Consider the following 57,671-nt stretch of genomic DNA (forward strand, 5'->3'; position numbering starts at 1 on the left):
CGGCTGCCCGCGGCGGCCCGCTACCAGGTGCTGGTGCACGATGCCACGGGCCGGCAGGTGCTGCAAACCACGCTGGCGGGCGGCCAGCGCCACCCCCTCAACGTGACCAGCCTGGCCACGGGCACGTACCAGCTCCTGGTCACCGGGAAGCTTGCCGACGGCGCCCCCCTGCGCCAGGTCCTGCGACTGACCAAGGAGTAGCACAAGCCCCTCCCCACGCCGAAAAAAGGCTGCCCGCAGAAAGCGGGCAGCCTTTTTTGTGTGCCATTAGTTTGAGTTCCTCTGCACCAGNTGTTGGGTATACGTGCAGTTTACCTGATGCCGCGATGCAGGCGTTTGCGGGCAGACAAGGCACTGAATAGCTGCTAAGCCGCCAGCGCCTCCTGCTCGGCGCGGACGGCCTCCCAACCCAACAGTGCCTGCTTGCGGGCGTTGCCCCAGCGGTAGCCCCCGGGGCCGCCGTTTTGCTGGATGACCCGGTGGCAGGGAATCAGGTAGCCAATGGCGTTGGCCCCCACGGCTCCACCCACGGCCTGGCTAGCGCCCGGGTGCGCGATGGCGGCGGCAATATCCCGATATGACACACGGGCTCCCGCCGGAATGCGCAGCAGCGCTTCCCACACTTTAATCTGGAAGTTGGTTCCTTTCAGCAACAGCGGCATGGGCTTACCGGCACTCGTGGGAGCCAGGGCGAAGAGCTGCGCGGCCACGACGGCGGTTTCGGCCTCGTTGGCGTGAAGAGTGGCTCCTGGCCAGGTCACGTGCAGTTGCGCCAGCGCGGCTGGCCGCTCGGCTACGGTCTGAAAGGTAAGGCCGCAGATGCCGCGGTCGGTGAGGCTAAGCAGGGCCTCGCCGAAGGGAGTGGGGTGGAAGCCGTAGCGAATAACCAGTCCTGCGGCTTGGGCTCGGTACTCGGCGGGTGTCATGGCTTCGTAAGCTACGAACAGGTCGTGCAGGCGACTGGTGCCCGACAAGCCGGCCTGGTAGGTGGCCGCAAGCACATCCCCCGATTCCGTTAGCACCTGCTTGGCGTATTCCTTGGTCAGAAAGCGCAGGAACCGCTGCGGGCTGGTGCCAGCCCAGCGGGTAAACAAGCGGTTGAAATGAAAAGGGCTCAGGTGCACGTGGGCCGCAATTTCTTCCAGGTTGGGATGCTCGGTGAAACGGGCGGCAATGTATTCGATGGCCTGCTCTACGCGGGCATAGTCCAGGGCGGCTTGCGAAGTGTGCATGATGATAACTACTTGATGATATACAAATTTACCGCGCTCCCATCCGGCCTTAAATCCGATTCTTGCGCTCTTTTCAGCCCATTGCGCTGGCCGCTTTCCACGCCCGGTATTGGGCGCGCAGGCAGGTGCCGCAGGGCCGGTAGCCGGCGGCCACCGCGGCAGCCGCTGACCCAAAAAATACGCGATTCTTTTTATGCATACGCTTGCCAGCCGGGCACTTGAGCGTCCCGTAGATTTTCAATCCGCGGTGACCAGCCCAGGCAACCTCACTGGCTCGGATGAGGCGCCTAAGCTCCGGGGGCGCCAAGGTGTCGTGGGCATGCATCAGCGCGCATCGTGAAAAATGATGCCCAGCGTGTGGCGCTGGCCCGTGCGCACGACGCTCACGCCGTGCTTCATCGTGGCGCGGTAGAAGCCGCGGCTGCCCCGCACGGGCCGGAAGTTGGTCGTGAACAGGAGCAAGTCGCCTTTTCGGGGTTGCAGCACGGTGGCCCGCGACTGGGCCCGGGGGCGCTGCTCGGTCAGCACGAACTCGCCGCCGGTGTAATCCTGCCCCGGCTCACTGAGGAATAGCACAAGCTGCAAGGGAAAGAATACCTCGCCGTATAAGTCCTGGTGTAGAGTATTGTGCCCGCCCGGGCCATAGCGCAGGATAAGGACCGTCGGCTGAGTTTGCTGCCGCTGTCGGCACTGCTCGTGCAACTCCGCCAGGCTAGCCGGGTACGACGGCTCCTGCTGCAAATGGCGCATCCACTGGTTGGCAATGGGCGCGAGGTAGGGATACACCAACTCCCGCAAGGCGGCCAACAGGCCCGGCAGCGGATACGCGAAATACTTATACTCGCCCAGGCCGAAGCGGTACCGCTCCATCACAATGGTCTTGCGATACAGGGCAGCGCTGGCGTATCCGGCCACCAGCCAGTCGCATTCGGCGGCGGTCAAAACGCCGGGCACTTCGGCGTAGCCCTGGCCGTCCAAAGCCGTAGTAATAGCCGCCCAGGGCAGCTGCCGGATGCGGGAAGAAAGGTCGTCTGTCATATCAGGAAAAGAGAGTGGCAACAGCTGGGCAGGACGTCGCGAAAAAAATTGAGTGATGAAATCCCCGTCAACTGTCATCAGCTTGAGGAGAGGACAAAATTCTTGCAGGAGCTTGCTGCCCACGACCCGATTCTTGCGCAGTTTGAATAAATGCCTGCCCACTGAACTGCCTCAGCAGTGAAAAGCCGCACCGTAATGCCAACTACTGCGCGTCCACTTCGTTAACGGGAATTAGAGTCGTTTCAAGGTTTAGGTAACGCCCCGCTGTAGCGCGGACTAAAAGTCCGGGCTATGAGACAGCCACTCCGAAACCGCTCTAATGTTCTTACTCCTACCAATCGAAAAACTCTGAATATCCACTTTCTTCCTGATTATTCTCATGCGCAAAGGCACCAAAGTCACCTGGAAATACGGCACCGGCACGGCCACCGGCAAAATTGAATCGATGCACAAAGAGCCGATTTCGCGCACCATCAAAGGGGCCGAGATTCACCGCAACGGCTCGGTGAAGGACCCGGCACTGGTCATCGTGCAGGACAATGGCGACCGGGTACTTAAGCTAAAAAGTGAAGTAACGGCAGCCTAAAACGCGGGCAACAAGTTCGGTACCGTTTAACCTAGCCTCGCCCCTGCTCATTACCGCTGGCGCCCCTCAACCTGTGCCGTGTTCGACGACGAGTTGCTATCCGGCTGATGGTTGCGCTGCTCGTGTACCATCCGCAGTCCGGGCCCGGTGTAATGTTTGAAACCGATAAGTTGAAGAAACTCTTCTTGGGGTCGCTACACCGCTTTTGCAGCTTTCCGGCTAACGCAAACAGCTTCTAAAAGCCTGACACCCGGCCACGGCTGATTTTCCATTTGCCGCACTCGCAGATGCGGTCGGGAGCTTCGTGGCTGTTGGGTAGAAATTTAAAACGGCTAGTAGAAAGAGGAAAAGGAAAGCCAAACCGGCGCACGTTTCTGACGCCGCGCTCGCGCCGCTCGGCCTCGGGCAATACTTGCGGGGAAGATGCGAGGCCAAAGGCAGCGCGTCACAGATACGCGCCCTCCCTCCCCTACAATCTCCTCTTTCTTAAACACCTTAAAAGGGTGTTACACATTCTTTTTAACGCGCATTAGCCGAAAGCCAGATGCTACGACTCGGTTTTTTAATTTTAATTCCACATTTTTAAATATTCATGTTAACACTGCTTTACCCAAAGCCCCATTTCACGTCCGTCTAATCACACCTCTTTTCTTGCGCGCATGCTCCCCGAAAACCAACCCACGCCCGGCACCTCGTCCTCTGATTATCCGGGGCCCTACGCCCTGCTGGAAAAAGAACTGGCTCCCTACTTCATCGACAAAGCACCCGTCGCCCCACTGAGGCTGAAGGAGGGCTTCGTGAAGTATTTTCCCTGGGTGGCGGTAGTGCTGCTGGTGCTTTTGCTGCCCGTGGTGCTGGCCGCTCTGGGATTAGGCGCGCTGCTCTCGCCGTTTAGCTTTTTGGGTGGCTTGGACAGCGGATTTTCCTATATCATGGTACTGGGGCTGTCGGCCGTCACGCTGGTACTGGATATACTGTCGCTGAGCGGTTTATTTAACCGGCAGCGCGTTGGGTGGAAATGGGCCTATTACTCCCAGCTGTTGAGCATCCTCTCGGGAGTCTTCACGTTTTCCGTGCCAAGCATACTGATGAGCCTGCTCTTCTTGTACCTGCTGTTTCAGGTGCGGAGCTATTACAAATAAATTTCTGCTAGCTATTTGAAATAGGCCGTCGGCACTGATTGCAACGGTCTGTATTCGGCCGGCGCGCCAAGTCTTAGTCATTCGAAATCCACTGTACAGTTATGAAACTCCCCAAATCATTACTCGGAGCCTTGTTGGTTGGCATCACGGTACAAGCCACCACCAGTTGCTCCGAAAAGAGCAAGCCGGAGCCCAAAGAGAAAACTGCCAAAGGCGAAAAAGAAACCGTGCCCCCCCCATACGCCTGCCAGGGCTGCGGCATGGGCTAAGCGGCGCCTTTCCGGCCTAAGCTTGTATGGAGCCAACGCCCGCAATTTTAGCTTCGCTGGCCTGTAACCTGGACAGCGACATTCTTACGGCCGCTTTTCCGCTTTTGGAAGACGGCCAGGTAGAAGCCTTGGAGTGGTCGTTCGACGCGCTCTTTCGGACCCAGGAATTGCCCGAATGGTTCGTCGAGCTGCTGCAAACCTACAGCCGCCGGCAACGGCTGGTGGGCCACGGCGTTTTCTTCTCCCTGCTTTCGAGCAAATGGACACCCGAACAGCAGCAGTGGCTGGCGCAGCTGCGGCAGGTGTCGTTGCAGTTTGCCTTCGACCACATCACGGAGCACTTCGGCTTCTTCACGGGCCAAAACTTCCATTCAGGGGCTCCCCTGCCTGTTCCTTATACCAACACAACCTTGCGCATCGGCCAAGACCGGCTGCGGCGCATATCTGATGCCTGCCAGTGCTCCGTCGGCTTAGAAAACCTAGCCTTCGCTTACTCGCTGGCAGAGGTGCGGCAGCACGGCGAGTTTTTGGAAAAGCTGATTGCGCCCGTCAACGGCTTTATCATCCTCGACCTACACAACCTGTACTGTCAACTCCACAACTTCTCCGTTCCCTACGAGAATTTAATAGGCTTATACCCGCTCGATTGCGTTCGAGAAATCCATATTTCGGGCGGCAGTTGGGAAGATTCCGGGGTGCTGCCGCACAAAAAAGTGCGGCGGGACACGCACGACGATGCCGTGCCGGCCGAGGTTTTTCACCTTCTGGAGCTAACCATGCCCAAGTGCCCAAATCTGAAATACGTCGTGCTGGAACAGCTCGGTACCGGGCTCCGGAGCGACAGCAGCAAAGCCCAGTTCCGACGCGACTTTCAGAAGATGGCCAGCATGGTGCAGCAGCACCGGCATGGCCCGCACCGCCAACCAGCCCATGAATTCAGGCCGCTGCAGCTGCCAGTCCTCGGCACGGCCATTGAGGACGAGCAACTGCAGACGCAGCAAATCCAGCTGTCCCACATTCTGGAAAATGCTTCCACGTTTGAAGCAGCGCACCGTCAACTTCTCTCTTCTTCGCTGGCTAACTCGGCCTGGGAAATAGAGAATTGGGAACCCCACATGCTGGAAACAGCCGTGCGAATCGCGCAGAAGTGGAAGAAATAGCCTGCTGTACTCCTTGATTTGAAACGCATTAGCTAGCTCCCCAAACAAAAAGCCCCGCCGGTTCATACCGACGGGGCTTTTTTGATTTGTCTCCGCTAAGGCTATAGATTGTCCTTATTGGGTTTGATGAAGGCTTCTTCGTCCATTTCAGTAGGCACCACCACCACGCCCTTTTGGAGCATGGAGTTCCGCTTGCCGTAGAGGAAATACACGATGAATCCTATCAGCATCCAGCCCAGAGCCAGCTTTAGCGTGTTCGTATCGAGGGCCAGAATCATGAGCGTGCAGACCGCCGCGCCCAGGATGGGCACCAGCGGGAAGCTGGCCGACGACAGCGGCGAGCGGAACGGCCGCGGCTGGTCGGGGTCGGAGCGACGCATGAGCCACACGCCGATGCTCACTAGCACAAAGGCCAGCAGCGTGCCGAACGAGGTCAAATCGCCGGCCACGGAGCCGGGCACGAAGGCTGCGAACCCGCCCACGAACACCAGCAACGCCAGGTTCGACTTATAAGGTGTGTTGAAGCGGGGGTGCAAATCGGAGAAGGCTTTGGGCATCAGGCCGTCCTTGGCCATGGAGAAGAACACGCGGCTCTGGCCCATGAGCATCACGAGGATAACCGACGAGAAGCCGAGCAGAATGGCCACCGTCACGGCCGTGCCGAGCCACTCGTAGCCGGGCATGTGCGCCTTGATGGCGTAGGTCACCGAGGCTTCGCCGCCCAGGGCCGGGTCGGCAAACTCGCGCCAATTGGCCACGCCCGTCAGCACGTGCCCGAACAGAATGTAGAGCACCGTACACACCGCCAGTGAGCCCAGAATACCGATGGGCATGTCGCGCTTGGGGTTTTTGGCTTCCTGCGCGGCCGTGCTCACGGCATCGAACCCGATGAAAGCGAAGAACACAATGGCCGCGCCGCCCAGAATGCCGCCCCAGCCGTGCTTGTTCCATTCGGTGTATTCGCGCACCACTACGCCAGCAGCGTTTTTCACGGGCTCGGCGTTCTCGGGAATCAGGTAGGGCGTGTGGTTGACGGGGTTGATAAACTGCCAACCCACGGCGATGAACACCAGCACGATGGCTACTTTCAGTACCACGACGATGGCGTTGAACAGGGCCGACTCCTGCGTGCCCTTGATGAGCAGCAGCGACAAGGCCACGATGATGAACAGAGCCGGCAGGTTGATGAGGCCGTGCTCCACGGTGCCGTTTACTACCGCGCTTTCGAAAGGTGAGTGGCTGAGATTATACGGTAAACTCTTGCCAAACACCTGCAAGAGCTTATTCAGGTACTCGCTCCAGGCAATGCTGACGGTGGCCGCGCCCAGCGCGTATTCCATAATCAGAGCCCAGCCAATAACCCAGGCCACGAATTCACCCATGGTGGTGTAGGCGTAGGTGTAGGCCGAGCCGGCGATGGGAATCATGGCCGCGAATTCGGCGTAACACAGCCCGGCGAACACGCAGCCAATGGCGGCCACGATGAACGCCAACGTCACGCCCGGCCCGGAAGCCTGCGCGGCCGCGGCGGCGGTGCGCACAAACAGGCCCGCTCCGATGATGGCGCCTACACCCAGGGCCACGAGGTTGCCGGCGCCAAGGGTGCGCTGGAGCGTGCCGTGCCCGGATGAGTTGGCCTCGCCCAGAAGCACGGCCAGGGGTTTTTTGGCGAAAATACTTGCCATATGTTAGCTGTAAAAGAAGGAAAGAAGGTGAAATTAAAAAGCCCGTGAACGTAACCGCGTAGCATCTTCCGGAATGAAATTCGTCGGCAGCGGCAGTGGCGGGTCCGAAATATAGGCAGCAAATTCGCTCCATTCCTGTTTTTGGCTCCGAGCCGCTGAGACGCCGCCAAGCGGCAGCCGGCAACGCCTTGCTTAAACCCAGCGCCCCTTAGGACATCCAAGCTTGCGTTCCATCCCCATTCCTCAACGATACCAACCATCATGAAGCAGTTCCTCGTTCTCCTCGCAGCCTTTGCCGCCACCGCCGGCCCCAGCTTCGCCCAGGCCCCCGCCCCCACCAGCCCCGTGACCGCAGCTCAACCCAGCCCCCGCCCCCAGCCCTCCCCCACCCAGCAAGCCGACCGCCGGGCCCAGTACCTGACCAAAGAGCTGGGCCTAAATGCCGACCAGCAAGCCAAGCTGACGCCCATCCTGCTGGCCCAGCGCCAGGAGATGATGGCCATGCGCGAACAGGTGCAGACTGGTGGCCGCCGCCGTGGCATGGGCCAGGACCTCAAAGCCACACAGGCCAAGTACGACGACCAGATCAAGGTCGTACTCACGCCCGAGCAATACGCCAAGTTCAACCAGCTCAAAGACGAGCAGCGCGATAAAATGCGGGAGCGGCGCGCCAATGGCCAAGGCATGAAAGCGACGCAATAATTGCCCTGTTAGTGAGCAAAAAGCGCCGGTTTGTCGATGGATAGCGGCGGGCTTTGCTGTCTCAACCGTAACTGGCATACCACTTGCCACCACCCTGGCCAGCAAATAAACCAATCTGCTTTCGCCCACCCCTTCATTCTTTCGTTTTAACCCAACCATGAAAAAGACCCTCGCATTGCTCGCTGCCCTCGCTTTCACCACCGTCGGCACCACCTTCGCCCAAACCGCTCCCGCCGCTACCACGCCAGCCCACCACGGCAAAGGCGGCCAGCATAAAGACCCCGCCAAAAAAGCCGACCAGAAAGCCGGCAAAATGGCCAAAGAACTCGGTCTGAACGCCGACCAGGAAGCTCGTCTTGAGAAACTGATGCTGACCCGCCACCAGGAAACCGCGGCCCTCAAAACCAAATACGCGACCGACAAAAAAGCCGGCCGCGCCGACATGAAGGCCGCCCACGACCGCTATCAGGCCGAGCTCAAGCAAATCCTGACGCCCGAGCAGTACGCCAAATTCGAGCAGCAAAAAGCCCAGCACCGCGGCCACGGCAAAGACAAAATGAGAGCCAAAAGCTGATTGCCACTCGTTGAGATTAAGTAAAAGCCCTTGCCTATCCGGCAAGGGCTTTTTTTTTGAGCTACAATTCAGCATTAAATAGATTTTCAAATCCTCTGTTGAGCAGCGTTCCAAAGTGAAAGCCCCGACCCGCGCTACCTTCACTTTGCTCTATTACATTCAAAACAGCGTTTTATTAAATGTATTCCCCAAACTATACGGGCTTCTTTAAGCTAATAATGGGCGGTCTTCTTCTGCTAGCTACCACTCCAAACCAACCAATATTTGCTCAATCGTCGGCTGCTGCCGGCTTTCGTGTGGTAAGCTGCAAAGCCGTGACAAAATCTGGAAAGGCTCTCTTATTGGAACAACAAGTGCTCGGCGCCGACGGAACTATTATGCGCCCCGTTACGGCCATACCGCGAGGTTTTACGTTGGAAGCAGCAGCCCAAAGCGGTACGCGCAATTTGTATTTACTGCGCAAAACCCGGGGAGACACAGTAGTGCTTCTGCTTACTGATTCGTTGGGCCGGACGCTACAACAGCCTCGACATTACTTACCCAAGATGGGTGGCGACGCCAAAAAGCTAGCGCTGCCCCGCCTGTTTGGCCTGCCGGGTGGCAGAGGCTTCGTGTTCACTTATCCAGCCGGCAAATCGGCCCGGCCAATACTCCAGATACAAGCGCTGAGCCCTGCATTGTCGGTGCTATGGCAACAACAATGCATGCTTACGGGCATAACCGCGGTGGAGCAAATTGCGGCCAGCGATACCCACCTATGGCTTGTGCTTAAAGAGTATTTGGCTTTGGCCATGCGGCCACGCATCTTGAGCTTCCGCTTGGCAACCGGCGAAGTAGAATGCAACCAGGCACTGGCACCCAACGATGAGTTGGATGCCACTACGGTAGTGCCAGCCGGGTTGCTGGTATTAGGTACTTCGGACCGGCGGACCTCCTATGTGGCGCCAGTCGAACAACTTAAGACATCCGGGAATCGGCGCGATTTTGCCCTGTTGCTAGGCCCAACAGGCAAGCGCAATTTCGGGGTTGGCCTAGGATGGCCCCTATCTGGTCGGCCGGCTCATTACCGGTGGCAATCGGCTTGCCCACTCCCCGATGGTGGCTACCAGCTCATCGGTGAAACCTACCGCAATGCGCCTAATACCGAAGCCATAGCCCTGAGCATGCTCGGTGTGGGCGTGGTTGCGGCCGGCGGCTTTGGTGTAGTTCCACTGGGTGGATACATCAATGAGCAGCCGGTGGGATTAGTTTCAGCTCAATTGAGTACGACGGGCCAACTAGCGGCCGTGCACGAAATAGCTGTTCCGGAAGCAATGCAGGCTCCCGATTCTAAGGCCGTCAGCAATGCCTTTTCTCAGGACTTCCCAAATAGCTTTCGTTTTCGCGGTTTTAGCTCCAACTATCATGATGTAGTGCTGAATACAAGACGCCAAGTGTTGGCTTATTCTATTGCGACCCAGCAGTTGCGGCCTCTTACTTCTGTTCGCAATGCTACGCCCACCGTACTCTATATCGAGGCTGACCGCGTGGCCATCAGTTGGTCTACTAAATCGGCCGAAACCGGTTCCGAATTCGAGCAGGTAGCACTACCGTAAACTGGGCCCAGGTCGCAACTTCCCACCTGGCATTTATATTTGAACTATCACCCCCCTCTATTGACCAGGTCCAAAGGGCTTACTGTTCTGGTTCACTGCCCATTTCTCTCCATCCATGCCTCCCCTCCCCAGTAGCACGGCCTCGGCCGTGCAAATCCAGCAGTTCTACGACAAGGGCCTGGCCCACGCCAGCTACGCCGTGCGCTGCGGCCGCCAGGTTGCCATCATCGACCCCGGCCGCGACCCCCAGCCCTACTACGATTTCGCCGACGAGCACGAGGCCGACATCGTAGCCGTGATTGAGACGCACCCGCACGCCGATTTCGTGTCGTCGCACCTGGAAATTGCCGAAGAAACCGAGGCCACCATCTACTGTAGCAGACTAACGGGTGCGAAGTACCCGCACAAGGGTTTCGACGACGGCGACCGCATCACCCTCGGCAGCGTGGAGCTGCACGCCCTCAACACGCCCGGCCACTCGCCCGACAGCATCAGCGTGTTGCTGCTCGACGACCTGGCCCAGAGTCGCGCCGTGTTCACCGGCGACACGCTCTTCGTGGGCGACGTGGGCCGGCCCGACCTGCGCGAGGACGAGGCCGTGGGCGGCCACAAGCGCCAGGAGCTGGCCGCCCAGCTCTACCGCAGCACCCGCAACAGACTCATGACGCTGCCCGGCACCACCCGCGTGTACCCGGCTCACGGCCCCGGCAGCCTCTGCGGCAAAATAACCAGCCCCGACCTTGACAGCACCATTGCCAAGGAGCTTAAAACCAACTACGCCCTGCAACCTATGTCGCAGGAGGAGTTTATCACGGTCGTGCTCGATGACCAGCCGTTCGTGCCCAAGTATTTCGGGCACGACGTGAAGCTGAACAAGCAGGGCGCCCCCAGCTTCGAAGACAGCATCCGGGCCGTGCCGCACCCCAGTAGCACCGCCGCCCTGGAGTCGGGCGTGCTGGTTATCGACTCCCGCCCGGCCGCCAAGTTCCGCGCCGGCCACCTGCCGGGCGCCATCAACCTCCAGGATGGCGCCAAATTCGAAACCTGGCTGGGCTCCGTGGTGGGGCCAAAGGAAAAGTTCTACCTCCTCGCCGACTCGCAAATCGCGCTCGACACCGTGGTGCGCAAAGCCGCCAAAATCGGCTACGAAAGCAACATCAAGGGGGCGCTGCTGGCGCCGCTGCAACTGCCAGCCACCAGGGCCAATGTCGAGGTAGAAGCAGTGCGCCGGCACCCCGAAGCCTTCACAATCGTCGACATCCGCAACTACACCGAGGCCAAAGTACCGGTGTTTGAAAACGCCCTGCTCATCCCGCTGCCCGAGCTGCGCGAGCGCACCCACGAAATCCCCACCGACAAACCAATCCTGATTCACTGCGCCGGCGGCTACCGCTCGGCCGCCGGGGCCAGCATCGTGCAAGCCGCCCTGCCCGACGTGGAAGTGCTGGACTTAGGCGAGGCGATTACGGAGTTTCAGAAGCAGGCAGTGCATTAAGCGGCTATTTCCTGCGACGGTTGGAATAGCATGTTATGAACGGATTGCCGCTATTTTCCGCACCGGTGAGTAGCGGCAATCCAAATATTAGTGAGAAGTGCAGACAAATGCTGAGATAAAGATGAAAGATAACCTAGACTATGTAGGCATCAATAAAAAAATGTGGGAACTAACTGCAGATATTTATGAGGCAGATGGATTTTACGATGCTTTACAAAGAGTTCAGCAGGAAAATTTTACAACTTTTGATGAGGTTGAGCAATTTATTTTTGCTACTCAAATAGAAATCAAGGATAAGGATATCATCCAAATTGGTTGTAACAACGGAACGGAAATAATTAATCTCAAAAAAAATGGCGCTAATAATTGTGTAGGAATAGATATTTCAGAAAAATTCATTAAACAAGCCAAACAACTTTCAATAGCTTCCAACTACAAGGTAGAGTTTGAAAGCACAAATGTTTATGAAATTAGCGAGAATCATTTTGGAAATTTTGATTTAGTTTACATTACAGTTGGTGTATTAGGCTGGATGCCTGATATCAAAAAGTTATTTCAAATAATAAATAAACTACTCAAACCAGAAGGACAGGTATTTATCTACGAGCAACATCCAATATTGGGGATGTTTAATCCAGAACCACCACATAAAATTGATTCGTCATATTTTCGCAAAGAACCTTTTAAAGACGAAATTCTACCAGAGTATATTGATAAGACAGGACAGGCAAGAGCAATATCTTATTGGTTTCCGTATACCCTTGCCGACATCCTAAACGCTTGTATAATGAACAAACTTCAGTTGAAATACTTTGAAGAATATTCAAATGACATATCTGACACTTACAAGAATTTAAAAAACAACGAGGTTCGATTTCCTATGAGTTTTACACTGATAGGACAGAAGATATGACACGAACCACTAGTAACTGGTAGAAGCACAGCAGAAGTTATAGAATTCAGCATTGAGAATCCGGCTGCAATGCGCTTCCAACGCGCTGCTCCCCAGCGGCGAGCCCTTGGCTCGCCGGCCGCGCCATGAGGGCGTCGTCGTCCAACCGGCGCGGCGCGCTGAGGACCAAGCGGTGGCAACGCCTACCAGCAAGTAGCTACCCCCAGTTGCGAGCCATTACCCATCAGCCCCAGCGGGGCGGCACTCGTTGAACGAATGTCGCCCCGCTGGGGCTTTAACGCGCTTGGTCTCTGGTTTTACTACCGACATGCCGCCCCGCTGGGGCTGATGGGCAATGGCCCGCAATCGGGGGTAGTTGCTACAAAGCGAAAATTCCCGCCAAAACACCACACTCCCTCCCCCAAGTACAACGATTAGCTGTGGATGAGGCTTCGGGGACTGTTTTTGAGGCTTCGGGAAGGGGTGCTGATGTTTCGGGTGAGGCGGCGGAACCTTTGGGGGCGAGCGGTGAGGCTTGGGAAGCAGACGCGGTGGCTTCGGGTGGTATGGCGGGGGCTTGGGAAGCAGTTTTTCGTGACTACATGAATAAATTTATACTTTGAGCGGACAAAAGGCATGGGGGCTGCCAAATACCTCTACCTTAGGCGCCGCGACCGACCGAAATGGCCGGCGCGGCGTCTCTTTTTTTCACCTTTTCTGCTGTTTGTTTTATGTTACACCAACGACCGGTTGCCGCTTACCCCTTTACCCAGGCCGCGCTGTGGCAGCGTTGCCTCGATTTGTTCCCTTCGCTCGACCGCGACATCGACCGGCTGGCCCGCTTCGGGGTGACACCGGCGCGGGTGGCCAAGTTTAAAGCCGACACCGCAGCTTTTGGGCTGCTCGAACCCGATGCAGTGCTGGTGCAGGAAGGCGCCATAGAAACCGAGGAAAAGAATGCCGAGCGCGAGGCGCTGGTGACCAGCATTCAGCAGGTGATGGCCTGCATAGAGCTGAAAGACGACCCGCGCACGGCGGCTTATAAGCGGTTCGGGGTGGTGAATGTAGCCAATGCGACCGAGGCGGCGCTGCACCTGGCCGGGGCCGTGGTGGTGAAGCAAGGCCGCAAGTACCTGGCCAGCTACGCCGGCGTGGGCCTCACCGCCGAGATGCTGGACGCGGTGGAAACCAACAACGCGAAGTTTGTGGAGGAGCTGGCGACGGGCAAAGAAGCCGAAAACGACCGTCAGGACGCCACCGATACCCGCATCGAGGCCGCCAACGCCCTGTATGAGGAGCTGACCAAGCTTTGTGGGGCCGGCAATGTCTTGTGGCGCTTCGAGGACGAGACCAAGGCCGATGAGTACGTGGTGGAGCGCGCCACATCCACCACGGAAATTAACCCGACGGGGCCGACGGCCTGAATGATACCCGATGCCTGGAGCAGCTTCGGCATCAGTGTACCGTAGCGCGAACTTTGTAGTTCGCGTGCCCGAACGACTGCCGAACGAAGCCCGAACGACTGCCGAACGGCGCGGGGACGCGAACTACAAAGTTCGCGCTACAGGACACCGACTCCGAAACTACTCTAATACTATGTTGCCCCGGCTGCCCTACGGCGGCCGGGGCTTTTTGCGGCCCTTGGCGCTCTTGTACCTGCTGTGTCAGCAATGGCTTAGCAGCGGGGGGCGCTGAATGAGTCTTGCTGGTGTGCGTTGAAAATGCGCGACGACAGGACCCTGTCGGGCGCGAAAGGAAACGGCTTTGTGGATAGACTGCGTGGTGGTTGGTATCTTCGAAGTCCGTTATTCTCGTACTAATTACCCATGCGCGTCCTCCACACCGCCGATTGGCACCTCGGCCAGCACTTCCTCACGGGCCAGGAACGCACTACCGAGCAGCAGGCTTTCCTCGACTGGCTGCTGCTGACGGTGCAGGCACAAAACATTGAGGTGCTGGTGGTAGCCGGCGATATTTTTGATACCCAAACGCCGTCCTACACGGCGCAGGAGCTGTATTATACCTTCCTGGTGAAGATGCAGGGCACCGGCTGCCGCCACATCGTGGTGGTGGGCGGCAACCACGACTCGCCCACCATGCTCAACGCCTCGCGGCGGCTGCTGCGGCAGCTCCGCATCCACGTAGTGGGCGGCGTGCCCGCCGACCCCACCGAGCAGGTACTGCACCTCGACGGCCCCGATGGCCGACCGGGGCTGGTGGTGTGCGCGGTACCGTTTCTGCGCGACCGCGACATTCGGCTGGCGGTGGCCGGCGAAACGCCCGACGACCGTCAAATCCGTATTCGCCAGAGCATTGCCGGGCACTACGCGGCCCTGGCCGAGAGCGCCGCCGTGCTGCGTCAGCGCGAGCAGGACGTGCCCGTGCTGGCCACCGGCCACCTCTACGCGGCCGGCGGCGAGGCCCGCGAGGGGGCCGAGCGCGACGTTCATATTGGCGGGCTGGGACTGGTGGGCGCCGAGCATTTCCCGGTGGCCTTCGACTACGTGGCCCTGGGCCACCTGCACCGTCCGCAGGTGGTGGGCGGGCGGGCGCACATCCGCTACTCGGGCTCGCCGGTGCCGCTGTCGTTCACCGAGGCCGATGACCGGCAGCAGGTGCTGATTCTCGAATTCGAAGGCGCCGGGGCCCCTACCATCACCTCCCTGCCCGTGCCCGTCACGCGCCGCCTGCAACGCTTCCACGGCACCCTGGATGAGGTAGAGGCCGATATTCTGGCCTACGATAACTCGGCTTTTCAGCTGGTGGCCTGGGCCGATGTACTGGTGCGCTCCGACGAGACGCCCGCCGAAGTGCAGCGCCGAGTGCAAGCCGTGTTGCAGCTGCAAAAAGCGCAGGTAGTGGCCCCCCGCGGCGTGCGCCACCAGCGGGCTACCGAAGTTCCCGACCTGGCCGACAGCGCCATCCCACTGGCGCTGCTGCACGAACTGACCGTGGACGAGGTATTCGGCCGGCGCGTGGCGGGCCTGCCGCCCGAGCGGGCCGCCGCCCTCACCGCCACGTTTGGCGAGCTGCGCCAGCTACTGGCCGAAGCCGACCCGCTGGCCTGGCAATAACCCTCTAGCGCGGTTCCGTTCTGGCGTTGTGCCTCACCCCCCGGCCCCCTCTCCGAAGAGAGGGGGAGCCGAGCGAGCAAAACGGGGCAGAACTAGCGCGATTTCGGCAGCAGTGTACGCCAGTAGCGCGAACTTTGTAGTTCGCGTGTCCGCGCTGGTCGGGCCTCGTTCGGGACGCGAACTACAGAGTTCGCGCTACGGAGGACGGAACCGCTCTAAAAAGCCAGCTTTAGAGGTAGTCATGATTGTAAGCAGCTAGTGGTTATCAGCTAAAAACTACAGCTAGAAACTAGTCCCCCCTCTCCCGGAGGGGAGGGGACTAGGGGGTGGGGTTGCCGCTAGGCCGTATCTTCGGGAAGTATTGATGGGAAAAGTATCCAATGAAAATTATCAGCGTCCGCTTCGCTAACCTTAACTCGCTACCCGGTCCTTTCCTGATTCGCTTCGATGAAACGCCCCTGGCAGACACGGGGCTGTTTGCCATCACGGGCCCCACCGGCGCGGGCAAAAGCACGCTGCTCGACGCCATTTCGGTGGGCCTCTACGGCCGGGTGCCGCGCCACGACCGCCAGGTGGGCGAAATGGTGAGCCGCCACGCCAAGGATGCTTTTTCGGAAGTAGAGTTTGAAGTGCACGAAACCAACGCTGACACCGGCATCGTGGACCGCGTGCGCTACCGCTCGCGCTGGGAAGTGAAGCGCAAAACCCGCGGCGAAGACAAAGGCAGCCTCAACGCCGATGCCATGACCCTAGTGATGAGCCCGTCCAACGTGGCAGTCATCAGCGGCAAAGAAGCCGTGCCGAAGCGGGTGAGCGAGCTGTCGGGGCTGGATTTTGGGCAGTTTGAGCAGTCGGTGCTGCTGAGCCAGGGCAAGTTTGCGCGCTTTCTGCACGCGCCCGAAAAAGAGCGCAGCGCCCTGCTCGAAAAGATGACCAACGTGGGCATTTACTCGCGGCTGTCGGTAGCGGCGTTTGAGAAGGCGAAGGAGGAAGAGCTGAAAACCCGGCTGCTGCGCGCCAAGCTGGATGCCACCCGCCTGCTCTCTGAGGAAGAGCGGGCCAGCTTGGAAGCCCAGCTTGAGGTATTGAACCAGCAGGTTGAGCAGCACTACGAGGAGCAGCAGGAGCTGAACATCTGCCTGACTTGGCGCACGGAGCTGGAGCAGCTGGAACGACAGCTGCGCGACACCGCCCGCGAGGTAGAGCGCCTGCAACAAGACGACCACCGCCTGCAACCCGACTTTGCCCGGCTCGACGGCCACACCCGCGCCGCCGCCCTGGCCAAGCCGCTGGCATTGGTGGCCGCCGCGCAACAAGAGCTGGACCGCGACACCGAGCAGCTGCGTGAGCTGGACCGCGCCTTGCCTCTGCTTACCCAAGCCGCTACCGCCGCCCACACCGCCCACACCCTCGCCACCGAAGCCCACGCCACCGCGCTGGCCGAGGAAAACCGCCTGCGGCCCGTGCTCAGCAAGGCCCAGCAGCAGGATGCGGCAATAGCCGCCGCGCGGCATCAGCTGGCCCTGCAACACGAGGCGTACGCACAGAAGCAGGAGGCCAACAAGCAAGCGGCAGAGGCGCTCGGCAAGCAGGCCGCGGAAATTGCCGACCTGCAACGCCAGAACGCGACCCTCGACCGCTGGTTAATCGACCACAGCGCCGAGATTGACCTTAAAAACCAGGTGCTCGCGCTCGACCGCGAAATCATCGACTTGCAGGGCGCCCAAAAGGAGATTGCCGCCCGGGAAGCCCGTCAAGCCGAGCTGCGCAAAAGCCACGGCGAAGTAGCGGCCGACCTGCTCCGCCAGCGCGGCCTCGAAACCGATGCTGTGGCGAGTCAGCAAGCCATCAAAGACGAAGGCCAGCCCTGCCGCTCCGAGCGCGACGCGCTGCTGGCGGGCACTACGGCCGCCGCCCTGGCCCAGCGCGCCGATGATATTACCGCTTATCAGCAAGGCTTGCAGCAGCTCCTGCCCAAGGCCCAGGCGGCCCACGACCAACACGCCCGCGCCGAAGCCCTGGCCGCTCAAATCGAGCAGGAAGCCCCGGCCCTGGCAGCGGCCGAAACCGCCGTGGCGCACCTCGAAACCCGGCGCGTCGATGGCCAGGAGCTACTGGAAAGCTACCGCCGCGAGCTGCGGACCCAGCAGGCGTTGGCCGACCTCAACACCCACCGCCAGCACCTGCAGCCCGGCCAGCCGTGCCCCTTGTGCGGCGCGCTGGAACATGCCTTCGCGGCTGATTTCACCGCCGGGGCCGACGAGCAGGAGCAGCGCGTAGCCCGCCAGCAGCAGGCCCTGACCGCGCTGGAGGAGGAGCTGCGGCGCGCTACCGGCACCTGCACCCGCCACCAAACCGAGCAGCGCCAGCGCCAGCAGCTGCGCCAGGAAGCGGCCACTGCCGCGGCAGCCGCCCGCCAGCAGGCCAGCACTTTGGCCGCTACGCTGGTGCCCGCCCCCGCCCAGCCCGCCGACCCCTCCTTCTTGCAGACCCTATTGACGGAGGCCACGACCCAGCAGGCGACGGCCGTGGCCAACCGCCGCCGCCTGGCCGTGCTCGACGAGAAGCTGGCCAAGCTGCGGGAAGAATACCTGAAAGCCGGCGAAGCCGCCACGGCCGCCCAGCGCGAGATTCCGCGCTTGCTGGAACGCCAGGCGAGCCTTGAAGCGGAGCTGGCCAAGCTGGCCGACGAGCTACTACACTGGCACGACCAAGCCGAAACTTTCCAGCGTAGCGTTCAGGACATCCTTCGTCCGCACCAGCTCACGCTACCCAGCCAGCCGCCCTACGATGGTGTTTTGGTTACCCTGCGCGAGCGGGCTGACTATTACGAAGGCCAGGTGAGCACCCTCACGGAGCTGGGGAAAACGCTGCTGGAAAAAACCAGCGAGCACAAGGCCCGCACCGAGGAGCTGGCCCGGCAGCAGGTGCAGCTTGCCGCCGCCGCGGCCGGGCTGGAAGCCGACCAGCGAGTACTGGACCAGGAGCAGGCGGCCCGCCAGGCACACTACCCCGGTGCCGACCCCAGCGCCGAAATCGAGCGGCTGCACCAGGCCACCCAAAAGCTGGCAGAGGCGCTGACGGAGGCGCAGCACTACTTGGCCCAGCAGCAGCAGGAGCTGGCTATTAAGCAAAATGCCCGTACCTCGCTGCAAATCCAGCTGACCCAGCACCACACGGCCCACGCCGACCGCCAGACCGAGCTGACGACAGCCCTCGCCACGGCTGGCATCGCCACTGCCACCGAGGCGCAGGCGATGCTCCTGCCCCCAGCCGAGGCCGAGCGCCTGCACCAGCGCCGCCAGGACCACCTCACTGCCCAGGCCGCCGCCACCCGCCGCCTCGCCGACCTCACGGCCGAGCTCAACCACCACGCCGAGGCAGGCCTGACGCCCCACACGGCCGCTGAACTCACAGCCCAGCTTAATAGTCTGTCGGCGGCTGATGATATTTTGCAGCAAAAACTCGGGGCCGTGGGCAACCAGCTGAAGCAGGATGATGACGCCCGCGCCCAGCAAGCGGCCGGACTTCAGGAGCTGCAGCAGCGCCAACTGGAAGAGCAGCGCTGGCAGGACCTGAGCGAGCAAATTGGCTCGGCGCGGGGCGACAAATTTAGCCAGTTTGCCCAGGGCCTGACCCTGACGCACCTGGCTCGTCTGGCCAACCTGCGCCTGCGCCAGCTCACCGGCCGCTACACCATCCTCAAAACGCCGCACCGCAACCTGGAGCTGCAAATCATCGACCACGACCAGGCCGACACGGTGCGCCCCATGGCCTCACTTTCGGGTGGTGAAAGCTTCTTGGTGAGCCTGGCGCTAGCATTGGGGCTGAGCGAATTGGCGGGTCACAAGGCCCGCATCGAGTCGCTGTTTATTGACGAAGGCTTTGGCACGCTCGACCCCGATGCCCTCAATACGGCCCTCGATGCGCTGGAACGCCTCCAGCATTCGGGCAAGATGATTGGCATTATTTCCCACGTCTCCGACCTCAAGGACCGCATCGGCACCCAGATTCGGGTGCGGCCCGGCGCGGGCGGCAACAGCACCGTTCACCTCGTCGGCATAATGGGCAATGAAACCAACTGCGCGGTGTAGCAGTAGCGCGAACTGTGTAGTTCGCGTCGCCGAACGAGTTCCAACGGCGTGGGGACGCCAATTACAGGGTCCGCGTCCGCGTTACTGCTTTCACCTCGGCCCAGGTCCAGTATTTTTTGGGCTGAATACCGGCGTAGCCCTGGCTGAAAAACGCCACCACCTCCCGCTCCATCACCTCCGGCGCGATGGATGAAGCGTAAATTGGCCGGCCATCCGGGTCGGCATAGCGCTCGGCTTTGGTGAGCTTTTTTCCGGCCAGGCGCAGTAGCGGCCCGGTGTCGGTGATGCCGTCGGCGGCCCAGGTTTGGCTGGTGGTTTCCAGCATATTCAGGCGCGCCACCAGTGGCGCCAACGAGATGCGGGGCAGCGTCGGGCGACTTTCCAGATCAATCCAGGTGGTGTATTTGTACTCCAGCTCGTAGCGCCCGCCGTCGTACAAACTCAGCACGGTATCGAAGCCCGCCGTGGGCCCAAAGAGGGCGTAGTAGGCCAACGGCGTGGGGGTGCGGACAACAAACAGCCCAATTTCCGGGTAGCGGCTGAGCTTCGTGAGTGGCCCGCGCATGACGGCAGCGGCTTGCTTTACCCGCGCGTACTCCGGCTCCCACGCCTCCCGGCCGGCCTCCGGTTTTTGCAGAACATTGGCAAAGCGGGGCAAGAACCAGTCGAACTTTTCAGCTGAGGCCTCATCTTCCCGCTTTCGCCGGATGGGCGCGCCAAAGGGCTCGTAGAACCGGGCTTTTTCCTCGGCATTCAGCCAGCATGCCAGCTTTAGAACCTGGTCGGCCAACGGATGGGCAACGTCAATTTCCCGAAAGTCGCCGAGCACGGCTACCTGGCGCAGCAGCTCTTCGTGCCGCAAGGCTAACTCGGGATTGAGCAGGCTCCACACGCCAATAAAGCCGTCGATATCAAAATGGTTGACCGTCACAGCGGCTGCTTCCAGGCCCACGGTGTCAGACTGATGCAGCGCCCGCAGCACCGAGCCGGCGCTGGTATCGTCGCGCAGCTGCTCGGGCGTAGCGGCCCCACGCCAGTGCGCCAGCGTGAGGGCGGCGCTGGTGCCCACACTATCCACGATAATGGTAGGTTGCTGCCGAAGCTGCGCGAAAGGAACGAAGAATCTCAATTTTAAGCCTGATTTTTGAGCGTTGAATCAGCAATTAACCCTCAAGAAAGTATTTTGGCTTTAAAAATATTCTCAATTCTTCCGCTGCCCACGCCGGTTCACAATGCGCTCGACGCGCTGCCGACGTATCCAGGCCAGGTAGGTTTGGAGTTCCTCGGCGGCTTGCAGGGCCTCCACGGTGGGGTAGCGCCGGGCCAGCTCGCGGTTGCTGAGGAAACGGTGCACGCTGCTGTGGCAGGGCTGGCAGAGGTTGACGGTGGGGCCGTGCTTGCCGCCTTCTTCGCGCGGCACCAAGTGGTGCCGTGAGGTGGTTTGTACCTGCCGCTGACACAGGCCGCATTGCTGGCCATCCGGTGAAGCAGGCTTCATCGGTGGTACTCCATCAGGCCTTCGTTTTGCCATAAAACCAGAAGACTTTGGTATGTAGTTTGTCTACGGAGCGCAACTGGGCTGCTAAAATACAAGTTGCGGTTTTCTTACCAAAGTATTATCTTGGCATCTGCTATACTCAGGACTCTCATACAATCCTTTAATTATTAACATTCCTTTACTCTCTGCTTTTTCACCCATGATTATACCCTTACTCATTGACTGGCAGTCCAAACGCCTGGCTCCGGCCGGCCGGCTTATGGGCTTGTGCACGGTTCTCCTGTTGCTCGGGGCGGCTCCCAAGGCACAGGCTCAAACGTGGATGGTGAGTACCACGGCCCAAATCAAATTAGGAATTTTAGATAAATACGGCCAGTTAGGTCCTTACACTGCCACTTTTGTGGTGCACAATGAGCGTACCGGCAAAGACTATTTCCTGGTGAAGGAGTTAAAACAGAAAGAAACCGGTGTGGATGTCCTGTTTCCGACCGAACCATCGGACCCTGACTTTTTCAAAACTGAAAAAGGGGAAGCGGCCGTGGCCACCCCGGGCCGCTACACTTGGGAATGCCGGGTGAAAGGCGTGAAAGCCGTGAGTGGCCACTTCGTGTTTCCAGAAGTGGGCAACGATGTAACGATTATCAACAAGTAACCCAGAATCTAATTTATTGCTATTAGTAGCATTGAAATCAATAAAAGCCTGGCCATGCGCCAGGTTTTTTCGTTTAACCTCCACCACCGGCTAAGTGGAGCGGTGTCATCACGCCGTTGCTTACTCACTACTCATCGTTTCTGTATTTACCGTGCCTCGCAAGTCCTTTCCCGAACTCATCAACAGCCCTGGCATGCCCGTGCTGGTCGATTTTTACGCTACCTGGTGCGGGCCCTGCAAAACTATGGCACCTATTCTGGAGCAGGTAGCCGCCCAGCACGGTGGTAAACTGCGCGTCATCAAAATTGACGTGGACCGCAATGCCGCCGTAGCCCAGCAATACCGCGTGCAGAGTATTCCTACGTTAATATTGTTTCACCAGGGACAGCCAGTGTGGCGGCAGGCGGGGGTGGTACCCGCGGCTCAAATCACGCAGGCACTACGACCGTTCGTGGGATGATTTTCAGGTAGCAGTAAACACCGCTGCCGCTAAATAACTGCGGTATTGGGGTGCTAACAGACTATTGAGCAACTATGGTCGTTGGGGAGGAGGCTATCTTTGTGTATTCCCTGAATGTTACCCTATGTTTTTTAAATTCTTCACACCCTATCCTTTATTATTATTATTTACTGTTCTCGTTAGCCCACGATTAGCGGCCGCTCAGGAAGCAGCCATCTTCACCTTGAGCGGCACTGTACGGGGCGCGCGTAACGAGGCATTGCCCGGCGCCAGCGTGGCCGTGCCCGCATTGGGCACTGGCACGGCAGCCGATTCACTCGGCCATTTTTCGGTGAGCCTGCCCGCCGGGCGCCATCAGGTGGTGGTGGCGTTTGTGGGCTACCAGCAACTCATCCGCGACCTGAACCTGACGAAGAACCAGCGCCTCAACTTCACGTTGGAAGAGAGTGGCAATGAGCTGGATGAAGTGGTGGTGGAAGGCTCCGTGACGCTGGAACAGAAGCTCAAAACCACTCAGATGGGCGTAGAGCACGTAGGCATTCGCGAGGCCAAGCTGCTGCCGGCGCTATTCGGCGAAGTGGATATTCTCAAAACCCTGCAACTCAAGCCGGGCATTCAGAGCGGTGGTGAGGGCACCAGCGGCTTGTTTGTGCGCGGCGGCTCTTCCGACCAAAACCTGGTGCTGCTCGACAACGCGCTGGTCTACAACCCCAACCACTTGTTCGGGCTGTTTTCGGTGTTTAATTCGGATGCGGTTCAAAGTGTGGACTTGTACAAATCGGGGTTTCCGGCGCAGTTTGGGGGCCGGCTGTCGTCGGTGGTGGATGTGAAGTTGCGCGAGGGCAACCGCCAGCGCAATGTGGCGACGGGCGGTATCGGCCTGATTTCGTCGCGCTTCACCTACGAGGGTCCTATCAACAAGGGCAAGGGCTCGTTCATCGTGTCGGGCCGCCGCACGTACTTTGACATCTTCACGCGGGCTCTCAATCGGGCCAACGAAGACGACCCAGAATATAGCCCCATTCCCGACTACTATTTCTATGACCTTAACGCCAAGGCCAATTATACGCTGGGCGAAAAGGACCAATTGTTTCTGACCGGCTACCTGGGCCGCGACATCTTTGGCTTTAACAGCACGGGCGGCTTCGACTTCAATTTCACCTGGGGCAACACCGTTGGCTCGCTGCGCTGGAACCACGTGTTTTCGCCCAAGCTGTTCGTTAATTCCTCGGTTACGATTTCCGACTATAAGTACGACCTGACCAATAAGCTCGACCAGTTTAACTTCGGCCTGGGCTCGCGCATCACCGATTACTCGGGGCGCACCGACTTTGAATACACCCCCAATGACCGGCACCTACTCAAGGCCGGAGCCATGTTCACGCAACACAAATTTGGCGTGGGCCGCCTCGATGCCAACTCCTCCGACGGCCGCATCAACTTTGGGTCCGACATCAACTACTATGGCCTCGATGGCGCGCTGTACGCCTCCGATAACTATAAGGCCTCCGAGAAGCTGCAGCTCGAAGGGGGCCTGCGCCTGACCGGCTTCAGCAGCGGCAACAACCAGTACGGAGGCCTGGAACCGCGGGCGTCGGCCCGCTACTCCCTCAACGACCGCACCTCGCTGAAAGCCAGCTACGCCCTCATGTACCAGTACGTGCACCTGGTCACGAACTCCGGCGCCTCCCTGCCTACCGATATCTGGTACCCATCGCGGCTGTCAGTGAAGCCCCAACGCTCGCAGCAGGTGAGCGGCGGGGTGAGCTTTTTGCTGGGCCAGGGCAAATACTTGCTCACCAATGAGGTGTACTACAAGTGGGGACAAAACCAGGTCGATTTCAAGGATGGCGCGCAGTTATTCGTGAACCCTGAGCTGGACGCGGAATTCATCTTTGGCAAGAGCTGGAGCTATGGCAATGAGTTGTATCTGGAGAAGAAAAGCGGCAAAACCACCGGCTGGATTGGCTACACCCTGGCTTGGAGTTGGCGCAACTTCCAGCCCCAGCGCGGCACCTTGGGCGTTAACAACGGCACGGATTTTCACCCTAACTACGACCGCCGCCACAACCTGACTGTGGTGGTACTCCACCAGCTCAACGCCCGCATCAACCTCACGGCTAGCTTCATTTATACTTCGGGCAACCTCACCACGCTGCCGCTGGGTCGCTTTGGCGTGCAGGACATTCCGGGTTCCGGCAACAGCCTCGACCCACGCCCGGTACCCATCTATCCCGACCGTAACTCCTACCGCCTCATCCCCTACCACCGCCTCGACCTCGGCGTGGTGTATAAAATTGGGTCGCGGCTCAATCAGGATTTGACGTTGAGCATCTACAACGCCTACAACCGGCGCAACGCCTATTTCGTGTTTTTCGATACCGTGAAAGACAAGGCTACTGGCCGTACCACCGGCTTCCAGGCAAAGCAGGTGTCACTTTTCCCCGTCATTCCCTCGCTGACGTATAATTTCCGTTTCTAGCCCGTCATGCTGAGCGTAGTCGAAGCATGACGAGTTTGATTTAATCCTGCCCCATGACCTATTTCACGAAAGCTGTCAGCCTGCTGCTCCTCATTGCCTTGGCCGGGTGCGGCTCACTGCAGAACGACATTGACGTGCCATTGCCCTCATATTCATCCGAGCTGGTGGTGGAATGTTACCTGGAGCCGGGCAAAGTGCCCAGCCTGGCTGTCACGACCTCAGTACCGTACCTGGGCACTGTGCTGCCGCAGATTCCCAACGATGTCACCGTGACCCTGACCATGCCCAACGGCACGGTGGTGCCCCTCCCCTTTGCGCCCAACTACCGGGCTCTAATCGACACCACGGGCGAGAAATTCTACTCTCACATCGGCCGCGACCCACTGGTAGCCCGTCCCGGCGATGTGTTCAAGCTGGACGTGAGCGACTCCAAGGGCCGCCACATCACGGGCACGACCACCATGCTGGCGCCCATTGCCATCGATTCGCTGGAGTACAAATTCAACGACAAACCCGGCTCCGAGCGCAAAGCCTACGTCCTCATCGGCTTCCGCGACCCGGCCACGCTCGACAACTGCTACCGTTATCAAATTCACAAAGGTGACCCTGCCAAAGGTGCCCTTCGGAGGAGCCCTGAAGTCGACAACTCCGTGCAGGACCGATTATTCAACGGTGAGCCCATCCTTTTGGGCACCAGCTTCCGTTTCTCAGCCGGTGATACCATCACGGCCACGCTCTATCACACTGATATCGCATTTTTCCGCTTCCGCCAATCAGTGCGTGATGCTCGTAGCGCCAACGGCAATCCCTTCGGCCAGCCGTCGGCCATTTACAGCAATGTCCAGGGCGGCATCGGCATCTTTTCGGTGCTCAGCAGCACGCAGGCCACGAAGGTTTTACGTTGAATCAGGCTTGCCAGCCTGGGCAACCGCTGGCCTAAATAGGGGAGAACCAAAAGGCGCATAGCGGTGAGAGGGCCCTTTGTGCTTCTCTCACCGCTATGCGCCTTTCCACCATCAGAAGCACGAAGTTTTCACTAGTCTGTCGCCCCATCGGCGCGCAACTTTAATCTATTACAGCCCCGCCACCACGGCCCGAATCAGCGCCGTGAGGCGGGGCTCCGCTTTGCCAGCGGCGGCGAAAATATCGGCCAGTACCACGGGCTTGAGGTAGCCGGGCGCGCACAAGTCCGTAATAACGGATACGGCTAGCACCGGCAGGCCTAGGTGGCGCGCCGCAATGACTTCCGGCACCGTGCTCATGCCCACCGCATCGGCCCCAATGGTACGCAGATAGCGGTATTCGGCCGGGGTTTCGAGCATGGGGCCGGGTACGCTCACGTACACGCCGCGGCGCGTGGTATCGGCCTGGCCCAAGGCCTGCGCGGCGGCTTCGGCACGAACCAGCAAGTCAGCGTCGTAAGGCGCAAACATGTCGGGGAAGCGCGGGCCTAGCTCATCCAGATTGGGGCCGATGAGCGGATTGCCGGGCTGCAGGTTGATGTGGTCGTCAATCAGCATCAGGTCGGCAATGTTGAAGTCCGGGTTCAGCCCACCAGCCGCGTTGCTCACCAGCAGCCGACTAATGCCCAGCAGCTTGAGCACCCGCACCGGCATGGCTACCTGCTGCATGGTATAGCCTTCGTAGTAATGAAAGCGACCTTGCAGCACGGCTACCTTTTTACCGCCCATATGGCCGAGCAGCAGCCGACCGGCGTGGCTTTCTACGGTACTGAGTGGGAAATGCGGAATATCAGCGTAATTGATTTCGTGCTCGACCTCTACCTCTTTGGCCAGCGCGCCTAAGCCAGTGCCGAGAATGATACCGGTTTCGGGTTGGAAGTTTTGAGAATTGGATTGAATGTAGGCGGCGGCTTCGCGGAGGTGATTCAGCATGATAGATTTAAAAATTACCCGAAGATTAGAGCAGATGGTGGGACGGGGCGTCCCACCATCTGCTCTAATCTTCGGGTGAAATAAGTTATTTGATTTCCAGCAGATATGGCAGTTTGGCCTGCACGCCGCGCATCTGCATGAGCTGCTGGTACTGCGCGTAGGCGGGGTAGAGCGGCCCCAACTCTGTTTTCATGGCCTTGGCTTTGGCCTCGTCATCGTCGCCACCGAACATGGAGAGCAGGTTCTCGATGGACGACCGCTGGCGCGGCAGGCGCTGTACTTCGTAGTCGTCGGCTTTGAGGTGAGCACGGGTGGCCGCTAGCTGGAGGGCGTCGGAATAGTCGCCGAGCACGTCGACGAGGCCGTTGCTCTTGGCTTCAAGGCCGCTCCAGACGCGGCCGGAGGCGAGGCGGCGCAGGCGCTCAACGGGCATGCGGCGGCCTAGTGCGGCCTTGGTGGTGAAGTCAGTGTAGATGTTGTCGACCTCTTGCTGCAAGGTGCGCTTTTCAAAATCAGACAGCGGGCGCGTGATGGTGGGCAGGTCGGAAAACTTGCCCGTCGTCACGCGGTCCACGGTGATGCCGAGCTTGTCGGCCAGCAGCGGCTGGATGTTGGGCAGTACCCCAAATACGCCGATGGAACCTGTGATGGTATTGGGATGGGCCACGATGGTATCGCAGGCCATGGCGATGTAATAGCCACCCGAAGCTGCCACATCCGACATGGAGGCGATAATCGGCTTCACTTTTTTGGTCAGCGCTACCTCACGGTAGATGATGTCCGACGCCAGCGACGAGCCGCCGGGCGAATTGATGCGCAGCACCACGGCCTTCACCTTATCGTCGAGGCGGGCCTTACGGATGGCCTCGGCAAACTTGGTGCTGCCGATGTTATCCTCGGAGCCTTTGCCGGTTACGATGTCCCCTTCGGCGTAAATTACGGCAATGCGGTTGCCGCTGGTGGTGCCTTCTTTTTCGTCCTCTTCCTCGCTATCGGTGTAGTCGCTCAGGCTCACCAGGCTGGGCTTTTTGTTCTTGGCCAAGCCGAGCTTGCCGCGCATGTAGTCCTGCACCTCATCGAAATAACCGAGCTTGGTCACCAACTTCAGGCGCAGGGCGTCGGGGGCGTTGTGCACCAGCATGGAGTCGGAAATAACCTTGAGGCGGGCCGGTGCGATGCCGCGGGCAGCAGCAACCTTTCCAATCATATAGCCATTGATGGAGTTCAGAAACGACACCGTCTGGTAGCGGGCCGAATCGGAAAAGCTCTCGCGGAAAAACGGCTCCACGGCACTCTTGAAGGAGCCCACCCGGAAGATGTAGGGCTGAATACCGGCCTTGTCGAACAGCCGCTTGTAGAACATCACCTCCGTGCTCAGGCCGTTGAATTCCAGAGTTCCCTGCGGGTGCAGGTAAATCTCGTTGGCTACCGAAGAAAGGTAAAAGCTTTTCTCGGAGCATACTTCGTGGTAGGCTACGATGAACTTGCCCGACTTTTTGAAGTCGAGCAGGGCATCGCGTACTTCCTCCAGCGAGGCCATGCCGCCCTGCACGATGTCGAGGTTAAGGAGAATGCCTTTAATGTCGCCATCGCCCTTGGCCCGACGGATGGCTTCCTTCAAACTAATGAGACCGGTGGACGAATCCCCCCCGCCGAAGCTCTCGAATTTACCATCACGCCCACGCTCCGTTAGCGGCTCGTTGAGCTTGAGTTCCAGTACCGAATTAGCGGCAACCTCCTTGCGTTCGCCCGCACTCTTAGCCGTGCTGACGATGCCAATCAAGAGCAGGACGCCTAAAAAGCTAAATGCCAGCAAGCCTACGATGGTGGCCAGCACAAATTTCAAAAACTGAAGCATGAAAAAGATAAATTAAAGACGCGAATTGAATGGCTCACCCAAGGGGCTAGCGCCCATCTTGGAAAGGAGCAGCAAGTTACAGGCAAAACCCAACGAGCACCCCACCAGCCTCGCCTACGTGGGCCACGCCGACAAAGATGACCCCTACCCCAACCACTTCCCAAGCGCAACGTCACCGCGACCATGGGACTAGTGCATGTATAACAAGTGGGTCAGCTTGTTTTCGAACCAGCAGGTATAAAACCCTACACAAAACTGAATCATTCTATACCCGTCAGGTATAAAGCTCTGGTGCAAACTGAAACGTTTTATACCTGTCAGGTATAAAACCTCAAACAAAATCAAAGGCTTTTATACCTGACCGAGCGCGACTGTCCGCCGCTTGCCAATGCATCCTGCCCGCACGCAACGCCACTGCACAGCCCGCCCAGCGTAAAATACCTCCTTGTCCGGTTCGGGCCTACCAGATGCTAGTAGCCGTACTTTTCGCCCCACCAGCTACGCAGGCGCTCTTGAATTTTCTGCTCGCTGGGGTTCTGGCCGGGCTCGTAGAAACGGGTACCGCTCAGGGCGTCGGGCAGAAACTCCTGTTCCTCGAAGTTGCCCTCACCGTTATGCGAGTAGGCGTATTCCTTGCCGTAGCCGAGCTGCTTCAGCAAGCGCGTGGGGGCGTTGCGCAGCGGCACGGGCACTGGGTACACGCCGTGGGCTTGCACCTCGGCCTGCGCCGCCCGGATGGCCAGGTACGAGGCATTGCTCTTCACCGAAGTGGCCAGGTACACCACGGTTTGGGCCAGAATCAGGTCCGACTCAGGCAGGCCAATAACGGTGCAGGCCTGGAAGCAGCTCGTGGCCAGCATCAGGGCGTTGGGATTAGCGTTGCCGATGTCCTCGGAAGCCAGAATGAGCATGCGCCGAGCGATGAACTTCACATCCTCGCCGCCTTCCAGCATCACGGCCAGGTAGTAGAGCGCGGCGTTAGGGTCGGAGCCGCGCATGCTTTTGATGAAGGCCGAAATCACGTCGTAGTGCATCTCGCCGCCCTTGTCGTACTTCGCCAACGGGCGCTGAGCCACTTGCTGCACCACGGCATCGGTGATGGTCACGACGCCCTTTTTATCGGGCGGCGTGCTCTGCACCACTATTTCGAGGAGATTGAGCAGCTTGCGGGCGTCGCCTCCACTCAGGGCCAGCAGAGCGTGGGCTTCCTTTAGACTGACCTTCTTCTGCTTCAGCGCCTCGTCCTCCGTCAGGGCCTTGCTCACCAGCCCGCGCAGGGTTTCCGCGCCCAACGGCTCCAGCACGTACACCTGGCAGCGGGAGAGCAGGGCCGGAATGACTTCGAACGACGGGTTTTCGGTGGTGGCCCCGATCAGCGTCACCGTCCCGTTCTCCACCGCGCCCAGCAGCGCGTCCTGCTGGGCCTTGCTGAAGCGGTGAATTTCGTCAATAAAAAGCACCGTGCCGCGCTGCCGCCGGGCCTTCTCAATGACATCGCGCACGTCCTTCACGCCCGCATTGATGGCGCTCAAAGCCGAGAAGGGCTGTTTCAGCTCGCTGGCCAGCAAATGAGCCAGGGTGGTTTTGCCCACGCCCGGCGGGCCCCAGAGAATGAGGCTGGGCAAGCGGCCGGAGCTGAGGTAGCGGCGCAGCACGCCGGTTTCGCCCACCAGGTGCTGCTGGCCGGCGTAGTCGGCCAGGCGGCGCGGGCGCTGGCGCTCGGCCAGGGGCGCGTCGGGTCCGGGCGGGGGCGGCGGGGTGAAAGCGGTGGGTTCGTCGTCGGGAAAGAGGGAAGCCATAAGTAGCGCGAACTTTGTAGTTCGCGTCTCCGAACGATGCTGGCACGAACAAGTTCTACCGGCGCGGGGACGCGAGCCACAAAGTTCGCGCTACTTTGCGCTGTCTCTCCTCCATTATGCGCAGTTCCCTCCGCGTCCACGCGGCGCTATTTCTGGTTGCCCTCATCTACGCCGCCAGCTATTCGCTTTCTAAAGACATCATGCCGCGCTACATGGGGCCATTTGGCGTCGTTACGCTGCGCATTTTGGGCGCCACCTTGTTTTTCGCCATCATCAAATATTTCGTGGCCCCACGGGATAAAATCGTCGGTCGGGCCGACAACCTGCGGGCCATTGCCTGCGGTATTTGTGGTATTGGCGTCAACCAGCTCCTGTTTTTTTCGGGCCTGAACCTGACTGCGCCCATCAGCGCCTCGCTGCTCCAAACCATCGCGCCCATTGTGGTGGTCATTGCCTCGGCCGTCTTGTTGAGCGAGAAAATCACGCTGCCGCGCGTGCTGGGCATTGCCGTGGGAGCAGTTGGGGCGGCATCGCTCATTCTCAGTCGCAATGCGCAGGCGACCATCTATCCGAACGCCACGCTGGGCAATATTTGCATTCTGGCCAACGCCACCGTGTTTGGCCTCTACCTCGTGCTGGTGCAGCCCCTGATGCGCAAGTATCACGCCTTCACAGTACTGGGGCGGGTGTTTCTGGTGGGCGCGTTCATCGCCGTGCCCTTCGGCTGGCAGCAAACCCTGACGGCCGATTACCGCCATTTCCCACCCTACATCTGGCTCGAAATAGGCTACATGGTCGTTTTCCTCACCATCGTGGCCTACCTGCTCAATAACTGGGCCTTGAAATACGCCTCCCCTGCCCTGCTGGGCGTCTACATCTACATTCAGCCAGTGCTGGCCGTGCTCATCGCCATGAGTTTGGGCAAAGACCATCTTTCCTGGGGCAAAGCCGGGCAGGCCGTGCTCATTTTCCTGGGCGTGTGGCTGGTGAGCCAGAAACCAAAAGCGGCCGTGGGGCCGAAGGTAGCGGTTGAGGCGGCGCAGGATTAATTATCCTGATTAATCAGGTTCACCACCAGCGTCACTATCGTGGCCTTGTCCTCCGGCTTGCTCTCGGCGATGAGCAGCGTGAGCGCCACCAGCGCGTTATCGGCCAGCCGCCGGGTGCCGTCGGGGTAGTTATATTAGCCAGGCTATGCTCTATCTAACATTGCTTGTGGTTTATTGCTTGGTTTTGCTACTGGTGCAGCCTACGTATTTCAACCTGGCAATTCGGGCTGGGACAACCTGTATGTTCTATTTTCTCTGTCTGTTGAGCGGAAGCAGGATGCATCGGGCCGCATTGGCGCATAAAGTGCAGATTGGCACCGAGGTGGTGGGGCACGGTGGATTTCTTGCCGATGATTACAACACTATCGAACCAGTTTACGGCGTGAAAGATACTTGGCTGGTCATCGTGCTAGGAACGCCTCTGCTAGCGGTGTTGCTGTTGCGCTTTTTTAATAGGCCGGCACGGCTGCACCCATTTATCGCCGCTGGCTACGTGTTTTATCTCATTGGCAGCATCTTCCTGCCAACATGGCTCAGCCCTTGGTAGCCAGTCAGTTCATAAGTTTCGTCCCTCGGGATGCACTAGGCGCTTAAGTTCGGCTAGTTGGCGGATACTTTCGCGCAAGCGCTTTTCATTCAGCGCGTAGCCCTGCAAAAGGTACTGGCACGGTAACCAACTGAAATTATTACATCTAAATTATAATAAGATACTGCTTTGTCAGAGAAAGCAATGTGCAAAAAATGCACATTGCTTTCTTCGTCAAGTTCGCCTGTTTGAAAAACTGTTCGCAAGTGCTTAGAAAGCACACTTCTTTCGCGGTCAAATAGTTGCGCCATTTGCGCCTGCGTCAACCAGACAGTTTCGTGGTCCAGCTGCACCTCTAATCGGGTTTGCCCATCGGGTGCTTGATAAAGCAGGATATTATCAGTCGACTCCATCTTTGGAAGCTGTAGTTTTTGGGCAAAGTAACACGTTAGTAATCACTTATATTGAAACAGGCCCGGCTTATTCAGCCGGGCCTGTTTGTGCTCTTCTTTAGCGAGTCCTCTCTACAAGTGAATCACCTCGCCGTACGCGGCGGCGGCGGCTTCCATCACGGCTTCCGACATGGTGGGGTGCGGGTGCACCGACTTAATAATTTCGTGGCCGGTGGTTTCCAGCTTGCGGGCTACCACCACCTCGGCAATCATCTCGGTCACGTTTGAGCCAATCATGTGGGCGCCGAGCCACTCACCGTATTTCTTGTCAAAGATGACTTTTACGAAGCCGTCTTTCACGCCGCCGGCGCTGGCTTTGCCCGAAGCGGAGAAGGGGAATTTGCCCACCAGGATGTCGTAGCCTTTTTCCTTGGCTTCAGCTTCAGTATAGCCCACGCTGGCAATTTCAGGCGAGGCGTAAGTGCAGCCGGGAATGTTCTGATAGTTGAGCGGCTCGGGGTGGTGGCCGGCGATTTTCTCGACGCAAATAATGCCCTCGGCCGAGGCCACGTGAGCCAGCGCGGGACCGGGCACGATGTCGCCGATGGCGTAAATGCCGGGCACGTTGGTCTGGTAGAAGTCATCGACGATGACGCGGCCGCGCTCTACTTTGATACCCAGCTCTTCGATGCCGATGTTCTCCAGGTTGGTGGTCACGCCCACGGCACTCAGCACCACGTCGCAGTCAATCTGCTGCTCGCCCTTGGCGGTTTTGATGGTCACCTGGCAGCCTTCGCCGCTGGTGTCTACCTTGGTTACTTCGGCGCTGGTGAGCACGTTCACGCCGATTTTGCGGAACGACTTTTCCATCTGGCGCGACACTTCCTCGTCTTCCACGGGCACGATGCGGGGCAGGTATTCCACCACCGTCACCTCCGAGCCCATGGTCCGATAGAAGTAGGCAAACTCGACACCGATGGCGCCCGAGCCCACCACCACGAGGCGCTTGGGCAGTTGCTCCATGGCCATGGCCTTGCGGTAGCCGATAATTTTCTTATTGTCGACGGGCATGGTGGGCAGCTCACGCGAGCGGGCGCCGGTAGCCAGGATGATGCTCTTGGCTTCGACAGTTTCCTTGCTACCGTCGGCTTTGGTCACTTCCACCTTGCCGGGGGCCAGCACCTTGCCAGCGCCCATAACGACCTCAATCTTATTCTTCTTGAACAGGAAGTTGATGCCCTTGCTCATGCCGTCGGCCACGCCGCGGCTGCGGCTAATTACGGCGCCGAAATCGTAGCCAATGCCTTCGGCCTTCAGGCCGTAGTCGGCGGCGTGGTTGAGGTATTCGAACACCTGCGCCGACTTGAGCAGCGCTTTGGTGGGAATACAGCCCCAATTGAGGCAAATGCCGCCCAGCGACTCGCGCTCGATAACGCCCACTTTCAGGCCCAGCTGCGACGCCCGAATGGCGGCTACGTACCCGCCGGGGCCGCTGCCGACCACGACCAAATCAAATTGCAATGCCATAAAATTCTTTCGAAAGAGAAAAGTACACCGGGCCCGGCTGGGGGACCCACCCATTGGGCAGCAAAGATAGCCGCGCCCCCGCACCGCGCCGCTATGCCGGCCACTGCCAGATGCAAACTAGGCAACAACGCCGCACCGCAGTACGTGCTAATAGCGAATCTCGTCTTGGCGCCGTATAAGCCCCGGCTACGGCACGGCTTGCCTGGCTTTTCACTTTGCTTCCATGAAATCATTTTTTCGCTTTCCACTGGCCGCGCTCGGGCTGTTGATTTTTCTGACCAATTGCGCTACTACCGTTACCGAGAAGGAGCAGCCATCTAATACGAGTCAGCCGCTGACGGCGCCCACCGCAACTGGTGCTCGCCGACTCGACTCGGCGGGGGCGGCGGTGTCGGCCCCCGATGCCCGTACCAGCAGCCCTGCCAACGGCATTGCCGCCACGCCCGCTACGGCCACGGCTACGGATGTGGCCTCGGCCGCCGCGCTGGCCGCCGACCGGCCCGACCCGGCTGCTCCTACCGCCGAGGCTGCTTCGGCCGAACGGGCAAAGGAGAAGAAGCTGACCGCTACCGACTACCGCATCATGCTTTCGGATGCGGAGGCGTCGCTCATCGTCAACCCTAAAAATCCGCGCGCGCTGCTCCAGCGCGCCAAGGCCAAGAGCTACCTGAAGCAATACCGGGAGGCCCTGCCCGACTACACAGCCGCCATCCGGTACCAGCGCAACAACCCCGACGCCTATTACAACCGAGGCGTAAACCGTCTGATGCTAAAGCAATACAAGGCGGCGACCACCGATTTTTCCGGCGCTATCAAATACCGGCCCGATGACAAGGAATCTTTCTTCGGCCGGGGCGTGGCCAAGATGCAGATGTACCAGTACAAGTCGGCCGTGGGCGACTTCACCAAGGCCATCCAGCTCGATTCGACCTACGCCGATGCCTGGGAGTACCGGGGCATCAGCTACTCATCGTTCGATAAGCTGTCGGAAGCGCGGCGCGACCTCGAGCAAGCGGCCAAGCTAAACCCCGAAGCCGCTAAGAGTCTACGCCGCTACGTGGGCAACTCCGCTGGCAAAGAGCCTATTAAAACTCCTGCTGCGCGGACCGCCGCCAAACGCTAAGGGGTACGTTCTCAATTCAAACCAGAACTGTTTCGGCGTGCATATTCGTGTAGCATGGACTCTGCGAGTCCGCGCGCGGCTGGGATTGTGTCGGCTCGTTCAGGCGCGGACTCGCAGAGTCCAGGCTACATGTACTCGCCGGAATCGCTCTAAAAGCCGTGCAACGGTGGCAGAGGAACCAAGCCTTTCTGTTACCATTACGCGGCGAGGCTGCAACCTAAATTAAGCAGGAGCCGCCGCGCCCCATTTGCAGGCTGTCCAATGGTCGCCGCCAGCCGTATGGATGCTGATGGGCAGAGGTGCGGGCGGGGATTTTGCTTCCTCAGGCTCTTTCCTGTCATAATTTATGTTGAGCGCAGCTAAAGCATTTTCCAGCCCATTTCGTTGATGTTGCGTGGTGGCCAGCCTTGGCAGGCGTAGCATAGCGCGCTGGCCAATTCCGTCTAATCACCTTCCCGCATGAGCATTCTTCGAGTCGATAATCTTACCAAAACCTATACCAGCGCGGGCCGCGAGCTTACAGTGCTGCACACCGTAAGCTTTGACCTGACGGCAGGCGACACGTTTGCCATCGTGGGGCCCTCGGGCTCGGGTAAAACCACGCTGCTGGGCTTGTGCGCCGGCCTCGACCGCGCCACTTCAGGCAGCGTCTGGCTCAATGGCATTCAGCTCGACAACCTGAGCGAGGACCAACGGGCGGCCGTGCGCAACCAACACGTGGGCTTCATTTTCCAGAATTTCCAGCTGCTGCCTACCCTCACGGCCCTTGAAAACGTGCTGGTGCCGCTGGAGCTGCGCGGGCAGCGCGGCGCGGCCCAAACTGCCCTGGCCCTGCTCGACCGCGTGGGCCTGGCCGACCGCGCCCATCACTATCCGGCCCAGCTATCGGGCGGCGAGCAGCAGCGCGTGTCCCTGGCCCGCGCCTTCGCCAACCGCCCGGCCGTGCTCTTCGCCGACGAGCCCACCGGCAACCTCGACCCCGACACCAGCGAGCGGGTAGTAAGCCTGCTTTTCGAACTGAACCGCGAAGCCGGCACTACGCTGGTACTCGTCACCCACGACATGGAACTGGCTGCCAAAACGCAGCGCGTATTGCGCCTGCGCGGCGGCAAGGTGGTGGCCGCAGAGCCTGCGTTCATCACGGGAAAGTAACAAATCACTTTTCCTTCCGGTGGGCGTTAATTGTATTTGCCGCTCTTGGTAGTGGTTTTTCAACTCGACAGTATGTTCTTCCCAAAAGATGACGTCGAGTTGCGACAAACATCCCGACGAGTTGGGCGAATCGACGGCATGTGTTGCCAGCTCGGACGGTGGCTTTTGGTGCCTTCGTATTATTATATTCCATTTTTCCCGCGTGACGCCTCTCTCCTTCTCACCCGCTTCCCGTCCGGCCACTAGCTGGCTCTTCCGCATGGCCTGGCGCGACAGCCGCCGCAGCCGGGCGCGGCTGCTCCTGTTTATGGCCAGCATCGTGCTGGGCATCGCGGCGCTGGTGGGCATCAACTCGTTTGGCGACAACCTGGCCCGCAGCATCAGCGAGCAGGCCCGGGAACTGCTGGGGGCCGATTTGGTCTTGTCGGCCAGCAAACCTTTCGCCGCCGGCCTTCAGCCCACCCTCAGCAAGCTGGGCGTGGCCCGCACCCAGGAGCTAGCGTTTGCCTCAATGGTCGAATTTCGGCCGAGTGGAAGCGCACGGCTAGTACAAGTGCGGGCCCGCGACGGCGGCTTTTTTTATGGCGAATGGCAGACCGAGCCCCGAAACGCCGCCCAGCGCTTTACCGAGCCCGGGGCCGCTCCCGGCGCCTTGGTAGATGATGCGCTGCTGGCGCAGTTTGGGGCCAAAGTGGGCGACTCAGTGCTGGTGGGCCGGGTGAAGCTACCCATCATCGGGCGGGTGCTGAAGACGCCCGGACAGTCGGGCATCGCCACGGCGGTGGCGCCCACGGTGTTTATCCCGGTGAGCCTGGCAGCCAAAACCGGCCTGGTGCAACGGGGCAGCCGGGTGCAGTACCGGCGCTCGTACCGCTTCGCGCCGGGTACCGACGTGGCGGCATTGGTCAAGACCTTGCAGGCCCGCCTCGACAAGGCCGACATCGACGCCGACACCGTGGCTTCCCGCCAGCAGCAAACCGGCCGGGCTTTCGCCGACCTCACCCGCTACCTGAGCCTGGTGGCCTTCGTGGCTCTGCTGCTGGGCTGCGTGGGCGTAGCCAGCGCCGTGAACCTCTACGTGCGTGAAAAGCTGGCCGCCGTGGCCGTGCTACGCTGCCTGGGCGCCAGCGGCCGGCAGGCTTTGCTTATCTATCTGATTCAAACTGCCGGGCTGGGGCTGGTGGGCGCGGTACTGGGAGCCGCGCTGGGGGCGGCCGTGCAAAGCCTGCTGCCGCGGGTGCTGGGCGATTTTCTGCCGGTGGCTATCACCGTCAGCATTTCGTGGCCGGCCGTGCTCACGGGCCTGACCACGGGGCTGCTGATGGCGGTGCTCTTCGCGTTGCTGCCGCTGCTGAGCGTCCGGCGCGTGTCGCCGCTGCGGGTGTTGCGCACGGCTTTTGAGGATGATACGGCCACGCCCGACCCGCTGCGCTGGCTCATTCTGCTGCTCATCGGCCTGTTTATCCTGGCTTTTGCCTACCAACAAACGCGTAGCTGGAACCTCACGCTGGGCTTCGGCGCGGGACTGCTGACGGCTTTCGCAGCACTAGCGGTCTTGGGCCGGCTGCTGATGGCACTGGTGCGGCGCTTCTTCCCGGCGGGCTGGGGCTACGTGTGGCGGCAGGGCCTGGCCAATCTGTACCGCCCCCAAAACCAGACGCTCACACTGGTCACGTCCATTGGGCTGGGCACGTTTTTGCTGGCCACGCTTTTCCTCACCCAAACCCTGCTGCTGGGCCGGGTGCAGCTAGCCGGCCAGGGCCAGCAGCCCAATCTGGTGCTGTTTGATATTCAGCGCGAGCAGCGGGCCGGGGTCGAGAAGCTCCTGAGTGCGCAGCGCCTGCCCGTGTTGCAGCGGGTGCCCATCGTCACGATGCGCCTGCTGGCGGTGAACGGCCAATCGGCGGCGGTTCTGAAAAAAGACACCACTGGGATTCCGCCCTGGGTTCTTAGCCGCGAGTACCGCGTGACGTACCGTGATTCCCTGAACGCGTCGGAAAAGCTAGTGGACGGCACCGTTCCCACCATGGGCCGCGATGGCACGCCGCGCGTCTCGGTAGAATCCAGTTATCTGCAACGGTCGAAGCTCAAGATTGGCGACACGCTGGACTTCAACGTGCAGGGGGCGCCGCTGCGCACCATCGTGGGCGGCACCCGCGAGATTGACCGGGCCCAGGTGCAGCCCAGCTTCTTGGTGGTGTTCCCGGCCGGGGTGCTGGAGCAGGCACCACAATTTGAGGTACTGCTCACGCGCACGCCCAACACGGCGGCGCTGGCCGCCGTGCAGCAGCGCCTGGTCCGGGAGTTTCCCAACGTGTCGGCCATCGACCTGGGACTGATTCTAAAAACCCTGGAAGAATTGCTGGCCAAAATATCCTTCGTCATCCGCTTCATGGCCGGGTTCAGCATCCTCACCGGGCTGCTGGTCCTGAGCAGTTCGGTAGTTATCAGTCGCTACCAGCGGGTGCGCGAAAGCGTACTGCTGCGCACACTGGGTGCCAGCCGCCGGCAGATTCTGCGCATTACGCTGGTCGAATACGGCCTGCTGGGGCTGCTGGCGGCGCTGGCCGGCATTGGGCTCGCAGTGCTGGCAACCTGGGCGCTGGCGGTGTGGGTATTCCAGGTAGGCTTCGGGCCGGCGGTACTGCCGTTGCTGGGGCTAGTGGCGCTGGTTACAGCCCTCACGGCAGGCATAGGGCTCTTCAACAGCCGCGACGTGCTGCGCCGCTCGCCACTGGAGGTGCTACGCGGCGAAGGATAAACAGCAAGGTTTGCCAGGAGAACTTGCTTCTCCGAGTGACGAGCGCAGGGACTTGATTAGTCCCTGCGCTCGTTGCGTTTCGGGCTAAAACAATCTACAATACGGGTAGCAAGCGGGCATCTTAAGGCAGGCGAGGAACTACTGTAAGCGAGGCACGAGGGCCGCTGATACCGTAGAAAATCACGGGCTGAAGCTGATTCGGCGGACCAGGAGCCCTTGCTAAGGCGGAAGATTTCACTGTCGAAGAACTGCCCACCTCAGGGCGTGTTTAAGATGGGCACAAGCCAGAATTAATCATATTTATACCAGTCAACTTACCAGCTACTCGTAGCCTAGCTGCAAACGTCTTTACCCTAATTATACTAATAAATTATCAAAATATCAAAAAGTGATTATCCTCATGCTGTGCCTGCTCACTTGCTGATTTACGAGGTTTTTATATTGTTTAATTTGTATTATTCCGGAAAAATATCCAGTTTCAAATTTCATAAGCTATACTTGCACACTCATTTTCAACAACGTCCGCATGAACATCATTTGATCTGTATTTAATACCAATCAGTCCACACTAATTTACTTCCTTTCGTGAAACAACTCTTCCCTCACACCTGGTCATTGCTGACCCGGCCGATTTTTACTTGGTTGCTCAGTCCTTTGGTCCTGCTACTGGGCCAGCCGCACCAAGCCATGGCGCAGTTTCCCCGCGTCGAGTCGTTTAAAAACAGTACGGCTACGAGCTTCACCCTGGGTGGTGCGGCCACGCTGACGGCCAAGACCGGCGCCGACCCCAACGGTGCAGGCTATCTGAGGCTGACCTCGGCGGTCCTCAATCAGGCGGGCTTTGCCATCGACCAAGGCCAGTTTCCGGCGTCCAATGGCTTCAGCATCTCGTTTGAGTTCTTTGCCTATGGTGGCACCGGCGCCGATGGCTTTTCGGTGTTTCTAGTGGACGCAGCCCAAACCTCGGCGGCCACGTTTGTGCCGGGCGCTGATGGGGGCTCCCTGGGCTATGCGCAGAAAACGGTTACCCCTACCAGCAACGGCGTGCCATTTGGCTATATCGGCATTGGTATTGATGAGTTTGGCAACTATTCCAATGGCACGGAAGGCCGGTCTGGCGGTATTAATACGCCCGACAGAACGCCTAACGCGGTAGCCCTCCGCGGGTCCGGCAACGGCAATTCCGCGTCCGATTATCCTTATCTCACTGGCACCCCCACGCTGCCCTTTAGCCTTGACGTAGCCACCGTGCGCGCTCAATCGGGCTCGCCCGACTACCGCCGGGCCTACATCGACGTGGTACCAACCAGTGGCACTTATCGAATCACGGTCCGCATTCAGCACGGTTTTACCGTAGAAACGGCTATCCGAAACTTCGTCGTACCCCGGCCGCCCAACAACCTGCGCATTGGCTTTGCGGGCTCCACTGGTAACCAGACCAATGTGCACGAAATTCGCAACCTGGCCATTCGGCAAACGCCTTTCCTCGATGATGATGTAGCCAGTACGACCTACAATCAGCCGGTTTCGCTTAACGTCCTCAGCAACGATATCTTCTCCTACGCCAACTACTCGCCTGGCAGCGTCGACCTCGACCCCGACCAGGCCGGTATTCAATCGTCGCTGACGCTGCCCGGCCAGGGCAGGTTCGCAGTTACGTCGGCGGGAGTAGTCACCTTTATCCCCAGCGGCACATTCGCGGGGGTTATCACTATTCCGTACACGGCCAATGACGTGCTAGGTGAAACGGGCTCGCTGGCCAATATCACCCTCATTCTGCGCGGTGCCGATATTACCAACACGGTGAGCGGCCCCACGGCTGCGGCCCCCGGCAACCAGGTGCAGTACACGGTCACTACTTCCAACCTGGGCTCGCTGCCCGCCACCAATGTGATACCGACGCTGCAGTTGCCTGCTGGCCTGAGCGGCGTGGTGGTGAGCAATAGCGGGTCGTATGCCTCTGGTACCGGCCTCGTCACGTTCAGCCCCAGCGCCACCCTGGCGGCGGGCGGCGCCCCGGCCACGAACACGGTCAGTTTTATCGCCCCAGCCAGTGGGTCAGTAACAGGCACTACCGACAATACGGCCACCCAGCCCGACCCCGTGAGTGAGAATAACGTTTCCTCGGTGACGACCATTATCACTGGGCTGGCCAACGTGGCCAGCGTGTGCGCTACGCCGGGCAATGACGGCTTGGGCGTGCTGGGAGCCACTTCGGCACCCAACACCTACTTCCCAGGCGTGTCGACTACTACCAGCGGTGGAACTTCGAGCATCGTGCTGGGTCCGGCCCTGACCGGCGCAAGAGCAAGCAGCGCTCCCATCGCGGCCGGTGACCTGGTGCTGGTGATGCAGATGCAGGGTGCCGTGCTCAACACGGCCAACGACGCCAGCTACGGCAGCGGCGGCACCCAGGGCAAAGGCAACCTGACGGGCAGCGGCGACCAGTTTACGGCCGGCCTCTACGAGTACGCCATTGCCACCAATACCGTGGGCACTGGCGGCGGCACCCTCACGCTGAGCCGGGCGCTGGCTAACACGTATGATAACCTTGACTATAATGCGAGCAGCAACCCCACCGGGCAGCGGCGCTTTCAGGTAGTGCGCGTGCCCCAATACTCGACCCTGACCGTGGCCGACTCGGTAGCGGGCGCGGCCTGGAACGGCGCTACCGGCGGCGTGCTGGCGCTGGACGTAGCCGGGCGGACGATTTTCGCGCCCAATGCCCGACTGACCATGACGGGTCGGGGCTTCCGCGGAGGTGGAGGCAAGCGCTACACCGGCAACGCGGCCTACAGCAACACGGACTTTCGCCAATTGAGTAGCACCTCCCTGTCCGGCTCGGGCGGGGCCAAGGGCGAAGGCACGGCCGGTACGCCCGCTTACGTCAACAGCGATAATTACACCGCCACCATCAACACTGGTCAGGAAGGCTACCGCAATGGCAGCAACGGGCGCGGCGCACCTGGCAACGCGGGTGGCGGCGGCACCGACCTATCGCCGAACGACAACGCCCGCAATACCGGCGGCGGCGGCGGCGCCAATGGCGGCGAGGGTGGCTTCGGGGGCTACGGCAACAGCTACGTCGGCAACGTGACTGATAATGCTCAAGGCATCGGCGGAGCAGCCTTCGGGGCATCGGCGGGCCGGCTGACCATGGGCGGCGGCGGCGGCGCGGGCGTAACGGACAAGAACAACGGAGGTGTAGTGAACAGCGGAGGCAACAGCGGCGGCGGCATCATTATGCTCCGCACCGGGTCTGTACTGGGCATTGGGGCGATACGCACCAACGGCCTGGCCGGGGCCACGACTACCAATAATGGGGCCGGTGGCGGCGGGGCCGGTGGCACCGTGCTCCTGCTGGTGGGCAATAGCAGTACCCTCAGTTCCATCACGGTATCGGCCCGCGGCGGACGGGGCGGCCGTAGCAGCCTGACCGGGGCGGCCTACGGCCCTGGTGGGGGCGGCGGCGGCGGCGTGGTTCTCACCAATGGCGCTATCACGGCGGCCTCGTCGGTAGCCGGTGGCGCCAACGGCACCACGGGAGGAATTATCAATGCCTTCGGTGCTACGAACGGCACCGCCGGTACCATTCTCACCAACACCACAACCACCGGGTCGGGCAATGCCGACTGCCTACCGGCCCTTACCGTGGCGGTGAGCACCACCACCCCCAGAGTCACGCGCTCGGGCGGCACCAATGGCCCGGTCAATCCGGCCCTCTACACCATCAACGTCTCGAACACCGGCGGTACGGCTACGGGGGTCACCGTCCTGGGTAGCCTGCGCAACAACCTGTTTAAGTACGACGGCACCTTCCCGCCCACCGCGACGATGGTAATGCCCAACGGCACTACTACTACGCCCACTGGCTATGCCTTGCCCACTAATGGGGTCAGCCAGCCGGTTTTCACGGGCTTTACTATTCCATCCGGTGCCGCGCTCAAGCTCACCTTCCGGGCAACTATTGATGCCGCGGCGCAGAACGGCGTGCCTTACCCAGCCTCCGCGACGGTGAGCTACGACAACCCGCTGCGCACGTCCCTGCTCACGGCGACCGTGCAGCCCGGCGAAAACTACGCCGGTGGCATCGACACCAGCCTGGGCAGCGCCACCGGCAGCAACTATGCCGGCAGAACGGGCACGCCCGAAAACGTGACCATTCAGGCGCCGCTGCCAGTGGCCCTTGCTCGCTTCACGGCCGTGGCCGCGCACCCCAACGCGCAACTCCGCTGGCTAACCGCCAGTGAGCAAAACAACGACCAGTTCGTGGTAGAACGCAGTTTCGATGGCACGTTGTTTACCACCCTGGGCTCCGTGCGCGGGCAGCGGGAAAGCGCCAAGCCTACCGACTATGAGTTCGTCGATGCCAACGTTGCTCGTCTCGTTGCGCCGGGCAAACTCGTCTACTATCGCCTGCGCCAGGTCGACCTCGATGGCACGAGCACTTACTCGCCGGTGCGCACAATAGTGTTCGGCGCCAAAGGAGCCGTAACGCTCTACCCCAACCCAGCCGGGCAGTTGGCCACGCTCGACCTGAGCAGCCTGACCAACGAAGACTACGCCGTGCAGGTACTTGACCTGACCGGCCGGCAGGTGGCAGCCTACTCGCTGCCCGGCGCCGCTCAGCACCCGCTGGATCTGCAGCGCCTCGCGGCCGGCACCTACATGGTGCGCGTCCGCGGTGGCGCCGTGAACCAGTCGCTACTGCTGACGCGGGAATAGCGGCACCAACGAAAAATAAACAGAACGTCATGCTGAGAACGTATTTCTCGAATAGGCGCTAAGGATAAAAAGAGCCCCTGGGAATATTCCCAGAGGCTCTTTTTATTTACCTGACCGGGGCAGAGAGCAGGCCCCGCATCTGGAGTTGGTCTCCGGTTGGTGTACATGGCGCGGCTGGGGAACCTCACCCCCAGCCCTACCGGGTACGGCCCTGGTTCGCTTGATGCGCGAAGCCAAAAGAGAGGTGAGCCGGACGACTGCTACACCTTACTTAAAATTACTACCCTCACAGCGAACCTGTTTTTTCTGGCATTTGGTTTAGTGAGTCCATTCCAATGTTTTCTCCCAAAGCTCTTTCCGCAACGCGGCGTCTTGCGCTTGCGCGGCGAATGTGGCTGGCTTTTTCTGGTCGAAGTAGGCGCCGGTTACCTGCCGGAGGCCGGGGGCGGTAGCGAGGTAGTACGGGGCGTGGGCAGAGCTGCCAATGGGCTGAAACAGCTCATAAACCAGACCCGCATATTTGAAAAAAACCTGTTCCAGCCCTTTTACCTTGAGCACCGTCGTGTTGTATAAGCCGGGGCTGAACGCATTGACGGTGACCCCGGTGGGCTGCACGCGCTGCGCCATTTCCACGGTGAATAAGGCATTGGCCAGTTTGGTATTGCGGTAGCTGGCTCGGTGGCCAAAATCCAGGCCATAAGGTGTGCTTGCCAAATCGAAGTGGCCTTGCAGGTGCAGCCCCGTATTCACGGTCAGAATCCGGGCGTGGGCATTGGCGGAAAGCAGCCCCGTCAGCCCAGTAGACAGGATAAACGGGGCCAGGTAATTGACCATGAAATTGGTTTCGAAGCCATCCGCATTCAGTACTTTTTCCGTCATAAAAACGCCGGCATTGTTAATCAGTACCTGCAAGGCCGGCACCTCCCAGGTTATTTTTTCTACCAGCTCCCGGCAGCTTTTTATGGTCGATAAATCGCCTTGAATAGCGCGAACCTGCCGGTTGCCGGTGCGCGCGATGATTTCGTTCACCACCGCTTGCCCTTTAGCAGCATCGCGGGCAGTGATGACCACCGGATGGCCTTTAGCGGCGAATAAGGCGGCGGTGGCTTTACCGATGCCGCTGTTGCCCCCAGTAATTAAAACGGTTTCCTGCTCCATAATTTGCGCGTCAGACTTGTGCCTGGCAATGAGCCGGCCGTCGTGTCGGCGGGGCAAATGTGGGATGCGGCGGGCAAAAGAGGATGCCGCGACGCGGGCAACTTGTGGCAGCTCCCCTACTTTGCTCCCGGCGTGATGATCCTTGCTGCCACTGCTTTTCGTCGTAGGCGCGGCGCAACAAGGCCCGTTTCCCAAGTGGGAAGCGGGCCTTGTTGCATTGGTTGGACCAGCGCGGCTATGCAGCGGGCTTATCGGTTTTGGGCTTGCGCACGGGCTTCTTCCGCTCGCTCTGCCGGATGCCGCCGGCCAGTTCGTACTGCGAGCTGTCGGCGCCGTACTTGAATTTCACGCCACTCAGGGCCCGGGAGGACCAAGCGGCCAATTCCTTTTCCTGCTTTTTAAGCTGGTTGAGGAGGTCGTCGGCTGCGTTCAGGGCCTTGTTGTAGTCACTCAGCGTTTTGGCAGCGGCCGCGACGCGGGTGCTGCCTTCGGCAACTGAAATGGTTTCGCCCAGGTCCAGTTGCGGGTCGATGGCAGCCAGCCCATCCACGCGGAACTGGGCTTTGGTGATGGGGGCAGATTCTCGGGCTTTGTATGCCATATGATTGGTATAAATGAAGTTATTAGGAATTGCTTTCGCAATATAATACTATTCTATAGCTGCGCTAATTATCTGGCTTTTTTGTTTCATCAAAGCTTTTGATTGAGCCAACCAACTGATTTTCCGACCGTTCAGGCTATTTGCATCTACGAACAGATTGTTTTTATATCCAAACAGTTTGGTTACACATATGAATAGACTATTTGTATGTATAGTCAAGTTATTTGAATGTATAATTAAGCTATTTGCATTTGCAACCAAGCCATTTGTATAAGCATTTGGCTTCTATAAGAACCATGATATGCTGCGAGCGGAGAACCAACCAATATCAGGGTCTGAAACCCGGCTTGAGCCGCCCCGTGCCCAGCAGCGGCTGTGCCAGCAGTAGCTATGGCTGCTGACGCTGCCGGGTGAAGTTAGGCGACTCGACATGCTGGTGGAAGAACATAGCTATTCTCCGCATCTGGCCTTCACCACCACCGCGACGGGGCGTGTCGGGCGCTGCGGTAGGGGCTGGAGATGCTTCTTCAATAAATCATTCAACTATGATAAAAATTATCAAAACAACTTCATAGATTGCAATGTCGAATGCAGATATTGCTGGCGACGTTTTAAAATCATTTATACGACCACTTACAAAACATGATACTTAAACCTAAAACCCTCGATGTAGAAGAATTTACGACTTCTAGCTTTATCAATAACAGACAACTATTATCTGTATTAGATGACACTAATGAGTTCAAAGCAACGCTTGTTAAACTGTTCGATATAAACGACAGCAACGCAAATCAAGTACTAAAGATTGGCAACGCTGAAAAATTATTACAAGACATCAGCGAATTAGATTCCCAATGCATCAAAATTGACATTGATACAAAAATGTGCAATTAGTCAAGATGCTTGAGGAGGAAAAAGCTATTTTTGAAATTCTTGAGCTAACTAATAACTTTATCATATCAAAAACCAAATCTGATATACTACTTGCAGAGACTCGGTATGCAGCAAAATCTGACCTTTTAGAGTTATACAATCTTAGCAAATTTGCAAACTACTGCCGAGATAATGATTATAATACTCTTATTAACGACATAAATACTTATTTGAAAAGCAAGAACTCTTCAAATACAGAAGAAAGGAAGATTAGACTTATTTTCTTGAAGAGCGATGAAAGATTTTATCTTCGGGCCATGACATCGACGTCAATATCAAGTCAAGGCTACAGAGATTTTGGCATCAACTTTTCGATTTTTATCGCATTGGCTTCACTAGGCCAGTACGTAGAAAAAAATAATAATGAGTTATTCATCAATAATTACCGTATTGATGATTCAACCATATATCTTTCATTTGCAATGAAAGACAGTGTAAAAATCAATTCAAAATTGAGTTTGTCATTTAACCTTATTCTTGAAAATGATGAAGTTAAAAGAAATGCCGTTTCCTTCAACGGAGTTTTCAAACTCAAATTTGAGGAAAAGGATAAAACCAGTGAAATACTTCTCAAACCGAGAGGGCTAAAAAGGCAGGATTCAATGCATCCTACAGATTTGCTATCCTTTCAGCATAAGGGAAGCGTTGAAAACGTTTTTGAAAGGATAAAGGAATTGCCCGAACTCATTGAATTCTTTATCAAACAAGTAAGTAATGATGCCAATAAAATCTCTGCTATTGAAAATCCAGACGATGTTAAGAAATTAATTTTACACAAAGTTAAATTTTCAAAAAAACCAGAATTCCAAGCCTATAAGGAACCTATTCGAAAAAAGCTAACAAGCATCAACGTAGATAACACATTCAAACTATTCGAATTATTACGCGAAGTAGAAGAAATTTTTGAACATGATGATGTCGTGTCAAAAGATTTTTGGAGAACTAAGCTTTACGAATCACTAATCGAAAAACAATAGGAATCTGCTCTTGGCGCGAGTTGAGATAAAACCCAATTCGCGCTAAGAGTATTTTCTTCTACCCAACCCCGCCCCCGCCGTACCTTTGCGGCCTATGAACCTGTTATCCGCCGAGAACATCTCGAAGAATTACGCTGACCGCTGGCTGTTTAAAGACCTCAATTTTGGCCTGCAACAAGGGCAGCGCGTGGCCTTTGTGGGCATCAATGGCACCGGCAAAACCACGCTCATGCGCGTGCTGGCCGGCCTCGAACAGCCCGATACCGGCCTGGTGAGCACCCGCAAGGGCATCCGCGTGACCTACCTGGGCCAGCAGCCCGTGTTCGACGAAAGCCTAAACGTGGAGGAAACCATCTTCGCCAGCCAGAACGACACGCTCAAAGCCATCAAGGAGTACGAGCACGTCATCAACGACCCCAACCACAAGCCCGACGACCTCCAGCGCGTGCTCGAACGCATGGATTCCCTCAACGCCTGGGACTACGAGGCGCAGGTGCAGCAGATTCTGGGTCGCCTGGGCATCCTCGGCGAGCTGCTGACCCGCAACGTGAGCCAGCTTTCGGGCGGGCAGCGCAAGCGCGTGGCCCTGGCCCGCGTCCTCATCGAAGAGCCCGACGTGCTGCTCCTTGACGAGCCCACCAACCACCTGGACCTGGCCACCATCGAGTGGCTCGAAAACCGGCTGTCGTCCCCCACCCTCACGCTGCTGATGGTAACCCACGACCGGTACTTCCTCGACAAAGTAGCCAATGAAATCGTGGAGCTCGACAAGGGGCAGATGTACCGCTACCAGGGCAACTACGCCTATTTCGTGGAGAAAAAAGCCGACCGCGAAATGCGCGAAGCCACCGAAGTAGAGAAGGCCCGCAACCTCTTCCGCAAGGAACTGGAGTGGATGCGCCGCATGCCCCAGGCCCGCGGCACCAAGCAAAAAGCCCGCATCGACGCCTTCTACGTGACCAAGGAAAAGGCCAGCACCAACCTGAGTAAGCAGCAGATTGAGTTGAGCGTGAAAACCACCCGCCAGGGCGGTAAAATCATCGAAGCCAGCCATTTGAACAAGCGCTTCGGCGACAACGTGGTGCTCGACGACTTCAGCTACGTCTTCAAGAAAAAGGACCGCATCGGCCTCGTGGGGCCCAACGGCGCGGGCAAGTCCACGCTGCTGAATATGCTCACCGGCAAAATGCAGCCCGACTCCGGCACCATCGACGTGGGCCTGACCACGGTATTCGGCTACTACACCCAGACCGAGCTGGAATTTGACCCCGAGCAGCGCGTCATCGACATCGTGAAGGAAGTGGCCGAAGTGGTAGAGCTGGCCAACGGCGACGTGCTCACGGCCAGCCAGTTCCTCAACCTGTTCCTCTTCCCGCCGGCCCAGCAGTACACGTTGGTGAGCAAGCTGAGCGGCGGCGAAAAGCGGCGCTTGCAGCTCCTGCGCGTGCTCATCAAAAACCCCAACTTCCTGATTCTTGACGAGCCCACCAACGACCTGGACCTGGCCACGCTCAACATCCTGGAAGACTTCCTGCTTCATTTCACCGGCTGCCTGCTCATCGTCAGCCACGACCGGTACTTCCTCGACCACCTCGCCGAGCACCTCTTCGTGCTCGAACCCGGCGGGGCCGTCCTGAACTTCCCCGGCAACTACACCGACTACCGCGAATACCTCGCCGAGCGCGAAACCGAAGCGGCCATTGAAGCTGAGGAAAAGGCCGCCAAAGCTGCCCGCGCCGCCGCCAAGCTGGCCGCCCCTGCGCCCGTGAGCACGGCCGTGGCTGCATCACCCCAAAAGCGCCGCGCCACCTTCGCCGAGAAAAAAGAGTATGAGCAGCTCGAAAAAGCCATGGCTACGCTCGAAACCGAGAAGCAGGAAATCACCGCCAAGCTGAATGGCGGCAGCGGCAGTCCGCAGGATTTTGCCGCCTGGGGCGCCCGCCTGCAAGCCATTGAAAAGGAGCTGGAGGAGAAGGAAGAAAGGTGGATGGAGCTGGCTGAGTTGGGGTAGAGAACTCCCCTAGGCAACTTAAAAACCAGGCAGCTGCGATTGTATCGTAGCAGCCTGGTTTTATTATATCTTAGTAGCGTAGTTTCCTCATTTAACGGAGTTAACCTCTACTCTTACCAACGCATTATACCTGCGATTATCAGCGGTCAGCGGCAATAGATTCCACCCTTTTCCTAAAGTATAGCCCCACATGTTGCTTTTCTTAAGCTCAAATGAGGGCCACATAATCTGACCTGACGGCATGTATCTGTCCATATCTGGCTGGGGAGCCGCATCATCTGCATTTCCAAACTCCACCGCTATAAAATACCCCTCTTTTGGGGCAACGATATTGTAGCTGCTCAAGTCCCTGGTGTACCAGCCGTCTTCTTCGGGGACCGTGCGGAAAACGCCCTCATTGAACAAGCTGATATTGGGAGAATGTCTAGGACCGTCGGCTCCGTAAATACGGACCCGAAACGCTTTTCTCGGAAATCCATTCTTACCAATATAGAACGACACCGTACGGAATTTGCCCAGGGGCTCTTGCTTCTTATTTTTGATGAAGAAAGCGTATTGAGTTCCCGGTAACCCGGTAATTATTTCGTTTTGGGCTGCTCGCGTTGCATCGCTTCGAGATGGTGTATAAGGTACAATCGGACACTGCGGTATTCCAATTAGCAGCTTTGGCCTCAATTCAATGTGCATATCTTCTACCTTGCCGCGCTCAATGAATACGGCATAACGGCGGTAACCCAAAGTCACTAAGACCAAGGAGTCCTGCTTGAACTTATCCAAACCAGCTAATTGAAAATACCCTTTTTCATTAGTAAGGGTCCCTGTTCCCGATTCGATTAGCAGAATGGAAGCGAAAGGGATAGGCTGCTTGGTTTGAGCATCTACCACGCGCCCGGTGATGCGGCTTTCCTGCGCCTGGCCAATTACTGGCAATAATATCAGCAGCCATAAGGCAGAAAACAGGAAGCGTTTCATCATAAGTCAAATAACGGCTACAATCTTTACTGGTAATCACCGCATTTATAATTTCCAAACAACAGCGACCACACATTCGCTGGGTACAGGCCGCCCATATTATCCGGTCGCTTGAGGCGCATCTGCAAGCTCTTGAAAAGGAATTGCTAATTTGGGGTAGTGCGAAGAACAAACTCCCCTCCTTACCAAGGAGGGGATGTTTGAGCCAACGGCTCGGACGGGGGTGGTTGGAGTCGTTGAACGACTGGCGGATGAGTCATCTAGGCATTGTTCGCCTATCGTTCAACGACCCCAACCACCCCCGTTTTTGCTTCGCAAAAACTCCCCTCCTTACCAAGGAGGGAAGTTTTTGTTTCATTATCTCGGCTACTTCCGCCTCCGCACCTGCACAAATTCCAGCGGCACCGTGGTACTGTCTACCGGAGCCTTTATTACCAGTCCATCGGCCGCGTCGTAGCGGGGAAAGTAGAGGTAGCCGCGCACCTCCTGGCCGGGCTCCAGGGTTACTTTGCGCAGGGCATATTCCTGGAGGTTGGCGGCGCGCTGCTGCATGACCTCGGCGGCCGCGGCGTGCTCGACTTTGGTAGCGGCCGAAATGAAGCTGTACGTCACGGCCGCATCGCGTAGGGAAGTCCGGGTTTGGTACTGCGCCACCGTTTCACGCTTGCCAATGCTGGCCACATCCGTCGCGATGCTGGCCACCCCCAACGCTATTCCAAACCAGTCGATGCGGGCGGCTTTGGCTGCTTCCTTGTCGGCAGTAGCGCGCAGGCTTGCAATTTCAGGTTCGGGGTCGAAGGCTGCGATGGGCCGGGATGGCAGCGCGGGCAGGGGCAATGACATGCTGGCGGCCGCAACGGCGGCCGTTACTTCGGCACCCGGGAGGGGCTTGGGACGCTTCACTTTTTGGCCGGCCAGGGGTGCCGGGGCCGGCAGGCGGGTGGCCTGGTACTGAAACGCAGCCGGGGCTACCACCAGGGAATGGTGGGTCGGGTTGCGGTATTCCGCCTCGAACACTATCCGAGTGGGCTCGTAGCACACAAAGCTCAGGCGTACTTCCACGCTGTCGGCCGTAGCTAGGGCCTGCTCGCGCCCTTCAACGAAGAGACCAGTGGAGCGGGCCGGCTTCATGCCCAACTGATACGTGGGGGCGCAAGCGGTGGTGGCTAATCCAACCAAGGCCAACAACTGCAGACGGCGAAAGTATAAAGACAACATAAACCGGTATTGAAAGGGAATTCGCTATTCGCTTCTGGCAGGTAGATGATGCCAGTTGAGCCGAGGTTGCATGGCCCACCAAATTTTTTTTTGCAATATCCGTACTCGCGCTGGCTTGGCGAATTGCCCCTACTCCCATGCCCCAGACGGGCGCTAGTGTACCGTCCGAATCTGAATGAAGTCGAGTGTGGTACCTCCAGCCATGCCAGGAGCCGATATCCGAATCAGGTCCGCCTTATCGACCCGTGGGAATGCCACGTAACCACGTAGGCGCTGGCCCGGCTCGACGGTGTTGTGGCGCAGGGCACCGGAGCGCAGCTCTTCCAATTGGGCCCGATGTTGGTCGGCCGCAGCAGCGGCTTCCAAGCGCTGCTGCGTGAAGTAGTCATTCTCTTCTTTTTGCTTGGTTTCGCGGGCGCGTTCCTGCTCCTTGGTTTCCTTCTTTTTTAGCGAAGCGAGGTCGTCCACTACGTGGCTCAGGCTCGTCAGCACTTCGTTGGTCCCGACGTGGGTGGCCGCGGCAGACTCTTCGGCCACGCGGCTGGCTAACTCCTGAATCTGCACTTCGGGGTCGAAGGCCGTCATTCGGCCGGGCATGTACGGTGTGGCCACCGTAGACGCTACCGGCTGGGTAACCAGCGGCTGGATGTAAAAATCAGTTGGCCCCACGCTCAATGCCCGGCTGGTATTGTTACGGAAGTCCACATCAAACACCATTTTACTCATCTCGTAGCGCACGAAACTGATGCGTACATCCACGCTGTCGTGTTGCTGGCGGGCCGTTTCGGAGCCATCAGCCCATAAGCCGGAGCCTTTGCTGGGGCGCATGGTCAACATGTAAGTAGGGCCACAAGCAGTTAGTGCCGCAGCCATTGTCATTGCCGCCAGTGTAGAGAAAAGAAGACGCATATTGTAAAACGAGGAATAAAGGTGAATGTAGGAGGGGGAGCCTTTTTAGCATGCCGTAGTTGCATCCTCCACCTTATTCTTTCTAAAATCGCAGTTCCACAGGCAGATAAAATTGCCCGGAGGCGTCGGGGTCGAACGGCCACACGCGGCACATCACCGCTAGCGGCACCGGCCCGAAGACGTGGGCAAAATGCTGTTGGCGACTGGACACCCATTCGCGCTCCACGCGCACGCCAGCTGCGGCCAGAGCGGCTTCGTCCCACTCCAGCAAAACCAAATCGGCCCGCCCGGCATAGTACCGGCGGGCCGTTTCAAGTATCTGGTACTGTTCCGAGGAATGAATAAATCCCTCAACCGCCAGGTCGGCACTGGCAAAAAACCCTGTTTGCTGAGCCTGTTGCCAATCGGCGGCTTCGGCAATGCGATAGAGAAATGCTGAAGGTTGAGGGTTGAATTTAGAATCCTCCATTGCGGTCGTTTATAACTTCAGCCCTCAACCTTTCGCATTCAACCCTTCTTATACCGCTTTCCACAGCTCCTGCTGCACCTGCTTGCCGACGGTGAGCATAATGCGCACAGGATTGGGAACTAGCGTGATGCGGGCCTCTTTGCCGGGGTATTTCTCCGAATCGACCCAGACGCCTTCTTTGGGCGAGGGGGTAGAGCCGGGAGTGCTGGGCAGGTAGGCGGTGGGCAGCAGCACATCGGTGTCCGATTTCAAGTCCGTGTGTACCTTGTCGAGCGCCGTTTCGAGGTAGTCGCCGTACTCCTCGTTGAAGTCGTCTTCCAGGTCGTGCAGAGCCTCTTCTACGTCGTCGTAGCGGGCATCGTCGTAGGTGAGGGTGTGCAGTTCGGCTTTCTTTTCAATCAGGGCCACAAGGGCGCGGTTCAGTTCTTCGATATTCATGGGGCGCTAAGGCGAATGATTGGGCACAAAAATGGGAATGAATTGTCAAACGCGCGCGGTCGGCAGACTCAGCAGTTGGCGGCGACACCCGAAATGAGCCCGGAACCGACGAAACCTGTATTTTTACCCCAGTTATCCCCACCCTTATTTTCCCCTTCCCGCCCATGCAAACCATGACCTCGCCCGAAGTGCTGGCCCAACCCGCCCAGGACTTCCTCCCCCTGAAAGGCACCGACTACGTTGAATTTTACGTCGGCAACGCCAAGCAGTCGGCCTACTACTACCAAGCTGCCTTCGGCTACGAGCTGGTGGCCTATGCCGGGCCCGAAACCGGCCTGCGCGACCGGGCCAGCTACGTGTTGCAGCAGGGCAAGATTCGCCTCGTGCTCACCACCTCCCTCCTGCCCGACTCCGACATTACGCGGCACGTGGCCCAGCACGGCGACGGCGTGAAGGTGATGGCCCTGTGGGTAGACGACGCCCGCCAGTCGTACGAGGAAACCACCAAGCGCGGTGCCAAATCGGCCTTTGAGCCCTACACCATTGAGGATGAGCACGGCTCCGTGACGCTGGCCGGCATCTACACCTACGGCGAGACCATTCATACCTTCGTGGAGCGCACCAACTACCACGGCCCGTTCATGCCCGGTTTCGTGGCCCGCAGCAGCGGCATCCCGCAGGGCGCGCCGGTGGGGCTGTTGCACGTCGACCACTGCGTGGGCAACGTGAGCTGGGGCGAAATGAACCAGTGGATTAAGTTTTACGAGGACGTCATGGGCTTCAAGCTGCTGATTACGTTCGACGACGAGGACATCAGCACCGAGTATTCGGCCCTCATGTCGAAGGTGGTTTCTAACGGCAATGGCTACGTAAAATTCCCCATCAACGAGCCGGCCGAAGGCAAGAAAAAGTCGCAGATTGAAGAGTACCTCGACTATTACCACTCGCCCGGTGTGCAGCACATTGCCATCGCCACCAACGACATCCGCGCCACCGTTACGGAATTGCGTCGGCGCGGCGTGGAGTTCCTCACCGTACCCGGCACCTACTACGACGACTTGCTCGACCGCATCGGCGCCATCGACGAGGACCTGCAATCCCTCAAAGACCTGAACCTGCTCGTGGACCGCGATGAGGAAGGCTACCTGCTCCAGATTTTCACCAAGCCTGTGGAAGACCGGCCCACCGTGTTCTACGAAATCATTCAGCGCAAAGGCGCCAAGAGCTTCGGTAAAGGCAACTTCAAAGCCTTGTTCGAAAGCATCGAGCGCGAGCAGGCGTTGCGCGGCAATTTGTAATTGTTGGCCTGTCAGGACGAGACCAACGCAGTGGCGTGTGGCTCCCGAATGGTGGTAACGCACGCTTAAATCAACAGCAAAAAGCCCTGACTCATCCAGAGCCAGGGCTTTTTCACATCTACATAGAGTTAATCCTGTAAAAACCGGCTGAATTAGCTGCGGCAAACTTCGGGTGCGCAAGCACTGGCTGCGCGATGACACAAAAACGCTTTTCTTTACGGCCATTCTTCAGCTCACCTGAAACCTTTCTTTCTCCATGCCCCTCGCTCCCGAAATCCAAAACACCATCAACACCTGGCTCACGCCCGAGTATGACGCTCAAACTCAGACTGCCATTCGCGAACTGGTGGCCAGTGGCCAGGACGACGCCCTGACCGATGCCTTCTACCGCACCCTCGAATTTGGGACGGGTGGCCTGCGCGGCATTATGGGTCCGGGCTCGAACCGCATGAACCGCTACACGCTGGGCATGGCTACGCAGGGCTTGTGTAATTATTTAATACAGAGCTTTCCGGGCCAGCAGATTAAAGTTGCTATTGCCCACGACAGCCGCAACAACAGCACCGAATTCGCGCAAATAGCGGCCGGTATTTTCTCGGCCAATGGCATCATTGTCTATTTATTTGAGGCGCTGCGCCCAACGCCCGAATTGTCATTTGCCATTCGCCAACTGGAGTGTCAGAGTGGCTGTGTTATAACGGCTTCGCACAACCCTAAGGAGTACAACGGCTACAAAGTCTATTGGAATGACGGCTCGCAAGTAGTAGCGCCGCATGATAAAAACATTATTGTCGAAGTGAATAAAATTACCAGCGTAAGCGAGGTAAAATTCGCGGCTGATAATTCGAGAATAATTAGCATTGGCGCCGATATCGACGCGCTGTATTTCGCGCAGGCCCGAAAGTTGAGCATCGACCCGGCCGCCATTCAGCGCCAGCACGATTTGAACATCGTGTACACGCCCATTCACGGCTCGGGCATCACGCTGGTACCGGGCTTGCTGCGTGAGTTTGGATTTACCAACGTGAATGTGGTGGAGACGCAGGCCGTGCCCGATGGTAATTTCCCCACCGTGCAGTCGCCCAACCCCGAGGAGAAAAGCGCCATGCAGCTGGCCCTCGACCAAGCTAAAGCCACGAATGCTGACATCGTACTGGCCACTGACCCCGATGCTGACCGCGTGGGCGTGGGCGTGAAGAATGATAAAGGTGAATGGGTGCTGCTCAACGGCAACCAAACCGCCGCCCTGCTCACGTACTACCTGCTTTCGGCCCGCCACCGTGCCGGCCAGACTACTAGCCGGGACTACATCGTGTACACCATCGTGACGAGCGAAATCCTGGGCGACATTGCCCGCAACCACGCCGTGAAGAGCTACCAGACGCTCACCGGCTTCAAGTACATCGCCGGCCTCATCCGCGACCTGGAGGGGAAGGAAGTTTATATCGGTGGCGGCGAGGAAAGCTACGGCTTCCTCATCGGTGACTTCGTGCGCGACAAGGACGCTGTTTCGGCCTGCGCGCTGGTAGCCGAAATGGCCGCCGTGGCCAAAGACCAGGGCCGCACGCTCTACGAAGAAATGGTGCGGATGTACGCCCACTACGGCCTCTACGTGGAAGACCTGATTTCGCTCACCAAAAAAGGCCAGCGTGGCGCCGAGGAAATCCAGGAAATGATGGCCGAGCTGCGCGCCAACCCGCCCGCCACCATTGCCGGCTTGAAAGTGGTAGAAATTCGGGACTACAAAACCGGCCGCATCCACAACCTGCACTCGGGTGTGGAAACCGAAACCGGCCTGGAAAGCTCCAACGTGCTCCAGTTCATCACCGAAGACGGCAGCAAAATATCGGCCCGGCCCAGCGGCACCGAACCCAAAATCAAATTCTATTTCAGCGTGAAGCAGCCCTTGAAATCGGTGGTAGATTTTGATCTGGCACAGCGGTTGGGCCACGAGAAAATAGCGGCCATAATTGCGGACATGAAGCTGCAATAGCGCGCAGAGGGTTGCAAAGGTGAAAAGGCAAGTCCCGCAACGTTTGGCAGAACGTCAAACGTTGCGGGACTTGCCTTTTCACCTTTGCAACCCTCTGCGCTATAACCTGACCCCAATGCCCGGCCCGAGCAGGTAAAACCACCGGCCGGCTGATAATAAATACCCGCCGCCCAGGTACAGCGGAAAGGTAAACTTGGCTTCCCGGCGCGTGGGGTACACCGAGCCGAGGATGACCACGCCCAGGTCGCGGGTATCATTACTCGTTTGGCTGAGATTGAAGGCATTAAGCGCCACAAATCCGGCACCGATTTTATACGGGCGCAGGCGGTTGATTTTGTCGGGGCTGTAGAAGCTGAGCTGCGCCAACGTGGCCAGCGAGATGCCGCCAAACGAGCCGTAGCCCTTATCGCCTTGCTTGCGGGTGAGCAAACCAGCCGGGAAGCTGACGTCGATGTCGAACTTGTAGCGGCGCTTGAGCACCAGCTCCACGGTTTGGGTATAGCCGGTTTCGCCGTATTGGGTGGCCTGGTGCTTCACCGTTACCACAATGCGACTCCAATCGTCGAGGTCATAGGTTTTGCGGGCCAGTAGAGCGTTGAGGCTCAATGGGTCGGTGCGGCACTGCTTATCGGCGTAGAAGGCTGCGCGGGGCGAATTGTCGCCGGGGCAAATGAGGATATTGTCCACGTTACGCAGCTCCACTAGCTCACCTTTGCTGTTGAGTGTGCGCACCTCGAAGCTAAGGTACTGCTTGCCAAAGAGCTGGTCGGCCTTATCGATGCCATTGGGATTGAACTGGAAGACCACGTCGCGAATGGTACCATCGTAGAGCACGGGGCCGCTCAGGCGCGTAATTGGCTGGGCGGCATCGCCGTATAACACCGATACAAAATCGAGCGGGTGAGGCCGCTGAAACTCCTTCACTCCCAAAGCATAGCCCGTAGGCTGGCCCAGGTTGTAGATGGTGCTCTTGCGCTTATCGAACCCTACCGGCACGCGCACGCGGTACACCAGCCGGGTATCGGTGCGCACCGACGAATCGGAGGGAATAATGGGCAAGTCCTCGAACGACACCCGCGCCTTTTGCAGGCCTTCGCCTTCGAGGCGGATGTCCACGGTTTCGCCGGGGCTCACGCTCAGACCGGGCGTCCAGTCGCCGCCGCGGTGCAGTACTTGCACGCTGCGAATCACGGTTTGGGGCGTGATGTCGAGGTTGGTGAGGTAGCGGGGCGCGTCGTTTTCCTTGATGTAGAGGTA

Annotated in this window: 47 protein-coding genes (1 of these 47 running past the window's edge); 28 read left to right on the forward strand and 19 right to left on the reverse strand. The window is 58.6% G+C overall.

What is annotated here, in order from left to right; all coding sequences use genetic code 11:
• On the forward strand, positions 1 to 201 hold a 201-nt coding region (locus tag WX88_RS30815; protein WP_046244666.1), incomplete at its 5' end, for a T9SS type A sorting domain-containing protein.
• 164 nt (positions 202 to 365) lie between these two features.
• Here the strand turns inward: WX88_RS30815 and WX88_RS12155 are convergent.
• From WX88_RS12155 to WX88_RS12165, 3 genes are all read right to left on the reverse strand, one after another.
• Positions 366 to 1,232, reverse strand: a complete 867-nt coding sequence (locus WX88_RS12155) for a bifunctional transcriptional activator/DNA repair enzyme AdaA (RefSeq protein ID WP_046244667.1) — start codon at positions 1,230 to 1,232, stop codon at positions 366 to 368.
• Positions 1,233 to 1,305: 73 nt separating this feature from the next.
• Positions 1,306 to 1,557, reverse strand: a complete 252-nt coding sequence (locus WX88_RS12160; RefSeq protein ID WP_046244668.1) for an Ada metal-binding domain-containing protein — start codon at positions 1,555 to 1,557, stop codon at positions 1,306 to 1,308.
• On the reverse strand, positions 1,557 to 2,270 hold the full coding sequence (locus WX88_RS12165) for a 2OG-Fe(II) oxygenase (RefSeq protein ID WP_046244669.1): 714 nt from the start codon (positions 2,268 to 2,270) through the stop codon (positions 1,557 to 1,559). Before WX88_RS12165 ends, WX88_RS12160 begins: the two co-directional genes overlap by 1 nt.
• 379 nt (positions 2,271 to 2,649) lie before the next feature.
• Here WX88_RS12165 and WX88_RS12170 point away from each other — a divergent pair, with 379 nt between their 5' ends.
• The 4 genes from WX88_RS12170 to WX88_RS12180 all read left to right on the forward strand — a co-directional run bounded on the left by WX88_RS12170 (position 2,650) and on the right by WX88_RS12180 (position 5,427).
• Positions 2,650 to 2,856, forward strand: coding sequence for a hypervirulence associated TUDOR domain-containing protein (locus WX88_RS12170; protein WP_046244670.1), 207 nt, complete (start codon positions 2,650 to 2,652; stop codon positions 2,854 to 2,856).
• Between the two features lie 659 nt (positions 2,857 to 3,515).
• A complete protein-coding gene (locus WX88_RS12175; protein WP_046244671.1) occupies positions 3,516 to 3,998 on the forward strand; it encodes a hypothetical protein in 483 nt (160 codons plus the stop codon).
• Positions 3,999 to 4,099: 101 nt separating this feature from the next.
• Positions 4,100 to 4,267, forward strand: coding sequence for a chryseobasin-related MNIO class RiPP peptide (locus WX88_RS30015; protein WP_156176087.1), 168 nt, complete (start codon positions 4,100 to 4,102; stop codon positions 4,265 to 4,267).
• A 26-nt stretch (positions 4,268 to 4,293) separates the two neighbouring features.
• Positions 4,294 to 5,427 (forward strand): multinuclear nonheme iron-dependent oxidase, encoded by a 1,134-nt coding sequence (locus tag WX88_RS12180; RefSeq protein ID WP_046244672.1) that lies wholly within the window; start codon positions 4,294 to 4,296, stop codon positions 5,425 to 5,427.
• 101 nt (positions 5,428 to 5,528) lie between these two features.
• On the opposite strand, the gene WX88_RS12185 is transcribed toward WX88_RS12180, so the two are convergent.
• Positions 5,529 to 7,112, reverse strand: a complete 1,584-nt coding sequence (locus WX88_RS12185; protein WP_046244673.1) for an amino acid permease — start codon at positions 7,110 to 7,112, stop codon at positions 5,529 to 5,531.
• Positions 7,113 to 7,373: 261 nt separating this feature from the next.
• Here WX88_RS12185 and WX88_RS12190 point away from each other — a divergent pair, with 261 nt between their 5' ends.
• The 8 genes from WX88_RS12190 (at position 7,374) to WX88_RS12225 (ending at position 19,538) form a co-directional block, all read left to right on the forward strand.
• Complete coding sequence (locus WX88_RS12190; protein ID WP_046244674.1) at positions 7,374 to 7,814, forward strand: hypothetical protein; 441 nt, start codon at positions 7,374 to 7,376, stop codon at positions 7,812 to 7,814.
• Between the two features lie 157 nt (positions 7,815 to 7,971).
• The gene (locus WX88_RS12195; protein WP_046244675.1) at positions 7,972 to 8,388 is read left to right on the forward strand and encodes a hypothetical protein; all 417 of its coding nucleotides are present in this window, start codon (positions 7,972 to 7,974) and stop codon (positions 8,386 to 8,388) included.
• A 482-nt stretch (positions 8,389 to 8,870) separates the two neighbouring features.
• On the forward strand, positions 8,871 to 9,983 hold the full coding sequence (locus tag WX88_RS12200; protein WP_156176088.1) for a hypothetical protein: 1,113 nt from the start codon (positions 8,871 to 8,873) through the stop codon (positions 9,981 to 9,983).
• A 115-nt stretch (positions 9,984 to 10,098) separates the two neighbouring features.
• Positions 10,099 to 11,478, forward strand: coding sequence for an MBL fold metallo-hydrolase (locus WX88_RS12205; RefSeq protein ID WP_082116002.1), 1,380 nt, complete (start codon positions 10,099 to 10,101; stop codon positions 11,476 to 11,478).
• A gap of 121 nt (positions 11,479 to 11,599) precedes the next feature.
• Positions 11,600 to 12,391, forward strand: coding sequence for a class I SAM-dependent methyltransferase (locus WX88_RS12210; RefSeq protein WP_156176089.1), 792 nt, complete (start codon positions 11,600 to 11,602; stop codon positions 12,389 to 12,391).
• A 710-nt stretch (positions 12,392 to 13,101) separates the two neighbouring features.
• Positions 13,102 to 13,794 carry a hypothetical protein gene (locus WX88_RS12215; RefSeq protein ID WP_046244677.1) on the forward strand — a complete coding sequence of 231 codons (693 nt, stop codon included), beginning with the start codon at positions 13,102 to 13,104 and terminating at the stop codon, positions 13,792 to 13,794.
• Positions 13,795 to 14,196: 402 nt separating this feature from the next.
• Complete coding sequence (sbcD, locus tag WX88_RS12220) at positions 14,197 to 15,444, forward strand: exonuclease subunit SbcD (protein WP_046244678.1); 1,248 nt, start codon at positions 14,197 to 14,199, stop codon at positions 15,442 to 15,444.
• A 380-nt stretch (positions 15,445 to 15,824) separates the two neighbouring features.
• Complete coding sequence (locus tag WX88_RS12225; RefSeq protein ID WP_046244679.1) at positions 15,825 to 19,538, forward strand: AAA family ATPase; 3,714 nt, start codon at positions 15,825 to 15,827, stop codon at positions 19,536 to 19,538.
• A 61-nt stretch (positions 19,539 to 19,599) separates the two neighbouring features.
• Here WX88_RS12225 and WX88_RS12230 read toward each other — a convergent pair whose 3' ends face one another.
• Both WX88_RS12230 and WX88_RS12235 read right to left on the reverse strand, forming a co-directional pair.
• Positions 19,600 to 20,667 carry a DUF6687 family protein gene (locus tag WX88_RS12230; protein ID WP_046244680.1) on the reverse strand — a complete coding sequence of 356 codons (1,068 nt, stop codon included), beginning with the start codon at positions 20,665 to 20,667 and terminating at the stop codon, positions 19,600 to 19,602.
• 72 nt (positions 20,668 to 20,739) lie between these two features.
• On the reverse strand, positions 20,740 to 21,036 hold the full coding sequence (locus WX88_RS12235; RefSeq protein WP_046244681.1) for an HNH endonuclease family protein: 297 nt from the start codon (positions 21,034 to 21,036) through the stop codon (positions 20,740 to 20,742).
• A gap of 199 nt (positions 21,037 to 21,235) precedes the next feature.
• Here WX88_RS12235 and WX88_RS12240 point away from each other — a divergent pair, with 199 nt between their 5' ends.
• The 4 genes from WX88_RS12240 to WX88_RS12255 all read left to right on the forward strand — a co-directional run bounded on the left by WX88_RS12240 (position 21,236) and on the right by WX88_RS12255 (position 25,535).
• The gene (locus tag WX88_RS12240; RefSeq protein ID WP_046244682.1) at positions 21,236 to 21,688 is read left to right on the forward strand and encodes a hypothetical protein; all 453 of its coding nucleotides are present in this window, start codon (positions 21,236 to 21,238) and stop codon (positions 21,686 to 21,688) included.
• Between the two features lie 151 nt (positions 21,689 to 21,839).
• Positions 21,840 to 22,148 carry a thioredoxin gene (trxA, locus tag WX88_RS12245; protein ID WP_072053006.1) on the forward strand — a complete coding sequence of 103 codons (309 nt, stop codon included), beginning with the start codon at positions 21,840 to 21,842 and terminating at the stop codon, positions 22,146 to 22,148.
• A 124-nt stretch (positions 22,149 to 22,272) separates the two neighbouring features.
• Positions 22,273 to 24,630 (forward strand): TonB-dependent receptor, encoded by a 2,358-nt coding sequence (locus WX88_RS12250; protein WP_046244684.1) that lies wholly within the window; start codon positions 22,273 to 22,275, stop codon positions 24,628 to 24,630.
• A gap of 53 nt (positions 24,631 to 24,683) precedes the next feature.
• Complete coding sequence (locus WX88_RS12255; protein ID WP_046244685.1) at positions 24,684 to 25,535, forward strand: DUF4249 domain-containing protein; 852 nt, start codon at positions 24,684 to 24,686, stop codon at positions 25,533 to 25,535.
• 168 nt (positions 25,536 to 25,703) lie between these two features.
• Here the strand turns inward: WX88_RS12255 and WX88_RS12260 are convergent, their stop codons facing one another.
• The 3 genes from WX88_RS12260 to WX88_RS12270 form a co-directional block, all read right to left on the reverse strand.
• Entirely contained in the window at positions 25,704 to 26,525 is an 822-nt protein-coding gene (locus WX88_RS12260) for a purine-nucleoside phosphorylase (RefSeq protein WP_046244686.1), read from the reverse strand.
• A gap of 85 nt (positions 26,526 to 26,610) precedes the next feature.
• Positions 26,611 to 28,383 carry a signal peptide peptidase SppA gene (gene sppA, locus WX88_RS12265; protein WP_046244687.1) on the reverse strand — a complete coding sequence of 591 codons (1,773 nt, stop codon included), beginning with the start codon at positions 28,381 to 28,383 and terminating at the stop codon, positions 26,611 to 26,613.
• Between the two features lie 470 nt (positions 28,384 to 28,853).
• Positions 28,854 to 30,182 carry a replication-associated recombination protein A gene (locus WX88_RS12270; RefSeq protein ID WP_046244688.1) on the reverse strand — a complete coding sequence of 443 codons (1,329 nt, stop codon included), beginning with the start codon at positions 30,180 to 30,182 and terminating at the stop codon, positions 28,854 to 28,856.
• Positions 30,183 to 30,298: 116 nt separating this feature from the next.
• Here WX88_RS12270 and WX88_RS12275 point away from each other — a divergent pair, with 116 nt between their 5' ends.
• Both WX88_RS12275 and WX88_RS12280 read left to right on the forward strand, forming a co-directional pair.
• Positions 30,299 to 31,231 carry a DMT family transporter gene (locus WX88_RS12275; protein ID WP_046244689.1) on the forward strand — a complete coding sequence of 311 codons (933 nt, stop codon included), beginning with the start codon at positions 30,299 to 30,301 and terminating at the stop codon, positions 31,229 to 31,231.
• 241 nt (positions 31,232 to 31,472) lie between these two features.
• Positions 31,473 to 31,778, forward strand: a complete 306-nt coding sequence (locus tag WX88_RS12280; RefSeq protein ID WP_156176090.1) for a hypothetical protein — start codon at positions 31,473 to 31,475, stop codon at positions 31,776 to 31,778.
• A gap of 89 nt (positions 31,779 to 31,867) precedes the next feature.
• On the opposite strand, the gene WX88_RS12285 is transcribed toward WX88_RS12280, so the two are convergent.
• Both WX88_RS12285 and lpdA read right to left on the reverse strand, forming a co-directional pair.
• Entirely contained in the window at positions 31,868 to 32,170 is a 303-nt protein-coding gene (locus WX88_RS12285) for a virulence protein (protein ID WP_046244691.1), read from the reverse strand.
• 111 nt (positions 32,171 to 32,281) lie between these two features.
• The gene (lpdA, locus tag WX88_RS12290) at positions 32,282 to 33,676 is read right to left on the reverse strand and encodes a dihydrolipoyl dehydrogenase (protein WP_046244692.1); all 1,395 of its coding nucleotides are present in this window, start codon (positions 33,674 to 33,676) and stop codon (positions 32,282 to 32,284) included.
• 223 nt (positions 33,677 to 33,899) lie between these two features.
• Between lpdA and WX88_RS27570 the strand changes: the two genes are divergently transcribed.
• The 4 genes from WX88_RS27570 (at position 33,900) to WX88_RS27575 (ending at position 43,437) form a co-directional block, all read left to right on the forward strand.
• A complete protein-coding gene (locus WX88_RS27570) occupies positions 33,900 to 34,799 on the forward strand; it encodes a tetratricopeptide repeat protein (RefSeq protein ID WP_052732624.1) in 900 nt (299 codons plus the stop codon).
• 459 nt (positions 34,800 to 35,258) lie between these two features.
• On the forward strand, positions 35,259 to 35,951 hold the full coding sequence (locus WX88_RS12300; protein ID WP_046244693.1) for an ABC transporter ATP-binding protein: 693 nt from the start codon (positions 35,259 to 35,261) through the stop codon (positions 35,949 to 35,951).
• Positions 35,952 to 36,210: 259 nt separating this feature from the next.
• Positions 36,211 to 38,712 carry an ABC transporter permease gene (locus WX88_RS12305; RefSeq protein WP_046244694.1) on the forward strand — a complete coding sequence of 834 codons (2,502 nt, stop codon included), beginning with the start codon at positions 36,211 to 36,213 and terminating at the stop codon, positions 38,710 to 38,712.
• Positions 38,713 to 39,297: 585 nt separating this feature from the next.
• Positions 39,298 to 43,437 (forward strand): T9SS type A sorting domain-containing protein, encoded by a 4,140-nt coding sequence (locus tag WX88_RS27575; protein ID WP_156176091.1) that lies wholly within the window; start codon positions 39,298 to 39,300, stop codon positions 43,435 to 43,437.
• Between the two features lie 318 nt (positions 43,438 to 43,755).
• Here the strand turns inward: WX88_RS27575 and WX88_RS12315 are convergent, their stop codons facing one another.
• Together WX88_RS12315 and WX88_RS12320 are read right to left on the reverse strand one after the other, a co-directional pair.
• Positions 43,756 to 44,652 carry an SDR family NAD(P)-dependent oxidoreductase gene (locus WX88_RS12315; protein WP_046244695.1) on the reverse strand — a complete coding sequence of 299 codons (897 nt, stop codon included), beginning with the start codon at positions 44,650 to 44,652 and terminating at the stop codon, positions 43,756 to 43,758.
• Positions 44,653 to 44,830: 178 nt separating this feature from the next.
• Positions 44,831 to 45,196 (reverse strand): hypothetical protein, encoded by a 366-nt coding sequence (locus tag WX88_RS12320; RefSeq protein ID WP_046244696.1) that lies wholly within the window; start codon positions 45,194 to 45,196, stop codon positions 44,831 to 44,833.
• Between the two features lie 642 nt (positions 45,197 to 45,838).
• On the opposite strand from WX88_RS12320, the gene WX88_RS12325 reads away from it, so the two are divergent.
• From WX88_RS12325 to WX88_RS12335, 3 genes are all read left to right on the forward strand, one after another.
• Positions 45,839 to 46,090: a hypothetical protein gene (locus WX88_RS12325; RefSeq protein WP_046244697.1), complete on the forward strand. Its 252-nt coding sequence runs from the start codon at positions 45,839 to 45,841 to the stop codon at positions 46,088 to 46,090.
• Positions 46,081 to 47,106 (forward strand): hypothetical protein, encoded by a 1,026-nt coding sequence (locus WX88_RS12330; protein ID WP_231590689.1) that lies wholly within the window; start codon positions 46,081 to 46,083, stop codon positions 47,104 to 47,106. The genes WX88_RS12325 and WX88_RS12330 overlap by 10 nt, the downstream gene beginning before the upstream one ends.
• Before the next feature lie 94 nt (positions 47,107 to 47,200).
• Positions 47,201 to 49,117: an ABC-F family ATP-binding cassette domain-containing protein gene (locus WX88_RS12335; protein WP_046244699.1), complete on the forward strand. Its 1,917-nt coding sequence runs from the start codon at positions 47,201 to 47,203 to the stop codon at positions 49,115 to 49,117.
• A gap of 87 nt (positions 49,118 to 49,204) precedes the next feature.
• On the opposite strand, the gene WX88_RS12340 is transcribed toward WX88_RS12335, so the two are convergent.
• From WX88_RS12340 to WX88_RS12360, 5 genes are all read right to left on the reverse strand, one after another.
• Entirely contained in the window at positions 49,205 to 50,089 is an 885-nt protein-coding gene (locus WX88_RS12340) for a carboxypeptidase-like regulatory domain-containing protein (RefSeq protein ID WP_231590690.1), read from the reverse strand.
• A 366-nt stretch (positions 50,090 to 50,455) separates the two neighbouring features.
• Positions 50,456 to 51,307: a hypothetical protein gene (locus tag WX88_RS12345; protein ID WP_046244701.1), complete on the reverse strand. Its 852-nt coding sequence runs from the start codon at positions 51,305 to 51,307 to the stop codon at positions 50,456 to 50,458.
• A 153-nt stretch (positions 51,308 to 51,460) separates the two neighbouring features.
• The gene (locus tag WX88_RS12350; RefSeq protein ID WP_197076768.1) at positions 51,461 to 52,135 is read right to left on the reverse strand and encodes a hypothetical protein; all 675 of its coding nucleotides are present in this window, start codon (positions 52,133 to 52,135) and stop codon (positions 51,461 to 51,463) included.
• Positions 52,136 to 52,298: 163 nt separating this feature from the next.
• Positions 52,299 to 52,685, reverse strand: coding sequence for a DUF952 domain-containing protein (locus WX88_RS12355; protein WP_046244703.1), 387 nt, complete (start codon positions 52,683 to 52,685; stop codon positions 52,299 to 52,301).
• A gap of 48 nt (positions 52,686 to 52,733) precedes the next feature.
• Positions 52,734 to 53,123, reverse strand: coding sequence for a hypothetical protein (locus WX88_RS12360; protein ID WP_046244704.1), 390 nt, complete (start codon positions 53,121 to 53,123; stop codon positions 52,734 to 52,736).
• A gap of 164 nt (positions 53,124 to 53,287) precedes the next feature.
• On the opposite strand from WX88_RS12360, the gene hppD reads away from it, so the two are divergent.
• Together hppD and WX88_RS12370 are read left to right on the forward strand one after the other, a co-directional pair.
• The gene (gene hppD, locus WX88_RS12365; RefSeq protein ID WP_082116003.1) at positions 53,288 to 54,421 is read left to right on the forward strand and encodes a 4-hydroxyphenylpyruvate dioxygenase; all 1,134 of its coding nucleotides are present in this window, start codon (positions 53,288 to 53,290) and stop codon (positions 54,419 to 54,421) included.
• 256 nt (positions 54,422 to 54,677) lie between these two features.
• Positions 54,678 to 56,414, forward strand: coding sequence for a phospho-sugar mutase (locus WX88_RS12370; protein ID WP_046244705.1), 1,737 nt, complete (start codon positions 54,678 to 54,680; stop codon positions 56,412 to 56,414).
• A gap of 99 nt (positions 56,415 to 56,513) precedes the next feature.
• Here the strand turns inward: WX88_RS12370 and WX88_RS12375 are convergent, their stop codons facing one another.
• On the reverse strand, positions 56,514 to 57,671 hold the 3' portion of the coding sequence (locus tag WX88_RS12375) for a hypothetical protein (protein WP_046244706.1). Its footprint extends 936 nt past the window's final position; 1,158 of the gene's 2,094 nt are visible here — the last part of the coding sequence; the start codon falls outside the window, past its right edge; it ends in the stop codon at positions 56,514 to 56,516.

The sequence above is a fragment of the Hymenobacter terrenus genome (assembly GCF_000972495.1).
GTDB lineage: Bacteria > Bacteroidota > Bacteroidia > Cytophagales > Hymenobacteraceae > Hymenobacter > Hymenobacter terrenus.

Bases quoted from the DNA above. Each gene is read 5' to 3' on its own strand.
- WX88_RS12155 (WP_046244667.1), bottom strand. From the start codon at position 1,232: ATGCACACTTCGCAAGCCGCCCTGGACTATGCCCGCGTAGAGCAGGCC.
- WX88_RS12160 (WP_046244668.1), bottom strand. From the start codon at position 1,557: ATGCATGCCCACGACACCTTGGCGCCCCCGGAGCTTAGGCGCCTCATC.
- WX88_RS12165 (WP_046244669.1), bottom strand. From the start codon at position 2,270: ATGACAGACGACCTTTCTTCCCGCATCCGGCAGCTGCCCTGGGCGGCT.
- WX88_RS12170 (WP_046244670.1), top strand. From the start codon at position 2,650: ATGCGCAAAGGCACCAAAGTCACCTGGAAATACGGCACCGGCACGGCC.
- WX88_RS12175 (WP_046244671.1), top strand. From the start codon at position 3,516: ATGCTCCCCGAAAACCAACCCACGCCCGGCACCTCGTCCTCTGATTAT.
- WX88_RS30015 (WP_156176087.1), top strand. From the start codon at position 4,100: ATGAAACTCCCCAAATCATTACTCGGAGCCTTGTTGGTTGGCATCACG.
- WX88_RS12180 (WP_046244672.1), top strand. From the start codon at position 4,294: ATGGAGCCAACGCCCGCAATTTTAGCTTCGCTGGCCTGTAACCTGGAC.
- WX88_RS12185 (WP_046244673.1), bottom strand. From the start codon at position 7,112: ATGGCAAGTATTTTCGCCAAAAAACCCCTGGCCGTGCTTCTGGGCGAG.
- WX88_RS12190 (WP_046244674.1), top strand. From the start codon at position 7,374: ATGAAGCAGTTCCTCGTTCTCCTCGCAGCCTTTGCCGCCACCGCCGGC.
- WX88_RS12195 (WP_046244675.1), top strand. From the start codon at position 7,972: ATGAAAAAGACCCTCGCATTGCTCGCTGCCCTCGCTTTCACCACCGTC.
- WX88_RS12205 (WP_082116002.1), top strand. From the start codon at position 10,099: ATGCCTCCCCTCCCCAGTAGCACGGCCTCGGCCGTGCAAATCCAGCAG.
- WX88_RS12210 (WP_156176089.1), top strand. From the start codon at position 11,600: ATGAAAGATAACCTAGACTATGTAGGCATCAATAAAAAAATGTGGGAA.
- WX88_RS12215 (WP_046244677.1), top strand. From the start codon at position 13,102: ATGTTACACCAACGACCGGTTGCCGCTTACCCCTTTACCCAGGCCGCG.
- sbcD (WP_046244678.1), top strand. From the start codon at position 14,197: ATGCGCGTCCTCCACACCGCCGATTGGCACCTCGGCCAGCACTTCCTC.
- WX88_RS12225 (WP_046244679.1), top strand. From the start codon at position 15,825: ATGAAAATTATCAGCGTCCGCTTCGCTAACCTTAACTCGCTACCCGGT.
- WX88_RS12235 (WP_046244681.1), bottom strand. From the start codon at position 21,036: ATGAAGCCTGCTTCACCGGATGGCCAGCAATGCGGCCTGTGTCAGCGG.
- WX88_RS12240 (WP_046244682.1), top strand. From the start codon at position 21,236: ATGATTATACCCTTACTCATTGACTGGCAGTCCAAACGCCTGGCTCCG.
- WX88_RS12250 (WP_046244684.1), top strand. From the start codon at position 22,273: ATGTTTTTTAAATTCTTCACACCCTATCCTTTATTATTATTATTTACT.
- WX88_RS12255 (WP_046244685.1), top strand. From the start codon at position 24,684: ATGACCTATTTCACGAAAGCTGTCAGCCTGCTGCTCCTCATTGCCTTG.
- WX88_RS12260 (WP_046244686.1), bottom strand. From the start codon at position 26,525: ATGCTGAATCACCTCCGCGAAGCCGCCGCCTACATTCAATCCAATTCT.
- sppA (WP_046244687.1), bottom strand. From the start codon at position 28,383: ATGCTTCAGTTTTTGAAATTTGTGCTGGCCACCATCGTAGGCTTGCTG.
- WX88_RS12270 (WP_046244688.1), bottom strand. From the start codon at position 30,182: ATGGCTTCCCTCTTTCCCGACGACGAACCCACCGCTTTCACCCCGCCG.
- WX88_RS12275 (WP_046244689.1), top strand. From the start codon at position 30,299: ATGCGCAGTTCCCTCCGCGTCCACGCGGCGCTATTTCTGGTTGCCCTC.
- WX88_RS12280 (WP_156176090.1), top strand. From the start codon at position 31,473: ATGTTCTATTTTCTCTGTCTGTTGAGCGGAAGCAGGATGCATCGGGCC.
- WX88_RS12285 (WP_046244691.1), bottom strand. From the start codon at position 32,170: ATGGAGTCGACTGATAATATCCTGCTTTATCAAGCACCCGATGGGCAA.
- lpdA (WP_046244692.1), bottom strand. From the start codon at position 33,676: ATGGCATTGCAATTTGATTTGGTCGTGGTCGGCAGCGGCCCCGGCGGG.
- WX88_RS27570 (WP_052732624.1), top strand. From the start codon at position 33,900: ATGAAATCATTTTTTCGCTTTCCACTGGCCGCGCTCGGGCTGTTGATT.
- WX88_RS12300 (WP_046244693.1), top strand. From the start codon at position 35,259: ATGAGCATTCTTCGAGTCGATAATCTTACCAAAACCTATACCAGCGCG.
- WX88_RS12305 (WP_046244694.1), top strand. From the start codon at position 36,211: ATGGCCTGGCGCGACAGCCGCCGCAGCCGGGCGCGGCTGCTCCTGTTT.
- WX88_RS12320 (WP_046244696.1), bottom strand. From the start codon at position 45,196: ATGGCATACAAAGCCCGAGAATCTGCCCCCATCACCAAAGCCCAGTTC.
- WX88_RS12325 (WP_046244697.1), top strand. From the start codon at position 45,839: ATGATACTTAAACCTAAAACCCTCGATGTAGAAGAATTTACGACTTCT.
- WX88_RS12335 (WP_046244699.1), top strand. From the start codon at position 47,201: ATGAACCTGTTATCCGCCGAGAACATCTCGAAGAATTACGCTGACCGC.
- WX88_RS12340 (WP_231590690.1), bottom strand. From the start codon at position 50,089: ATGAAACGCTTCCTGTTTTCTGCCTTATGGCTGCTGATATTATTGCCA.
- WX88_RS12345 (WP_046244701.1), bottom strand. From the start codon at position 51,307: ATGTTGTCTTTATACTTTCGCCGTCTGCAGTTGTTGGCCTTGGTTGGA.
- WX88_RS12350 (WP_197076768.1), bottom strand. From the start codon at position 52,135: ATGCGCCCCAGCAAAGGCTCCGGCTTATGGGCTGATGGCTCCGAAACG.
- WX88_RS12355 (WP_046244703.1), bottom strand. From the start codon at position 52,685: ATGGAGGATTCTAAATTCAACCCTCAACCTTCAGCATTTCTCTATCGC.
- WX88_RS12360 (WP_046244704.1), bottom strand. From the start codon at position 53,123: ATGAATATCGAAGAACTGAACCGCGCCCTTGTGGCCCTGATTGAAAAG.
- hppD (WP_082116003.1), top strand. From the start codon at position 53,288: ATGCAAACCATGACCTCGCCCGAAGTGCTGGCCCAACCCGCCCAGGAC.
- WX88_RS12370 (WP_046244705.1), top strand. From the start codon at position 54,678: ATGCCCCTCGCTCCCGAAATCCAAAACACCATCAACACCTGGCTCACG.